Source organism: Campylobacter sp. IFREMER_LSEM_CL1085 (genome assembly GCF_025772235.1).
GTDB lineage: Bacteria > Campylobacterota > Campylobacteria > Campylobacterales > Campylobacteraceae > Campylobacter_D > Campylobacter_D lari_D.
This window is the reverse complement of record NZ_JAKMRU010000002.1, coordinates 110963-157702: the sequence shown is the minus strand read 5'-3', so window position 1 is coordinate 157702 and position 46740 is coordinate 110963. Positions and strand designations below refer to the sequence as shown.

General features: G+C 28.4%; 48 protein-coding genes and 1 tRNA gene (1 of these 49 running past the window's edge). 26 read left to right on the top strand and 23 right to left on the bottom strand.

The features are described from left to right. Positions 1–93: 93 nt before the first annotated feature. From L8W56_RS01955 to rpsU, 9 genes are all read right to left on the bottom strand, one after another. On the bottom strand, positions 94–513 hold the full coding sequence (locus tag L8W56_RS01955; protein WP_263659246.1) for a PepSY-like domain-containing protein: 420 nt from the start codon (positions 511–513) through the stop codon (positions 94–96). Between the two features lie 60 nt (positions 514–573). Next, the gene (locus L8W56_RS01950; RefSeq protein WP_263659245.1) at positions 574–2286 is read right to left on the bottom strand and encodes an ATP-binding protein; all 1713 of its coding nucleotides are present in this window, start codon (positions 2284–2286) and stop codon (positions 574–576) included. Positions 2287–2294: 8 nt separating this feature from the next. Then, positions 2295–2747: a hypothetical protein gene (locus tag L8W56_RS01945; protein WP_263659244.1), complete on the bottom strand. Its 453-nt coding sequence runs from the start codon at positions 2745–2747 to the stop codon at positions 2295–2297. Positions 2748–2770: 23 nt separating this feature from the next. Then, entirely contained in the window at positions 2771–3262 is a 492-nt protein-coding gene (locus L8W56_RS01940; RefSeq protein WP_133319059.1) for a YajQ family cyclic di-GMP-binding protein, read from the bottom strand. Continuing rightward, entirely contained in the window at positions 3252–4184 is a 933-nt protein-coding gene (locus tag L8W56_RS01935; RefSeq protein ID WP_263659243.1) for a D-2-hydroxyacid dehydrogenase, read from the bottom strand. The genes L8W56_RS01940 and L8W56_RS01935 overlap by 11 nt, the downstream gene beginning before the upstream one ends. Before the next feature lie 3 nt (positions 4185–4187). Then, positions 4188–5360 (bottom strand): glutathionylspermidine synthase family protein, encoded by a 1173-nt coding sequence (locus tag L8W56_RS01930; RefSeq protein ID WP_258107722.1) that lies wholly within the window; start codon positions 5358–5360, stop codon positions 4188–4190. A gap of 11 nt (positions 5361–5371) precedes the next feature. Next, a complete protein-coding gene (locus L8W56_RS01925) occupies positions 5372–5992 on the bottom strand; it encodes a UPF0323 family lipoprotein (protein ID WP_133319062.1) in 621 nt (206 codons plus the stop codon). A gap of 76 nt (positions 5993–6068) precedes the next feature. Then, the gene (locus tag L8W56_RS01920; protein WP_263659242.1) at positions 6069–6674 is read right to left on the bottom strand and encodes a LysE family transporter; all 606 of its coding nucleotides are present in this window, start codon (positions 6672–6674) and stop codon (positions 6069–6071) included. A gap of 42 nt (positions 6675–6716) precedes the next feature. After that, positions 6717–6929, bottom strand: coding sequence for a 30S ribosomal protein S21 (rpsU, locus tag L8W56_RS01915; RefSeq protein ID WP_002780697.1), 213 nt, complete (start codon positions 6927–6929; stop codon positions 6717–6719). Positions 6930–7114: 185 nt separating this feature from the next. Here rpsU and ccoG point away from each other — a divergent pair, with 185 nt between their 5' ends. From ccoG to L8W56_RS01890, 5 genes are all read left to right on the top strand, one after another. After that, on the top strand, positions 7115–8488 hold the full coding sequence (gene ccoG / locus L8W56_RS01910; RefSeq protein ID WP_263659241.1) for a cytochrome c oxidase accessory protein CcoG: 1374 nt from the start codon (positions 7115–7117) through the stop codon (positions 8486–8488). Position 8489: 1 nt separating this feature from the next. Beyond that, on the top strand, positions 8490–9113 hold the full coding sequence (locus tag L8W56_RS01905; protein WP_133319065.1) for a TetR/AcrR family transcriptional regulator: 624 nt from the start codon (positions 8490–8492) through the stop codon (positions 9111–9113). Positions 9114–9196: 83 nt separating this feature from the next. Further along, positions 9197–10294, top strand: a complete 1098-nt coding sequence (locus tag L8W56_RS01900) for an efflux RND transporter periplasmic adaptor subunit (protein ID WP_263659240.1) — start codon at positions 9197–9199, stop codon at positions 10292–10294. Then, entirely contained in the window at positions 10294–13416 is a 3123-nt protein-coding gene (locus L8W56_RS01895) for an efflux RND transporter permease subunit (RefSeq protein WP_220566942.1), read from the top strand. Before L8W56_RS01900 ends, L8W56_RS01895 begins: the two co-directional genes overlap by 1 nt. Further along, positions 13409–14851, top strand: coding sequence for an efflux transporter outer membrane subunit (locus L8W56_RS01890; RefSeq protein ID WP_263659239.1), 1443 nt, complete (start codon positions 13409–13411; stop codon positions 14849–14851). Before L8W56_RS01895 ends, L8W56_RS01890 begins: the two co-directional genes overlap by 8 nt. Before the next feature lie 18 nt (positions 14852–14869). Here the strand turns inward: L8W56_RS01890 and L8W56_RS01885 are convergent, their stop codons facing one another. Next, on the bottom strand, positions 14870–15061 hold the full coding sequence (locus L8W56_RS01885; protein ID WP_263659238.1) for a mini-MOMP protein: 192 nt from the start codon (positions 15059–15061) through the stop codon (positions 14870–14872). Between the two features lie 75 nt (positions 15062–15136). Between L8W56_RS01885 and L8W56_RS01880 the strand changes: the two genes are divergently transcribed. Next, a complete protein-coding gene (locus L8W56_RS01880; RefSeq protein ID WP_133319070.1) occupies positions 15137–16474 on the top strand; it encodes a coproporphyrinogen III oxidase family protein in 1338 nt (445 codons plus the stop codon). A gap of 21 nt (positions 16475–16495) precedes the next feature. Here L8W56_RS01880 and hemJ read toward each other — a convergent pair whose 3' ends face one another. Genes hemJ through glmM form a run of 3 tightly spaced genes read right to left on the bottom strand, consistent with a single transcriptional unit; the run spans position 16496 to position 18724 of the window. Continuing rightward, entirely contained in the window at positions 16496–16945 is a 450-nt protein-coding gene (hemJ, locus tag L8W56_RS01875) for a protoporphyrinogen oxidase HemJ (RefSeq protein WP_039629243.1), read from the bottom strand. Continuing rightward, positions 16939–17394, bottom strand: a complete 456-nt coding sequence (gene lspA / locus L8W56_RS01870) for a signal peptidase II (protein WP_263659237.1) — start codon at positions 17392–17394, stop codon at positions 16939–16941. The genes hemJ and lspA overlap by 7 nt, the downstream gene beginning before the upstream one ends. Continuing rightward, positions 17387–18724, bottom strand: a complete 1338-nt coding sequence (gene glmM, locus L8W56_RS01865) for a phosphoglucosamine mutase (RefSeq protein WP_039629248.1) — start codon at positions 18722–18724, stop codon at positions 17387–17389. Before glmM ends, lspA begins: the two co-directional genes overlap by 8 nt. Before the next feature lie 131 nt (positions 18725–18855). Here glmM and L8W56_RS01860 point away from each other — a divergent pair, with 131 nt between their 5' ends. The 3 genes from L8W56_RS01860 (at position 18856) to L8W56_RS01850 (ending at position 21341) form a co-directional block, all read left to right on the top strand. Beyond that, positions 18856–20031 (top strand): YdgA family protein, encoded by a 1176-nt coding sequence (locus tag L8W56_RS01860; protein WP_263659235.1) that lies wholly within the window; start codon positions 18856–18858, stop codon positions 20029–20031. Continuing rightward, positions 20028–21218 carry a replication-associated recombination protein A gene (locus tag L8W56_RS01855; RefSeq protein ID WP_263659234.1) on the top strand — a complete coding sequence of 397 codons (1191 nt, stop codon included), beginning with the start codon at positions 20028–20030 and terminating at the stop codon, positions 21216–21218. Before L8W56_RS01860 ends, L8W56_RS01855 begins: the two co-directional genes overlap by 4 nt. A gap of 47 nt (positions 21219–21265) precedes the next feature. Continuing rightward, a tRNA-Val gene (locus L8W56_RS01850) sits at positions 21266–21341 on the top strand. A 31-nt stretch (positions 21342–21372) separates the two neighbouring features. Here L8W56_RS01850 and L8W56_RS01845 read toward each other — a convergent pair. The 4 genes from L8W56_RS01845 to L8W56_RS01830 form a co-directional block, all read right to left on the bottom strand. Then, positions 21373–23367, bottom strand: coding sequence for an AlwI family type II restriction endonuclease (locus L8W56_RS01845; protein ID WP_263659233.1), 1995 nt, complete (start codon positions 23365–23367; stop codon positions 21373–21375). 7 nt (positions 23368–23374) lie between these two features. Then, on the bottom strand, positions 23375–24292 hold the full coding sequence (locus L8W56_RS01840) for a DNA adenine methylase (protein ID WP_263659232.1): 918 nt from the start codon (positions 24290–24292) through the stop codon (positions 23375–23377). After that, entirely contained in the window at positions 24277–25296 is a 1020-nt protein-coding gene (locus tag L8W56_RS01835) for a DNA adenine methylase (RefSeq protein WP_263659231.1), read from the bottom strand. The genes L8W56_RS01840 and L8W56_RS01835 overlap by 16 nt, the downstream gene beginning before the upstream one ends. A gap of 172 nt (positions 25297–25468) precedes the next feature. Beyond that, positions 25469–26089, bottom strand: coding sequence for a DUF305 domain-containing protein (locus L8W56_RS01830; protein ID WP_263659230.1), 621 nt, complete (start codon positions 26087–26089; stop codon positions 25469–25471). Between the two features lie 122 nt (positions 26090–26211). On the opposite strand from L8W56_RS01830, the gene L8W56_RS01825 reads away from it, so the two are divergent. After that, complete coding sequence (locus tag L8W56_RS01825; protein ID WP_133319079.1) at positions 26212–26844, top strand: hypothetical protein; 633 nt, start codon at positions 26212–26214, stop codon at positions 26842–26844. Between the two features lie 2 nt (positions 26845–26846). Here the strand turns inward: L8W56_RS01825 and ruvC are convergent, their stop codons facing one another. Further along, a complete protein-coding gene (gene ruvC / locus L8W56_RS01820) occupies positions 26847–27323 on the bottom strand; it encodes a crossover junction endodeoxyribonuclease RuvC (protein ID WP_133319080.1) in 477 nt (158 codons plus the stop codon). Positions 27324–27445: 122 nt separating this feature from the next. Between ruvC and dnaA the strand changes: the two genes are divergently transcribed. From dnaA to L8W56_RS01755, 13 genes are all read left to right on the top strand, one after another. After that, positions 27446–28774 (top strand): chromosomal replication initiator protein DnaA, encoded by a 1329-nt coding sequence (gene dnaA, locus L8W56_RS01815; protein ID WP_263659229.1) that lies wholly within the window; start codon positions 27446–27448, stop codon positions 28772–28774. Positions 28775–28906: 132 nt separating this feature from the next. Continuing rightward, positions 28907–29974 (top strand): DNA polymerase III subunit beta, encoded by a 1068-nt coding sequence (gene dnaN, locus L8W56_RS01810; protein ID WP_263659228.1) that lies wholly within the window; start codon positions 28907–28909, stop codon positions 29972–29974. Positions 29975–29983: 9 nt separating this feature from the next. Next, positions 29984–32302, top strand: a complete 2319-nt coding sequence (gene gyrB, locus L8W56_RS01805; RefSeq protein WP_115644741.1) for a DNA topoisomerase (ATP-hydrolyzing) subunit B — start codon at positions 29984–29986, stop codon at positions 32300–32302. A gap of 275 nt (positions 32303–32577) precedes the next feature. Beyond that, a complete protein-coding gene (locus tag L8W56_RS01800; protein ID WP_133319083.1) occupies positions 32578–32775 on the top strand; it encodes a hypothetical protein in 198 nt (65 codons plus the stop codon). Between the two features lie 48 nt (positions 32776–32823). Continuing rightward, positions 32824–33495, top strand: coding sequence for an urease subunit beta (ureB, locus tag L8W56_RS01795; RefSeq protein WP_263659227.1), 672 nt, complete (start codon positions 32824–32826; stop codon positions 33493–33495). Next, complete coding sequence (gene ureC, locus L8W56_RS01790) at positions 33492–35189, top strand: urease subunit alpha (protein ID WP_263659226.1); 1698 nt, start codon at positions 33492–33494, stop codon at positions 35187–35189. Before ureB ends, ureC begins: the two co-directional genes overlap by 4 nt. Further along, a complete protein-coding gene (locus tag L8W56_RS01785; protein ID WP_263659225.1) occupies positions 35189–35656 on the top strand; it encodes an urease accessory protein UreE in 468 nt (155 codons plus the stop codon). The genes ureC and L8W56_RS01785 overlap by 1 nt, the downstream gene beginning before the upstream one ends. A gap of 2 nt (positions 35657–35658) precedes the next feature. Then, positions 35659–36327: an urease accessory protein UreF gene (locus L8W56_RS01780; protein ID WP_263659224.1), complete on the top strand. Its 669-nt coding sequence runs from the start codon at positions 35659–35661 to the stop codon at positions 36325–36327. A 10-nt stretch (positions 36328–36337) separates the two neighbouring features. Continuing rightward, the gene (gene ureG / locus L8W56_RS01775; protein ID WP_214125663.1) at positions 36338–36937 is read left to right on the top strand and encodes an urease accessory protein UreG; all 600 of its coding nucleotides are present in this window, start codon (positions 36338–36340) and stop codon (positions 36935–36937) included. 1 nt (position 36938) lies between these two features. Further along, entirely contained in the window at positions 36939–37691 is a 753-nt protein-coding gene (locus L8W56_RS01770) for an urease accessory protein UreD (protein ID WP_263659223.1), read from the top strand. 46 nt (positions 37692–37737) lie between these two features. After that, positions 37738–38124, top strand: coding sequence for a preQ(1) synthase (gene queF, locus L8W56_RS01765; RefSeq protein ID WP_039617048.1), 387 nt, complete (start codon positions 37738–37740; stop codon positions 38122–38124). A gap of 52 nt (positions 38125–38176) precedes the next feature. Further along, positions 38177–38821 (top strand): porin family protein, encoded by a 645-nt coding sequence (locus L8W56_RS01760; RefSeq protein ID WP_263659222.1) that lies wholly within the window; start codon positions 38177–38179, stop codon positions 38819–38821. Positions 38822–38830: 9 nt separating this feature from the next. Then, positions 38831–39040: an alkylphosphonate utilization protein gene (locus tag L8W56_RS01755; protein ID WP_039617052.1), complete on the top strand. Its 210-nt coding sequence runs from the start codon at positions 38831–38833 to the stop codon at positions 39038–39040. A gap of 14 nt (positions 39041–39054) precedes the next feature. On the opposite strand, the gene thyX is transcribed toward L8W56_RS01755, so the two are convergent. Continuing rightward, positions 39055–39687, bottom strand: a complete 633-nt coding sequence (gene thyX, locus L8W56_RS01750; protein ID WP_263659221.1) for an FAD-dependent thymidylate synthase — start codon at positions 39685–39687, stop codon at positions 39055–39057. Between the two features lie 100 nt (positions 39688–39787). On the opposite strand from thyX, the gene L8W56_RS01745 reads away from it, so the two are divergent. The 3 genes from L8W56_RS01745 (at position 39788) to L8W56_RS01735 (ending at position 43633) form a co-directional block, all read left to right on the top strand. Continuing rightward, positions 39788–41425, top strand: a complete 1638-nt coding sequence (locus L8W56_RS01745; protein WP_263659220.1) for a CTP synthase — start codon at positions 39788–39790, stop codon at positions 41423–41425. Continuing rightward, on the top strand, positions 41415–42986 hold the full coding sequence (gene recJ / locus L8W56_RS01740) for a single-stranded-DNA-specific exonuclease RecJ (RefSeq protein ID WP_263659219.1): 1572 nt from the start codon (positions 41415–41417) through the stop codon (positions 42984–42986). Before L8W56_RS01745 ends, recJ begins: the two co-directional genes overlap by 11 nt. 68 nt (positions 42987–43054) lie before the next feature. Next, on the top strand, positions 43055–43633 hold the full coding sequence (locus L8W56_RS01735) for a lytic transglycosylase domain-containing protein (protein ID WP_220566962.1): 579 nt from the start codon (positions 43055–43057) through the stop codon (positions 43631–43633). Positions 43634–43641: 8 nt separating this feature from the next. Here L8W56_RS01735 and prfA read toward each other — a convergent pair whose 3' ends face one another. The 4 genes from prfA to L8W56_RS01715 all read right to left on the bottom strand — a co-directional run. Beyond that, positions 43642–44709, bottom strand: coding sequence for a peptide chain release factor 1 (gene prfA / locus L8W56_RS01730; RefSeq protein ID WP_133319093.1), 1068 nt, complete (start codon positions 44707–44709; stop codon positions 43642–43644). Positions 44710–44712: 3 nt separating this feature from the next. Further along, positions 44713–44976, bottom strand: coding sequence for a 30S ribosomal protein S20 (gene rpsT / locus L8W56_RS01725; RefSeq protein WP_039617063.1), 264 nt, complete (start codon positions 44974–44976; stop codon positions 44713–44715). 89 nt (positions 44977–45065) lie between these two features. Continuing rightward, positions 45066–45827 (bottom strand): pseudouridine synthase, encoded by a 762-nt coding sequence (locus L8W56_RS01720; protein WP_263659218.1) that lies wholly within the window; start codon positions 45825–45827, stop codon positions 45066–45068. A 9-nt stretch (positions 45828–45836) separates the two neighbouring features. Further along, on the bottom strand, positions 45837–46740 hold the 3' portion of the coding sequence (locus L8W56_RS01715) for a ribonuclease J (protein WP_263728425.1). Its footprint extends 1055 nt past the window's final position; the window shows 904 of its 1959 coding nt (coding positions 1056–1959); its start codon lies off the right edge, out of view — the gene reads right to left on this strand; its stop codon occupies positions 45837–45839.

The window sequence follows — 46740 nt, the reverse complement described above, 5'->3', positions numbered from 1 at the left end:
GAAGTTTTAAATAATTAAACTAAACCCTTAATGGGTTTAGTTTGAGTGATATAAGATTTTAAGTGTTAATTGCTAAGCTGGGGTTGGTGATTATTAATCGTCGAATTTTTGGCCTAAAATATTACCTTTAAAATCTGTATAAATTTCCATCATATTGTTTGTTCTAAATTTATAGCCATTTATTTTTTTATCTACTTCTACAATAGCTGCATTTGGTTGTACTGCTTGTACTTTTGCAATAATTTCTTTTGGGATAAATCCTGTTGGAATGCCTTTGTATTTACCATCAACTTCTTTCCAGTCTCCATTGATGATAAAGTCAATTTCAGTCCCATCAACTAAATTTACTTCATAAGAATCTACATCTTGTTTTACATAACCTATATTTACACCTTTAAAATGAGTGTTTAAAAACTCTTGAGCTTTTTGAGGTAGAGCATTTGGACTTACAACCATATCTGCAAACATAGAACTTGCACAAACTAAACTAGCTAACATTAATTTTATTTTCATTTTTTCTCCTTTAAATAAAAGTAAAAAATGATATTAACTGCTTGTGAAATTTATGTGAATTTAATTTTTAAAACCAACTATTTTATTTTTATCAAATGAAGATTCTATTTCTTTTTCTATTGTATGTAAAAAATCACTCATTTTAAAAACACCGTCCTTAGAAATAGCTGCTTTCAAAGCTGTATTTTTAACTACCATAGCAATTTGAGCTCCACTTAGATCATACAAAGCAAGGTTTTTTAAATCAAAATTATCATCAAATTTAGCATTTTTAGGTATAGCTTTTTGCCATATCATCAAGCGTTGTTCGTAATTTGGCTTTTTAAATTCTATTTTATACTCAAATCTTCTTGAAAAAGCCACATCTAAACTTTCTAAAAAATTAGTCGTAGCTATGATAACTCCGCTAAAACGCTCAATTTGTTCTAGAAAAATATTTTGCATTTGATTGTGCATTTTATCAGCACCGCCACTACTTTCTACCCTAGTACTTAAAAATTGATCAGCTTCATTTAAAAGCAAAATAGGACTTTGTTTGCTTGTTTGACAAAGCTCTTTATAAGTATCAAAAATTTTTCTTACATTTTGCTCACTCTCGCCCACATATTTGCTTAAAATTTTAGAACAATCAAAACTCAAAATAGATTTTTTCATAGCTTTTGCCATACTTAGCGCACTCATAGTCTTACCCGTGCCAGCAGGACCATAGAAAATTATCTTAGCTTCTATGTTTTTATTTGTTTTTATACCCCATTTATTTAATCTTTCCAAAACCTTTTTATCTTGTTGTTTTAATATACTTTCCAATAGATCTTTAGTGCTTTGGGGCATAATAACATCATCTATATTAATATTTGGCTCAATTAGCTCAAAAATATCTTGTTCTTTAACTAAATTTTGAAGTTTAATTTTTTTATTCTTCTTTGGTTCTTTAAAATTAATAATTCTTTGTAAAATATCATCACTTAAATAAAAAATCTTAGTTATATCACCCAAAGAATTAACAAATTCATCATATTCTAAAAGATTTGAACTAAGTAGCTTAGAATCTTCTTCTAGTAAGACTTTGTTTTCTTGTTTTTGAACATCATCTTCGCTAATTAAATGAAGTAAAAAATTAAAATCTCTACTATAAGAATTTTCAGTATTTAGCAAATACTCTTCTTTTAATAAACTAATAAATATCAAACATTCTTTATCGTTTAAAGCATACTCTTTAAAAATATCTGCCAAAACATTAGAAATTTTACTCTTTTTTAAACGCTCTTTAATATATGCTTCAAATATAGCTATATCTTTTTTAATATTCTTACTTTGAGAGCTTTTAGCAAAAAAACGCAATCTTTGATATAGCTCGATTTTAAAAAATTCATCTTTTAAATATGCAATATGATCTTCATAAATTTGATCTTGCATAAAATCTTGTATAGTTTTATTTTCTAAAATTTGTAAAAAAACCTCACTTAAACTTAACTCGCATTGTAACAAATTTAAAAATAAACTTGAGTTTTTACTCGATTTAAAATCAGAAAAAATTTGAATAATAAAACCTTTTTCTATAAGATTTTTAAGATCTTTTAAATGATCTAAATACTCATATTCATCATTTTTAAAAACTTCACTAAGAAGATTATAGGCATTAATGCTTACATTTGCTTGTAAATAATTTTTACACAAATGCTTTAAAATTAAAATTTCATCTTCACTGCATTGTAAGTTTTTATAAATATTGCTTTTAAAAGTATCATTAAGAAAAAGTTTTAAATCTTTCATATTTTCCTTTATATTGATTTTATGCTAAATTTAATTTTAGATTTTTTGTCACTAAAACTCATATTTTTATCACAAACCTCATAAAAAATATCATAATTTTTGCTTATAATATTTTGAGTAAAACCACAAGAAGTGATTTGCTTATTTTTCCCATAAAAAATAGGTTTTTTGTAAATTAAATCTTGCAAAAAATCATCATAATATTCATTATTAAAAAATCTTTTATTAAAAAAAGTTTTTGCATAACATACACCATTAATGCAAATTTTATCCATGATTTTTAACTCAAGTAAAGCCTTAGAGACACTATAAAGTTCTAAACTTGTAAAATTTTTTCCCTCATATAAAAAGCCATAATCAGCAAATCTAAATTGAGGGGTTTTTAAAACAATATAAGCACTTTGTGATTGCGTTTTGCTTTTTAAAGCACAAGAGCTTAAAAAAACGCACAAAAAACACAAAAAAATTATTTGAAGTGACTTTATCATTTAAGGTTTTTAAAACTAAGATTAAGTTCTAAATTTAACTCTTTTACTATTTTCATCACGCTTTGTAAATCATCAATTTGCTTACCAACTACGCGAATTTCATTGCCTCTAATACTTGAAGTTACCTTTAGCTTACTATCTTTTATAGCTTTATTAATCTTCTTAGCACTATCAGCATCAATGGCGTCATTAACTTTTAAATTCAATCTAAAATTTGCTCCACTCTCCCTGTTTAACTCTTTAATACCATTAGGGTTAATCCCTCTTTTGATAAGTTTTGAAATAACAATATCTTTTAGCACTTCAATTTTTGCTTCACTTGAACAAGTAAGCTTATAAATACTTTCTTTTTCATTTAGCTCTATTTCACTTTTAATGCCTTTTAAATCATATCTGCTATCAAGCTCTTTTTTAGCTTGCTCTAAAGCATTTTTTAGCTCTTGTTTGTCAATTTCCCCACTAATGTCAAAACTATGTTCATTTGCCATTTTCTATAAACTCCTTAAGATTATTAAATACGATTTGGACTAAATTTTGTATGGATTCTTCACTAGCCCATGCAACATGTGGAGTGATAATTAAATTTTCTTTATTTTTTATATTAAGCAAAGGATGATTTTCAACCATAGGTTCTACTTCAAGTACATCAAGCCCTACTCTAATATTTTTTTCATCCATAATTTGAGCTAAATCTACTTCATTAATAATCCCACCACGACCTACATTAATTAAAATGGCCTCATCTTTTAAAAGCATTAATTCTTTCTTGCTTAATAAATTTTTTGTTTTTTCATTTAAAGGTGCATGGATACTTATCACATCAGAAGTTTTTAAAAGCTCTTCAAGGCTTACTTTCTCATATGTATCATCATTATTAACCCCTGAGGTAGAATAATAACAAACATTTGCTCCAAATATTTGCGAAGCCTTAGCTACCTCTTTACCTATAACTCCAAGCCCTATAATACCATGTTTTTTTCCTGTTAGAGTATGTAAAGTTCTACTAAAATCAGTGAATATTGGGCTTTTTACCCAAAGCCCTTGTTTGGTCCATCCATCATAATATGGGATTTGATTTAAAAAAGCAAAAAGCAAAGCAAATGTATGACTTAAAACACTTTTGGTAGAATACCCAGCTGCATTTTTTACTATTATACCTTTAGAATTTGCATAAGCTACATCTATATTATTTACCCCTGTGCCAAGCTGCAAAATGAGCTTTAAATTGGTGTTATCTATAACTTCTTGATCAATGATGACTTTATTTATCATCACAACTTGTGCATCAGATATTCTTGAGATAACCTCATCTTTAGATGTAAGTTCATAACTTATAAATTCCCCAATACTTTCAAAAGCTGTTAAATCAGCTCCACCTAAAGTAGCAGCATCTAAACATACTATTTTCATTTTTTATCCTTTAACAATGTGCCCTACAAATTTAGAATAATTATCAAGCACCAAACCACCTTTTCTAAAACCTAAACCACAACCCTCATAAGCAAAGAAAACTCCTGCTTGATAATAATCATTTTCATTTTGATTAAACTCAGCAAATTCTTGATACACAAAACGATTGTTTTGATAATCTCCACTTGTTTCAAAACTTATATCTCCATTAGCCTCTATAATAGAAACATTTGCTCCTTCTCTACCAAAAACAGGCTTTTTAACACATTTTTTACCCACTAAAGGCTCATCGCTTGTTTCAAGTAATAAAGGATGATTTGGATAAAGCTCCCATAAAATTTTCATTATGCCCTTGCTTTGAAAAAGTAAAGTATAAGCAGGATTTAAAATAATTGCTTTTTGATTTTGCATAATTTGAGTTAAGAGCATAGCAAGTTCACCCTCTTCTATAGCTATACTTTCCCAAGGAATGAGTTTGAAAAAATACTCAAAATTTACATCATTTTTAAAAATTCCTTCGGGTGAAAATTCTACCTCATCAATATAAGAAAATTCACTCTCAAAACCAGCTTCACTAGCAATGTGTGCTAAAAGTTTTGTTGTAATCATATCCTCATCACTACCTGCAATTGAAGAAAACAATATTTTCCAACCTTCATAATATTTTTCAAATTCACTTACATCTTCTTCTAAGGTTATAAGTCTTTTAAAATTATCTCTTAAAGCTTCATATATATTATTAAATTGCGAGCTTTCATCTAGGTTGTTTTGCTTTAAAATAGCCCATTGCAAAATAGCACTTTCAAATAAAGATGTTGGAGTATCAGCATTAAATTCTATTAGTTTTATAGGCTTACCATCAAGCCCACCTGCTAAGTCAAACCTACCATATAAATGCCAATGTACATCATTTTCCCAACTCATCTTAATCGCATCAACCAAATTAAAAGGAATTCCAAGCTCGTCAAAACGATCATTATCAATCACTTCTTGTGCAGCAGCTACAAACATATCATAAAGCTCATTAACTGCTTCGTAGTATGCATTTGCTTCATCTTCCCTTACACAAACTAAATTAGAATCTAAATAATCACTTCCATCATTATCCGTATGCCATGAAAAACCTATTTGCTCTAAATAAGATTTTTCTAAAGGATTTACTTTTAAAAAATTCATTTTTTCACCTTTTAAGAGCCAAAAGAATTTGTAGAACTTGAAGTAGCTTTAGAGCCACCACCAAAAAAGCCTGATTTTTTTGCATTTGATCCTGAAGTAGCACTTGTACTTGCTTTATTAAAGCTATTTACACTTCTTTGATAAGCACTTTGATTTGAAAATGCTCCTCTTTGTTGATTTGCAAAATTTTGATTGTTAAAAAGCTTTGAACCTATCCAACTTCCCAAAATAGCTCCAGCTGCACTCGCAAGCAATGTCTCACCTAAAGAAAGCCCACCGCTACTCATTTGAGCATTGTTTGGATTTGTTAAATTTGAAGTACCATTGTCTATTTTAGCGGCTTCTTCTTGGATTAATTTATCCATTTCTTCTTTGCTTAAAACCCTTTCAGTTCCATCAAGTTGTTTTAAGACCACCCTAGTTTCATCACTTGGAAATTGATCTTTGATTTTGTATTGATTTGGAGCGGTTTCTTCAATAATAACAAAGGCCCCTTGAGTATTTGCCGCTTGACTTAAAGCGTTATTGCTAGAATCATTTGTATTATTACTACATGCACTTAAAGCACCTGCACTAATTGCAGCAATACCACTTATCATACTAAGTTTGAGTATAGTTTTAATGTGTTTCATAATCTTTCCTATAAAAATTTATAAATTTAACTTAATAAGATTTTAACAAAAAAAGTATTAATAAAAATTAATTGTTTTAGTTTATCATAGTCATTAAATTGCTACTTAAAATAAACACAGCAAAAGCAAAAAATATAAAAGCACTTAGATAATCAATAAGTTTTAAATTCTTTTGATAAATTCTTACCATAAATGGTTTAGAAAATAATAAAGAAATCAAAGAAAAATAAATTATAGTTTCTAAAATCAAAACAAATATCAAGACTATCAGCATCCATCGCATTTGTGTAAAATCAAAACTTGCAAAAACACTGGCGAAATAAAAAATTGCTTTAGGATTAGATAAATTTGTAATCATTCCACTTAAAAATGCAGATATATAAGTTTTTTGAACTTTAATTTTGTCATTTTTTGTATTCTTGTAAATCTTAAAAGATAAATACAAAAGATAAAATGCTCCAAAACTTGATAGTATAATTTGTAAAAATGGGAATTTATGAAAAACGACATTTAATCCGAGTATAGAAAGTATAATCCATATACTAACAGCTAAACTTACTCCCAAGCTTGCCTTTAAAGCACTTTTAACCCCTTCTCTTAATGCATATGAACTTACTAAGAAGAAATCAGGTCCTGGTAAAATAAGTCCGAAAAAATGAATAATTATAATCCAAAAAAACATAAATATTTTAACGAAGAAAGCCGATTTCTCGGCTTTTTGGTATTAGAGTCTTGACTCGTAGCGTCTAAGCATATAAAGTCTTTTAAGCATTTTTTTGCGTGCTGAAATTTTTTGTTTTTTGCGAATTTCAGTCATAGGCTCAAAAAATCTTCTAGCGCGAACTTCAGTAACAACTAGATTTCTATCTACTTGCTTTTTGAATTTTCTATACGCTTCATCAAAAGACTCATTAGGATGTACCTTGATTCCTGGCACGACCCTCACCACCTTTCTTTAAATAAATTTTAAAATAAAGATTATATCATAATTTTCTTGAAAATAAAACTTATTTTTGTAATAATTATATAAATAAAAATTAAATATAAATTATTAATTAAGACAAAGTTTGATTTAATTTTTCTAATACTACAATATAAAGAAATATTTCTAAGGAAAATAAAATGAATGCTCACATCACAAACTATACTAAAAAAAGATATATAACTTATATCATTTCTATGATCATTTTTATAGCACTACCTTTTATAAAAATAAATGGAAATCATTTCTTTTTATTAAGCTTTGATCATAAAAAACTTAATTTATTTTTTATCGCTTTTGATACTCAAGAGCTGTATTTAATGCCTTTTGTTATCATGGGTATGTTTTTAACTATACTTTTTGTTACTACTTTAGCAGGAAGAATTTGGTGTGCTTGGAGCTGTCCTCAAACTATTGCTAGAGTTATTTATAGAGATCTTTTACAAACAAAAATCTTTAAAATTCATAAAAGCACAGCAAATAAACAAAAGCAAGTCAGTGGATTTTTCGTCAAAAAAGCTTTAAGTATTGTGATTTTTTATCTTTTTTCATTGTTAATGATGAGTGCATTTTTATGGTATTTTGTACCACCTGAAGATTTTTTTACATACATTCAAAATCCTGCTGATCATTTATTACTTTTAGGGATTTTATTTTGCGCTTCTTTGGCTTTTACTTTTGATATAGTATATTTGGGTGAAAAATTTTGTGTTTATGTATGTCCTTATGCAAGAATTCAATCTGTAATGTTTGATAATAACACCGTTCAAGTAATATATGATGATAAAAGAGGAGGTGCGATTTATGATGGACATACCAAACTTTATCAAAAGCCACCACAAGGTGAATGTATAGGATGTGAAGCCTGTGTAAAAATTTGTCCTACACATATAGATATACGCCAAGGAATGCAACTTGAGTGTATTAATTGTCTTGAATGTGCCGATGCTTGTTCAAAAGTTCAAGCCAAATTTAATCGTCCTAGCTTAATTAATTGGACTAGTGCAAAAGCTATTGAAACAAGGGAAAAAGTAAAATATTTTAGATTTAGAACTATTGGATATTTAGTTGTTTTGTGCGGTGTTTTTGTGGCTTTAGTTTTAATGGGAAGTAAAAAAGAAAATATGCTTTTAAATATCAACCGCTCTAGCGAGCTTTATCAAATCAGAAAAACCCATGATGGAGAATTAATTATTAGTAATGCTTATGTATTTTTATTTCAAAACACCGATAATAAAACTCATGAGTATTATTTTGATGTGAAATTACAAGGCATTGAAGATGGCTTAGAAATCATTAGACCTAAAAAATCTTTTAAACTAAAAGCTGGCGAAAAAGATAAACATATAGTTGTTTTAAAAGCTACTAAAAAACTAGCCGATAATGATAGAAAAGACACTGTAATACCATTAACCATCAAAGCCTATGCGCTTGATGATGAAAATATTGTCATATTACGCGAGAGTAATTTTGTATATCCTAAAAATTCTATCATAGAGCATAAAAAATACTAAAATGAAAAAAAGAATTTCTTCAAAATCTCAAGCAAGACTTGAAAAAATCAAACAAATTGCTGCGGAGTCATTTTTAAAAAATGGCTACGAAGCAACTAATCTTAAAGATATTATCAAACAAGCTGGTGGATCTTTTTCTTGCGTATATGAGCATTTTAAAAGTAAAGAAGGTTTATTTGAAGCGGTTTTAAATGATTTTGCAGAAAATCATTTTTTAGCTATTTTAAAAAAAAATATGCGACTTTCACCTGATGCTAATTTAGAAGAATTCTTATATCAATTTGCAAAAGCTTATTTAGGGATTTTTAACGACACCAAAACTATAGCTATAGTAAGACTTTTGTATTCTGAAATTTATAATGAAAAATTTGATTTTGGAAAATGGTTTAAAGGAAGCAATAGAAAAGAAGTAGAATATGTTCTTCGAAAAAGATTTGAAGAAGAAAATGAAATTTTAGCTCAAAATGCTGAATTTTTAAGTTATACTTTTTGCGCTATGCTTAGAGGGACATTTTTTATACAAAGCACTTTTGAAAATAAAGTTTCAATGAATAAAAAAGAACAACAAAGCCATGCAAAAAAAATCGTAAAGCTTTTTACTCAAGGTCTTGTTAATTTTAATTAACTAAAGATTGATAAAATAGTATTTATTAATTTTGTAATATAAATTACTTTTTATTTAGCTAAATAAATAACTTAAGGAAACAAATGAAAACAAAAATTTTAACTCTAGCTTGCGCTTCTCTTATCTTTATAGCATGTTCAGATGATAAGAATGCACAAGTTAAACAACTCCCTCCTCAACCTGTTAGTATTATGACTATGCAAAGCGCTAATTTACCTTTAGAATTTACTTATCCTGCGAGATTAAGTACTGAATTAGATGTAGTAGTCAAACCTAAAGTAAGCGGTGAAATCAAAGCAAAATACTTCAAAAGTGGTCAAGCTGTAAAAAAAGGCGATAAGCTTTTTCTTATAGAACCTGACAAATACCAAGCAAGTGTAAATATGGCTTATGGAGAAGCTTTGGTAGCAAGAGCTAATTTTGATGATGCTGAAAAAAATTTTAAAAGAGATAGTATTTTAATAGAAAAAAATGCTATTTCACAAAAAGAATTTGATGCAAGTTTGGCTAAATTTAACTCCACAAAAGCTAATCTAGAAAGCGCTAGAGCAAAACTTGCTAATGCAAGATTAGACTTAAAATACACCATAGTAAGTGCTCCTTTTGATGGAATTTTAGGTGATGCGTTAATGGATGTGGGTGATTATGTAAATGCTTCATCTACTGAACTTGTACGCATTACAAACATTAACCCAATTTTTGCAGATTTTTATATTTCTGATGTAGATAAAATCAATATGAATAAAAATATTCAAAGCGGCAATTGGAAATTAGAAAATATCCAAGTGCAAGCTAATGTTGGTGGAGAACTTTTCAATGGAAAATTATATTTCGTAGATAGCGTTATAGATACTCATAGTGGTGGAGTAAAAGCAAAGGCTATTTTTGATAACAACAATTCAAACTTAATGCCTGGCTCTTTCGCAAATGTTCATGTTGGTGGTTTTGTTCAAAAAGATGGTTTTGAAATTCCTCAAGTTGCGCTTTTGCAAGATGATAGTGCTACTTATGTTTATACCCTTGTAGATGGAAAAGTAGTTAAAACTATTGTTGATGTTATTTATCAAACTTCTGATAAAGCAATTATTGATAAGGGCTTAAAAAATGGAGATAAAGTGATTTTAAATAACTTCAAAAAAATCCGTCCTGGTGCAAGTGTTAGCGTAATGGAGAATAAATAATGTTTTCTAAATTCTTTATAGAAAGACCTGTATTTGCTTCTGTTGTAGCTATTATCATTTCTTTAGCAGGTATTATAGGACTTTATTCTTTACCCGTGGAGCAATATCCTTCCTTAACTCCACCCGTTGTTAAGGTAAGTGCAACTTACTCAGGAGCTGATGCTCAAACGGTGGCTCAAACGGTGGCTATTCCTCTTGAAGATGCAATCAATGGGGTTGAAAATATGATTTATATGGATTCAACTTCAAGCTCTTCAGGAGATATGAGCTTAAGTGTATATTTTAATATAGGTACAGATCCTGACCAAGCAACAGTTGATGTTAATAATAGAATTTCAGCTGCTATGGCAAAACTACCTGAAGATGTTAAAAAAACTGGTGTTAGTGTAAGAAAAACCGGTTCAAGTATATTAGAAGTTGCTACTTTATATTCTCCTGATGGCTCTATGGATTCACTCGAAGTGTATAATTATGCTGCATTAAATATTTTAGATGATCTTGCTAGGGTTCCTGGTGTGGGTAATGCCGTAGCTATTGGTGCAAGAAATTATTCTATGAGAATTTGGCTTAATCCTGATTTGTTAAACAAATATCAAGTTACTGCAACTGATGTTATTGCTGCAGTTAGCGAGCAAAATGCTCAATATGCTACTGGTAAGATAGGTCAAGAACCTGTGGTGGAAAGATCTCCTTATGTGTATTCAGTAACTATGCAAGGAAGATTAAAAAATACTAAAGAATTTGAAGATATTATCATAAGAGCAAATAGTGATGGCTCTTTTTTAAGACTTAAAGATGTAGCCGAAGTTTCTTTAGGATCAAGAGAATATACTTTTAAAGGTAGATTAAACGGAAATGACGCTACTCCTATTTTGATTTTCTTACAAACCGGAGCAAATGCTGTAAATACAGCAGAATTAGTGCAGAAAAAATTTGAAGAACTTTCTAAAAATTTCCCTGAAGGATTAACTTATAAAGTACCTTATGATACAACTATATTTATTAAAGCTTCCATTAAAGAAGTGGTTAAAACTTTCTTTGAAGCATTAATTTTAGTTGTAATTGTAATGTATTTGTTCTTAAAAAATTTCCGCTCAACTATTATACCAATGATTGCTGTTCCTGTTTCTATTTTGGGAACTTTTGCAGGATTATATGTCTTAGGTTTTAGTATCAATCTACTTACGCTTTTTGCCTTAGTATTGGCTATTGGTATTGTTGTTGATGATGCAATTATAGTAGTTGAAAATATCGATAGAATTATGCATGAAGATCCAAATATAAGCATAAAAGAAGCAGCTATTAAAGCTATGGATGAAGTTGCTGCACCTGTTGTTTCTATAGTTCTTGTACTTTGTGCGGTTTTCATACCCGTTTCATTTATATCAGGTTTTGTGGGAGAAATCCAAAAACAATTTGCCATAACCTTAGCAATATCTGTTACTATATCAGGCTTTGTAGCTTTAACACTAACTCCTTCTTTATGTGCAATTTTTTTAAGAAGAAATGAAGGTGAACCTTTTTACTTTGTGAAAAAATTTAATGATATTTTTGATTGGTCTACCGAAGTTTTTGGCGCTGGTGTGGCTTATATACTTAAAAGAACAGTGCGTTTTATGTTAATTTTTGTAATCTTTTTGGGTGGTTTATATGGACTTTTCAAACTTGTTCCAAATTCACTTGTTCCAAATGAAGATCAAGGAAACTTTTTAACTATTGTCAATCTACCCGCAGCATCTTCGCTTAATAGAACTACTCAATCAATGGATGCTATGGCAGAAGAAATCCGCAAAAATGAGAATGTAACTAATGTGGTAGGACTTATAGGCTATGATCTTTTTACAGGTTCTTTAAAAGAAAATTCTGGCGCAATGTTTGTTAATTTGAAAAATTGGGATGATAGAGATATTAGTAGTTTTGATTTAGTTGGATCTTATAACAAACAATACTTCTTAAATCCAAATTTTCAAACTTTCTTTGTTAATCCACCACCAATCCAAGGTTTAAGCTTAACTGGTGGTTTTGAGATGTATGCACAAAATCGTAGCGGAAAAAGTTATGATCAAATTCAAGTTGATGTAAATAAATTAGTTGAAGCAGCAAACAAGCGTCCCGAACTTCACAATGTAAGAACAACGCTTGATACTAATTTTCCGCAATTAAAACTAGAAATTGATCGCGATAAAGTAAAACTTTATGGTTTAAATTTAGCTGATGTATTTAGCACTCTAAATGCCACCATAGGAACTTATTATGTAAATGATTTTTCTATGCTTGGAAAAAATTATCGTGTAAATATAAGCGCAATTGGAGATTTTAGAAATACTCAAAATGCTTTAAAAAACATCTTTGTTAGATCAAAAGATGGTTCTATGATAGCTCTAGATAGCGTTTTAACATTACAAAGAAGTGTTGGTCCTGATGATGTAAAACGCTTTAATATGTTTCCATCGGCTTTAGTGCAAGGTGATCCTGCTCCTGGCTATACTTCAGGACAAGCCATTGATGCAATTGCACAAGTGGCAAAAGAAACTTTAGGAGAGGATTATTCTATTGCTTGGTCAGGTTCAGCTTATCAAGAAGTTACAAGTAGCGGTGCTGGACAAATAGCATTTATGCTAGGACTATTATTTGTATTTTTAATTCTAGCAGCACAATATGAAAGATGGCTCATGCCTTTAGCAGTAATTACGGCTGTGCCTTTTGCAGTATTTGGTTCTTTGCTTTTTGTATGGCTTAGAGGATTAGAAAATGATATATATTTTCAAACAGGACTTTTACTTTTAATAGGCCTTTCTGCTAAAAATGCCATTTTGATTGTTGAATTTGCTATGGAAGAGCATCTTAAAAAAGGAAAGAGTATTTTTGAAGCTTCTATTAGTGCAGCAAAATTGAGATTTAGACCTATTGTAATGACTTCATTGGCATTTATTTGTGGTATTTTACCGCTTTTCTTTGCATATGGAGCAGGAAGTGCAAGCCGCCATGCGATAGGTACAGGTATTATAGGTGGTATGATAGCAGCTTCTACTATAGCCATTTTCTTTGTACCTTTATTTTTCTATTTACTAGAAAGTTTTAATAAATGGCTTGATAAAAAAAGAGGTAAAATCAATGCATAAGTTAATAATTTTTGCAAGTTGTTTTTTAATAACAGCTTGCAGTTTAAAACCAAATTTAGAAATTAAAGATGTAAATTACACTAAAAGCTTAGATCAAAACATTAGCATTAACAAACAATGGTGGAAAGCTTTTGATGATAATTATTTAAACACCTTAGTCGATCAAGCTTTAAAAAACAATAACGACTTGCAAATTGCATATATGAATTTACAAAAAGCTTATGAGGCTTTAGGTATAGCAAGAAGCGATCTGCTTCCTAAACTAGATGGAAGTGCTAGCGGAGCAAGAGCAAAAACTAGCATCAATGCTCCAAGCAACAAAAGTAATGAATTTGTCTATGGCAATGATTTTAATATGGGTTTAAATTTAAGTTATGAAGTAGATTTATGGGGTAAATACAGAGATACTTATAATGCTTCAAAAGCAAAATTACAAGCTAGTGAGTTTGACTATGAAAGTGCAAGATTAAGCTTAATTTCTAATGTAGTAAAAACTTATTTTAATCTAGCAAGCTTAAGTGAGCAAGTAAAAATTTTAGAAGAAACAACCCAAAGTTATCAAAAAACTTATGAGTTAAAATTAGAGCATTTTAAACTTGGAGTAATTAGTGAGTATGAGCTTAACAAATTTAAAGCTGAACTTGAAAATTCAAGAGTTTTACTCACAAATGCTAAAATTCAAAAAGAAGCTAATACCAAAGCTTTAAAAATCTTAACTTCAAATGATATTGATGATATACTTTATAATAGCATAGAGTATAAAAAAATAGGACAATACGAGCTTAGCATACCTGAAGGTATTGGTAGTGAAATTTTACTTCAAAGACCTGATATACAAGCTAGTTTAAAAATTTTAGAAGAAAAAAACTATCTTGTTGGAGTAGCCAGAACTGCATTTTTACCAAACCTTTCTTTAACAGGACTTTTGGGTTTTCAAAGTAATGATTTAGATCTTTTAGTTAAACATGGAAGTAATACTTGGAATGTAGCTGGAAATTTTGCAATGCCGATTTTTCATTGGGGTGAGATTATGAATAATGTTAATATCGCAAAACTTACCAAAGATGAAGCGTTTTTACAATATGAAAACACCTTAAAAACAGCCTTTGGAGAAATAAGACTTGCTTTATTTAACCGCCAAAGCTATTATGAAAATGAGCAAAATTATAAAAATTTATTTCTAGCTCAAAGTAAAATTTATGAAATTTCTACCTTAAGATATGAAAATGGCGTGATTAATTTAGCTGATTTTTTACAAGATCAAAGAAATTACCTAAATGCTAAACTTTCTTACACTAACTCATCTTACGAGCTTGCAAATTCCATTGTAGATGTTATGAAAGCCTTTGGTGGTGGATTTAACGCTAAAGAAGAATCAAAAGAAAATATCAAAGCTATGGAAGAAAACTTAAAAGAAAACTTTTATAACAACTAAGCCTTTAAGGCTTAGTTGTTAATGCATTTGAATTTGAATTCTTTGATTAAAATTATTATTTCCTCTATCTTTTGGGCTATTATGCTCAAAACGATAACGCATATTACCTGAAACATTAACATCTTGAAAAATTTCATCTAAAGGTGCAGAATTTGACACGCTTATAAGCCCTAATAAAAATACAAAAAATGCTATAAAAATATTTTTCATTATAAAGCCTTTGTAAAAATATGATACAATTATAGTCTTTTTAAATAACTACAAAATGAAATTTTTAGGAAAAATATGAATTTTTTACAAAACTTAGCTCTTTCTTACTCACATAAAGCCATGCAAAAATCTTTAGAGAATGGTTTTGATGTGAAACTTTTAAAAGAAGGACAAGAAAAAAAAGTTAATCCAAAAAAATCTTATATGCTCTATGCTCATATACCATTTTGCCATACTTTTTGTCCATATTGTAGTTTTCATAAGTATTATTATAGTGAAGATTTAGCAAAAAGATATTTTGAAAGCTTAAGAGAAGAAATCAAACAAATCAAAGACAAAGGATTTGATTTTACTTCTATGTATGTGGGTGGCGGCACTACTTTGATCAACGAAGAAGAACTTGCTAAAACTTTAGAACTTTGCAAAAAATTATTTAATATTAAAGAAATTTCTTGTGAGAGCGATCCTAATCATATCGAACCTAAAAAGCTAGAAATGTTTAAAGGGCTTATAGATCGTTTAAGTTGTGGTATACAAAGTTTTGATGATGATACTTTAAAAAAAGTAGCAAGATATCATAAATTTGGTTCAAGTAAAGAGCTTCAAGAAAAGCTTTCTAAAGCTATAGGCGTGCTTCCTATTATGAGTCTTGATTTGATTTTTAACTTTCCTTCTCAAACTAAAGAGCAATTACTCAATGATTTAGAAATAGCCAAAAATTTAAAACCTCAACAAATCACAACTTATCCTTTAATGAAATCAAACCTCACAAAAGATAATATCGCAAAAACTCTAGGAGTAAGTTTTAAAGATAATGAATTTGAGTTTTATAAAATCATTATAGATTTTTTCAAAGATTATGAAAGAAATAATGCATGGTCATTTTCTTTAGAAAAAAGTAGCTTTAATGATGAGTATGTAAGTAGCCATCATGAGTATTTAGGCGTGGGAAGTGGGGCTTTTAGCTTTTTAGATGGAGAGCTTTTAATCAATGCTTTTAATTTAAATGATTATTCTAAACTCATCAAAGAAAAGCAAAATGCAAATATTGCTAAAGCTAATTTTGGTAAAAAAGAAATCATCAAATATGTCTTTTTAACTGAAATGTTTGCAGGTAAAATCGAGATTGATAAATTTAACAAAACTTTAGATTGCAATTTAGAAAAAGATCTTTTCATAGAACTTTTAGGTCTTAAGCTAAGTAAAGCTATAAAAAAAGAAAATAATACTTTATACACAAGTGAATTTGGGCGTTATTTGTTTATGGTATTAATGAAAGATTTTTACACCGGTATGGATTTAGTGCGTGCTGTATTTAGAGATAATAAACGCTTACAAGATAAAGAACACATTAATATCATGCAAGAAAATGTTGATCCACTTGATTTTAAAAGTATGGAGTTTAAAGGATAAAAAGCCTTTAAAGGCTTTTTACTAAAATGGTCTTACCACCATCATAATAGCAATAATTATAAATAATATCGTTGGAATTTCATTATAAGCTCTAAAAAATTTCCCACTCTTTTTGCAAGTATCATTTTGAAGTTGTTTTAAATAATAATAATTTTGCAAATGATAAATAATCAAAAGCAAAGCACAGGTTAATTTAGCATGCATAAATCCTGATCCAACCATCAAAACTTTATTTACATGCAACATCAAACTTCCACTTATTAAAGTTACTATCATCGCAGGAGTTTGGATATAAAAATACAATTTTCTTTCTTGAATTTTTACCACTTCTACAAAGCCTTTATTATCTTTATGCTCTGTATGATAGACAAAAAGTCTTGGTAAATAAAACAATCCAGCCATCCAAGAAACAAAAGCTAAATAATGCACCATTTTAATCCACAAATACCAGTCAGTTAAAAAATCTAACATTTTTCTCCTTTTTTATTAAAAATTTCTTTTATTAAAATCAAAGCTACACTAATGTTTATCATCACATCAGCTAAATTAAACACAGCAAATTCAAACCACTTATGCCAAAATACAAAATCCACCACACCTATATGCACAAAGCGATCAAGTAAATTTGAACACCCAGCAGATAGCATAATAGCAAAAGCGATCAAATGTGTTTTAAAAAATTCTTTTTGATAAAGCAAATACGCAAACAAAGCCAAAATAAAAACAAGTTGTATGTATTTTAAATACTCTCCTAAAAATGCAAACATTGAAAAGGCTACACCAGTATTATAGGTTAAAACTAAATCAAAAAATTCACCCTTATACTCAAGCCCTTGCAAAAACAAATACTTACTTACTTGATCTAGTATAAAAACTAAAGCAAAAACAAGCCAAAATTTTAAAGATAAAATTTTAAGCATTCAATGCTTTCATAAAAAAACTTTCAACAGCTTTCATTTCTTTTTCTAAAAGCTTAATATCTTTTGCTTCAAGTAATAAGCGTATTAAATTTTCTGTACCTGAATACCTAAACAAACTAGCAATTCCTTTTTTTTCTAAATCTTTTTTCAATTCTTCTAAGCCTGCAAGCTTGCTTAAGTCTTTTTTCTCTGAAATTTTAAGATTATGCAAAAGCTGTGGGTAAGGTTTAACTTGATTTAAAATTTCACTTGCACTTTTTGCTTCACTTAGCATTAAAGCACTAAATTGTAAAGCAGCTACCAAACCATCTCCAGTTTTTGCATAGTCACTAAAAATAATATGCCCACTCTGCTCACCACCAAAATTTCCACCGCATTCTTTGAGTTTTTCAAGTACATATTTATCGCCTACATTGCAAGTTTCATGTGTGATTTTATGTTTAGTTAAAAACTCTTTTAAAGCACCATTGCTCATTATAGTGCTAACTACACTTGATTTTAACTTGCCTTGTTTTTTCAAAAATAAAGCTAAAACACCCAAAAGACTATCTCCATGAGCTACTTCGCCTTTTTCATCCACAACAACCAAACGATCTGCATCCCCATCAAAAGCAAAACCCACATCTGCTCTAAATTTCTTTACTTCTAAAGCTAAATTTAAAGGATGTAAAGCCCCGCAATTTTCATTGATATTTAAACCATTTGGCTTATCATTGATCACAATCACATCTGCACCAAGTTCTTTAAAAACCGTAGGTGCTACCTTATAAGAAGCTCCATGAGCCACATCTAACACAACGCGTAAAGACTTTAAAGTCAGCTCTTTAGGAAAAGAATTTTTTATAGAAACAATATATCTTCCTATCACATCATCAATTCTTTTTGCTTGACCAATTTGTGATTTTGTTGTTCTTGCCTCTTCTATGAGTTTATCATTAAAATAAATTTCTTCTATTTTCGCTTCTGCTTGCTCATCAAGTTTATTTCCGTGTGCATCAAAAAATTTAATGCCATTATCATAGTAAGGATTGTGTGAAGCTGATATCATAATGCCCGCATCACAACGCATATCTTCAGTTAAAAACGCAATAGCAGGTGTTGGCATAGGGCCTATTTCTATAACATTATAACCTATAGAAGTAAGTCCTGAAACGATAGCATTTTCTATCATATAACCACTTCTTCTTGTATCTTTTCCTACTAAAATATTATTTGTAAGGGCTTTGTCTTTAAAATAAATTCCAGCAGCCATAGCCAAACGCATTGCTAAAAATGAATCCAAAAACTCCCCCGCTTTACCGCGTACTCCATCTGTTCCAAAAAGTTTCATTTTTTTACCTTTGATTTTAAATAGTGCAATTATAAGTAAAAAAGTTAAGTAATGTATAAATGTGAGAATTTTATAAGCATTAGTTAGTAATAAAAATATATAATTTTTAAAATTTCACTTAAGGAAAATGAATGAAAAAAATCATCACAGGGGTTGTAGTAGTAATTTTACTAGTTATAGGGTTTTTTACCTCAGCTTCTTATATTAACTCAATCAATGAAAAAATCTTTGCACAAATGAGTCAAGATACAGCATATTATAATATTGAAGATACTAATTACACTAAAGGACTTTTAAATTCCAAAGGAAGTTTTATAGCTACACTTAATGATTTACCTTATAGTTTTAAAGTGAATGTGGATTTTTCCAATAATTTTTTTGCAAGTAATAATGCTATCGTTTCTATTTTAAATGAAAATGAAGACTTAAAAGGCATTTTTCCAAACGAAGAAATCTTTAAAATCTTAGTTAGCGTCAAAGGTGGTGACATTAACATCAATGCAAAAATAAATGATATTAATTTCACACGCAATGATACAAATTTAGTTTTAAACAATACATCATTTAAGATTATAGGTTCTGATGAATTTGTAAAAAATATGGAACTTAATCTAGGTTATGTTTTATTAGAACAACTATCTCATAAAGAAAAATTAGAAGCAAAAAATATCAAAATTTCTGAATTTCCTATACAAAAATTAAGTTTTAATGATATCTTTAGTCCTAGTAGAAATAGTGAGCAAAATATAAGCATTGATAGTGCTAGTTTTATAAGTTCTATTGCTTTTGACTTTGATAAATTAAAAATTTTTGCAAAAACAGCTCAAAATACTCAAAACGATTATGATAGCGTTTTAAAACTAGATTTAGCTAAATTTAATCTTGCAAATGAAAACTTTATGTTAAATAATATTAATTTAGATATGAATTTTAATAATCTTTCTAAAAAAGCTTATGATAGCTTAATGCAAAATTCAAACACTGATATTTTTTCTATGATGCTTTTGGCAAGTCAGTTTTTAAAAGCAAACCCACAAATCATCTTAAATAATCTAAGTTTTGAAAAAGAAGGTAAAAAATTTGACGCAAATGGACAAACTATTTTCACTGAAAACAATATAAAATCACAATTTCATGCAAACACAGAAATTCTTCCTAGTCAAATTTGGCCTGATTTTGCAAATTTTGATACTTATTTCGTAGATAATAATGGCTCTTATATGCTTGATTTTATCTATGATGATTCTAATAAAAGTGATGTTACAACTATCATTAATGGTGAAAGACTTACCATAAATCCACAATGACAAATTTAAGCTTAACTTTTCGTCCTAAAACTTTAGATGAGGTTTTAGGACAAGAAAATTTAGTAGAAATTTTTAAAAAATTCATACAAGTTTCAAAACTCCCTCATAGTGTATTTTTTGGCCCAGCAGGTTGCGGGAAGACTTCTTTTGCAAGAGCAATAGCGTATGAGTATAAACTAGACTTTTATGAGTTTGATGGAGGGAATTTTAAACTTGAAGAACTTAGAAAAATACTAGCTAAATATGAAAATTCTTTATATAAACCTTTGATATTTATTGATGAGGTGCATAGGCTTTCAAAAACCCAACAAGAAATGCTTTTAATCCCTTTGGAAAATCAAAAATGCCTTTTCATAGGCGCAAGCACTGAAAACCCCTACTTTACTTTAACTTCAGGCATAAGAAGCAGAAGTATGCTTTTTGAATTTAAAGGTTTAGAGTATAAAGACTTAGAAAAACTTGCCACAAAAGTGCAAGAAAAACTCCAATGTAAAATCGATGATGATGCTAAAGACTTTTTAATCACTTCTAGTGCAAATGATGCAAGAAGCTTTTTAAATTTATGTGAGTTTGCTTTGGCTTTAGATAGCACTCATATCACACTTGAAACTTTAAAAAAATTAAGAGCAAATGTTTTAAGCGATGGCACTTCAAGTAAAGATACACACTATAGACTAGCTAGTTCTATGATAAAAAGTTTAAGAGGAAGTGATGTGGATGCGAGTTTATATTATCTTGCGAGGTTAATTGATGGGGGTGAAAGTGCGGATTTCATCGCTAGAAGATTAGTGATATTTGCAAGTGAAGATATCTCAAATGCAAACCCACAAGCACTTAACCTAGCCACAAGCACACTCATAGCAGTAAAAAACATAGGCTATCCTGAAGCTAGGATCATCTTAGCTCAATGTGTGGTATTTTTAGCAAGTTCGCCTAAGTCAAACTCAAGCTATCTTGCTATAAATGAAGCACTAAATTATGTACAAAATAATCCTGCATTAAAAATACTTCCTTATCTTGATAATAATAACCCACAAAGAAAAAACTACCTTTATCCGCATGATTTTGGAGGATGGGTTAAGCAAAGATACCTAGAAAAAGATTTGAAATTTTATCATAGCAAAGGTATAGGTTTTGAAGCACAGCTAGATTTATGGTTAAATGATATGAAAAAAATTAAAAAGTGATTTTAAGCACAATGTAAAAATATTTTTATATAATTTTTGTTTTTTAAGGTTCCGTAGCTCAGTTGGTAGAGCACCACCTTGACATGGTGGTGGTCGTTGGTTCAAGTCCAATCGGAGCCACCATTTTTTATTTCTTTCGATCGGATCTATGAATTTAATTTTTTAGTTTATCTTTTATATATTTTACATACCATTCATCAGCATCCAATTCATCCAAATTAGTCTTATATGCTTCATCAAATAAAGAATAAAGTTCACTATATTTTTTATTATTTTTTATGATATTTTTTAATTCAATTGTTTCCAAAGGTATAATTTTCATTCCTTTAATTTTATTTGTACTATCACAAGTATCATAATATGTAGAATTTTTACGATTTCTAAAATCACTTAAAACATTTATGTCTAAATGTGTAGTTGAAAAAACACAATAAGAATTTATATTTCTTGTTGCCAAAAGATGCTGTCCCAAATGTCTTGAAACAGGTTCCATTTCTGCTCTTCGTTGATTTGTTTTATCTGTGAGTGTTGCTTCTAGAAGCAAAGTATGTTGTGGATAAAATTCATTTTCTTCGTATTCATAAACAATATCTGCTTCGCCACCGCCTGCATGAGATATAGGAAGAAAATCTGCGTCCATGGATAATTTCATATAATCTAAAATTTTACCTTTTCTTGCACTTATTTTGTACCATATAATACCTAATAAATATTCATATATAGTAGGAATATCAGCATTATTTGTAATATACTCTTTTATTATTTCATCTTCTCTTATTTCAAGATTATTTAATAATTCTATAAGTTTTTCATCACTAAATTTTTCATCAATTAACTTGTTAAATCTTTTATATCTTTGCTTTTCATACTCACTCATTGCATCATCAAGTGTTGAAATATTAAGTCCAAACTCACTATTTATAGAATCTATAATAATATTATCGCTTGACACAAAAAATGATGAAATTTCATTTAATTCGCAGTCTTTATATAAATTTTTATCTGAGATAAATGCATTTTTATATAAATCTTCTATTACTGTTTTAAAAAAATATTTTGGAATTATGTCAAGTTCAACTTTATTATTTCTAAATAAGAATATATTGCTAAGCCCTAAATAACGTCGATTTAAATCAGCATAATCTCTAAGAGTAGCTTTTGCTTTTAATAAATGCAACACTTTAAAAAAAGCTAATTTAAATTCATCCTCATTAGAAACTTTATCAAAAATACTAGGATTTAAAACATTACAAAGCTCTTTCTTTATCTTTTTTGTAGTTATTTTAGTAGTAAAAATAAATTTGCCCCATAAGTTTTTTAATTTTAATTTTCTTATAATGTTATATAACTTTATCAATGAATTTTCATCTTTTTGTTTCTGTAAAAATATAGCTTTTAATATTTCATAAACTTCAAAATAATCTAAATCATAACTTGGGCTTTTTCTATTCATTCCTATTTTACAAATTACATCTTTGTTAATTTGTTTTGAAGCTAAAAACCATTTCAATGCTTCTTGGTAATTTTCCATTTCCATTAAACGATTTATAATAATATCATCTATATTTATTTTATCATTTCTTAAATATGAAATTTGTGTTAAAATTTGTTCTGTATATTTTTTATTCGTACAAAGTGGAAGAAGATATACAAATTCATCATATTCTAAAAATTGATGTTTATTAAGTAGATAAAGTGCAATTATAAAAGGTTTAACACATTCATTTTCTATAGTAATATTAGTTTTCAAAAGTTGTTTTAAATATATAAAACTATCTTTTGAAATTTGCAAAAGATTATCTGTACTAAAATCTCTGCTTTCACTGACTTGTAAAAGTTTATACCCTACTTCTGTTAATTTTCTATTATTATCAATTAACCCTATATCAACAAGCCCTGAAGTTTTTTGTCTTGCATCTTTATCCTTATTATTTGCAACTCCAATAACAAAACCATTGTCTTTTAAAAAATCATAGTAATTAGATTGTAAAATTCTATTACCTATCCATTCTTGTCCTATATTTTTTGGTAGTTGCCAAAAATCATTAAGTAATTTTAATTGAAGTTCAATATTTTTATTAAAATTCTCAGTTCTAAAACTTGTAGTTCCTAAACTCCAGCAATAACTTTTATATCTAAAATTTTCCATTTTATTCCTAATAATTAATAATTAATACCTCATCACTTGTAAAATTTTTATCTTTAATTTGATAATTAGAATTTGAATATTTATGTTTTAAATGATGAACTTTATATTTTTTATTTTTTAACCAATGCTTTAATATTTCATTAGTTTTTCCTTTACTAGATAAAACATTTGAAAGAGCAAATCTTATATTTTGATTGTCTAATTTTTCTAAAAAATCAAGCAAGTCTTTTTCATCATTCTCATTCCAACTACTATTTTCATTATAGGTTGCACAAGTAATTAAATAAGGTGGATCAATATAAACAAAATCATTTTTTTCTAAATTTTGAATATTAAAATTTCTAAAATCAATACAAGAAAAATAACAATTTTGTTCTTGTATTCTTTCAATAAAATTAATAAGTTTTTGCTCCATTTTAGTATTAAAATCTCGTTTTCCAACAGGTAAATTAAAATTACCTTTTGAATTAAATCGGATTTGATTATTGAATGCATAAACAATCATCACATAAAACATTATATAATAGTCAAAAGATGTATTATTTTCTGTATTAAAATCATTTCTAAGCTTTAAATAGCCATTTTTATTATACTTACTCAACCCTTTAGAGCTATCACATTTATAAAATTCATATCCATACTTACTAACAATAGACAAATCATATTTCTCAATTATTTTATAAATTTGTTTTAAAATATTTTCACTATCCATTTTTTTAAAAAAATTATATAAATCATAGAGTTTTATATTGATATCATTATATATTGTCTTTTTACTTTTTACATTTAAACCTACATTACAACCCCCGCAAAACAAATCAATAAAAGTATTAATATTCTTAGGAAATAATGGCAAAATTTGAGGAAGTAATCTAAATTTTCCACCAGTATAATTTAGCGGTGAAGCAATTAACGGCATTTGCATAAAAACAACCTTTCATAATTGTCTTTAATATTTGATTTACCTGTACTAAATGCTTTGTGTTCTTGAGAAAAAATACTCACTTCACCTCTTGTGCTTAATGATTGTATTATAACTTCATCACTTATCTTCGCATTTGAACGATTATTACCTTTAGTAAACATATTATTATAAGATAATAATATATATTTTGCATTTATATTTGATATTAAATTAACAAAAGTATCATTTGCAGTATTACTACAATATTTACTTTTAATCATACTTCTATCCATTTTACGGGCTACACCAAAAACCTGTGGTTTTTTCCAAGTAGCTATATTTTCTAATAAATGATAAGTGTCACTATATTGTCTAGAATTATAAGGAGGATCGATATAAATTAAATCTGCATAAATTTCTTCTATAAGTTCATTTGCATCTTTATTAAAACATCGATTATTAGTGTTTAATTTATTATAAAATTGTGGTAGAGTAAGATTAATTTCATTAACTAGTTTTGCATTTTTTCTATAAGCATCGTAATGTCCGCATGTAGCTGCTATTTTATCCATTGCATATATTAATGAAGTAATTAAAATAGCTTTTTCTTTTTCATTAATTTTATCACTTTCTTTTAAATTTTCAATACTTTCACGAATAAAACCTATTTTAGAACACACTTTAGCACTAAAATAAGTATCAGCAAAATTTTCTCTCATATAATTATTTTCATTTTTATCATATTTATTAAAATCATTTAACAAAAATTTTATTTTATTTTCATCATAATTTTCAGGACTAAACCATGCAACATTACAAAAATAATTACTTTGTAAGATATCGTTTGTATAAATTATTTTATCTATAAATGCGCTAGCAACTACTCCCGTTCCTGAAAATATATCAGCAACAGACTTTATATTTTTACAGTTTTTATTTGTAATGTTTAAAATAAATGGTAAAAGTTTTGTTTTGTTGCCTAAATAACGACGAGAACTAATATTAAAACTTGATAACGTAGTCATTAATATCCAAAATATAAATTTTATATAATTATATACTAATCTATATAAGATATATTGAATTTTAAATAAAAGCTAGTATTTAGTATTTAATTAATATCTAAAAATATTATTACTTTTATTTTTAGATAAAAGTAATAATATGTTCTTAGAAATTTTACTAAACTACCTATTTTTACATATATTTTAACAAATTCGTAAATTCTTGGATTTCTTTTTCTTGATCTAAGATGATTTTTTTAGCAATATCAGTGATAGTTTTGTCTTTAGAATAAAATAAAATTTGTTTTGAAGCATCTACTGCACCTTGATGATGTGCTATCATCGCTTCTAAAAAGTCTTTATTGATGTTTTTGCTTTCTTTAACCGAACTCATTAAAATCATCATTTTTTGCATTAACTCTTTTTCTTCTTGAACGAATTTTTTATAAGTTTCTTCATCAATTTGAGTTTTTGTATAAAGATTTTTATCTAGAATTTCTTGAAATTCTTGGATTTCTTTTTCTTGAACTTTTATGATATTTTGAGCGATTTTTTTCATCTCTTCACTTTTTGTATGTTCTAATAAAAGCTTAGATGAGTCAATAGCACCTTGGTGATGTGGAATCATATTAGCTAAAAAATCTCTTTCTATGTCATTGCTTTGTACTAAAGGATTTTTCATCATAGGTTCATGCATACTCATCATGATTTGTGATGAAATACTTCCAGAAGCTCCATGATGAGCATGATGAGAATTTGCAGCAAATAAAGCACTTGCTAAAACTAAACTTGAAACTATAATTTTAATTTTCATTTTTTTCCTTTTTTTAAAATAACTTTGGAATGTTATAAAAATTATATAAACTAAAATTAACAAAGAAAAAAACATTTTTTTGTTATAATCTATAATACTAAAAAAAATAATAAGGATGTTATATGCTAAAAGAACTACTTGAAATAAAAAAAGAAATGGAACCTATAATTCATGATTGTTCAGTAAAAATTCAAGTAGCCGCAAGAGAAGTAATCGTAAGAAAAAGAGAATATGAAATCTATGGTCCTATGATAGATAGAGTATATCTTGATAATGCTATATATATAAAAGTTTTTGGTAGTGGGCGTGATACTAAAAGCACTAAAGTAGATATTAAAAATGGACTTTATATGGTTTATGTAGCACCTGATAAACCTACTAATCAAGAAATTATGAATAAACTAAAAATAGCATTTGAAAGTATAGATAATAAATTCATCTCAAGAATTTTAGAACTCAATAGAAGAATGAAAGAAGTGATTAATAAAACTCAAGCAACCCTAGCAAAAGCATCAAATATGAATGTTTTGATAGAAACAAATCTAGGCGAAGCTACCGCGGCACATAAATTTGTAATAACTATTAAATATTTAAAAGATAATCAAAAATTAGAATTAAAAAATTCAAAATCTGCAGGAAGTTTTAGAGATACCAAAAATCATATCAACCTAGTAGTAGAAAAAAATACTGATTCTGCTGTATGTGAAAAACTTCTACATGATGTTGAAATTTATTTTATAGGAAATGGAAAGTAAAATCACTTTTTTACTCTCAAATTTGCTAAATGCGTCAAAGCTACTGCGATAGCATCGGTAATATCAAGTGGCTTGATGTCTTTTGAAATTCCAAGTAATCTTTTTACCATAAAAGCTACTTGCTCTTTAGTAGCTTTTGCTTTACCTGTTACGGTTTTTTTCACTTGTAAAGGTGTGTATTCTGCAAATTCTCCATGAATTTGTAAGATTTTTAAACTCAAAGCTCCACGAAATTGTGCTAGTTTTAGAACCGTTTTTGGATTATAAGCAAAAAATATATCTTCTATAGCTACCTCATCAAACTGATGATTTTTAAAGATTAGATCAAGTCCTTCACATAATTCTGTGATTTGATACTGTAAATCATTGGGTTTGATTTTGATAAGTCCTGCTTCTATGAGTTGATTTTTATTATTTATTTTTTCTACAATAGCATATCCACAATATCTAGAACCAGGATCTATCCCTAAAACTTTCAAACTTTTCACCTTTTTATTCACATAGATGTGAAATTTAAATTTTTATGTGAATAATTTTAACCATTTTTTATAAAAAATAAGCTAGAATTTTAAGTTTTACATCATAATTTATAAGAATAATAATGAATATAAAAGATTTTTTATTTGAATTTAAAACTGAAATTAGCAATAACGAATACAATACTTACATTTCTCACTTACAATTTAGTGAAAAATTAAGTAAAAATAATATCTTAGTATTTATTGCACCAAATCATTTTTTGGCTAAATTTATACAAACAAAATACGCACAAAAACTAGCTTATTTTTATGAAGTAAAAACAGGGATTAATCCTCAAGTTAAAATCATAACAAATGATCAAAAGATAGAGAAAAAACATTTTTCTACAGATATTTCACAGATTAAATTTCAAAGTACTATTTTAAATCCTTCTTTTACTTTTGAAAGCTTTGTTGTAGGAGATTCTAATCAATTTGCCTATGCAACTTGCAAAGCTATTACCGATAAAAGCAAACTTGGAAAATTATACAACCCTATCTTTATCTATGGCCCTACAGGACTTGGAAAAACTCACTTGCTTCAAGCTGTCGGAAATGTGTGCTTAGATAATGGATATAAGGTTATTTATGCTACAAGTGATAATTTTATCAATGATTTTACCATGCATTTAAATAACAAAACTATGAGTAAATTTCATGAAAAATACAAAAATTGCGATGTTTTACTCATCGATGATGTGCAGTTTTTAGGTAAAACAGATAAAATTCAAGAAGAATTTTTCTTTACTTTTAATGAAATAAAAGAAAAATTTGGACAAATCATCATGACAAGTGATAATCCTCCAAATATGTTAAAAGGTATAACAGAACGCTTAAAAAGCCGTTTTGCAAATGGGATCATCGCAGATATCACTCCACCTCAGCTTGATACAAAAATCGCAATTATCAAGAAAAAATGCGAATTTAATGCTATTTATCTCAAACCTGAAGTTATAAGCTACATCGCTACTTCAATGGGAGATAACATCCGAGAAATTGAAGGTATGATTACAAATCTAAATGCCCAAGCAAGGCTTTTTAATCAAGAAATCACTTTAGAAATCGTTAAAAGCTTTATGAAAGATCACATTAAAGAAACAAAAGAAAATATTAGTGTTGAAGACATACTTGCTGATGTTTCAAAAAGCTATAATCTTAAATCAAATGATATAAAATCAAATAAAAAAACACAAAATATCGTTATGGCAAGAAGGGTTGTGATATATTTAGCAAGAGAGCTTACAACTATGTCTATGCCTCAACTTGCTAGATTTTTTAATATGAAAGATCACACTGCCATTTCACATAATATTAAAAAAATTCAAGAGTTAATGAGTGAAAATGAAAACCTAAAAGCCATAGTAGATGAATTAAGAAATAAAATTTTAACAAAAATAAAAAGTACCCTGTGAATAAAAGTGAAAAATAAAAAATTTTATTCTATGAGTAAAATTTCTATAAAAAAAGGCTTTTAAAAAGCATTTCACATTTTCACATTGCTTATTATTATGATAAAATAAATTTAAAAAACAAAGGAAGTAAAAATGAAAATTAGCATTAATAAAAACACTTTAGAATCTGCCATAGTTTTAACTAACTCTTATGTAGATAAAAAAGACTCAAGCAACATCGCTTCTCACTTACTTTTTGAAGTAGTTGAAGATAAATTAATCATAAAAGCAAGTGACTATGAAATAGGTATTAACTATAAAATCAAAAAAATCAAAGTTGAAAGTGCAGGTTTTGCAACTGCTAATGCTAAAAGTATTTTAGATATCATTAAAAGTTTAAATAATGAAGATGTGGTCTTAGAAACTATAGAAAATTTCCTTTTTATTAGACAAAAAGGAACTAAATATAAACTTCCTATGTTTAATTATGAAGATTTTCCAAATTTCCCAAGCACTGAAGGAAAAGATAAATTTGATATTGATTCAAGTGATTTAAGTAGATCTTTGAAAAAAATCCTACCTGCAGTTGATACAAATAATCCAAAGTATTCTTTAAATGGTGCTTTACTTGATATAAAAACAACCCACATTAGCTTTGTAGGAACAGATACTAAACGCTTAGCAGTTTTTACACTAAATAAAACAAATGAAAAAGAATTTAATCTTTGTATCCCTAAAAAAGCTATTTTAGAAATGCAAAAAATCTTTTTTGAAAAAATTGAAATTTATTATGATGAAAATATATTGATTGCAAAAAATGATAATTTTGAGTTTTTCACAAAACTTATTAATGATAAATTCCCTGATTATGAAAGAGTAATTCCAAAAAATATTACAAAAGAATTTATTTTTAAAACAGAAGAATTTATGGATGCATTGAAAAAAATCAATGTAATTACTGAAAAAATGAAATTAAATTTCCATAAAGATAAACTTGTATTTGAAGGTATTAGTTTAGATAATATGGAAGCAAAAACTGAACTTGAAATGGAATTAAACATAGATGAAGAATTTAATCTTTGCATTAAAAATAAATTCATCACTGATTTTTTAAATTCTATTGAAAGTGAAACATTCAAACTTAGCATAAATGAACCTCATATGGCGTTTTTAGTTTCAAGTGAAGAATTACAAACAGTAATTATGCCAGTTATTTTATAAGGAAAATAAATGCAAGAAAATCAAAATTATGGCGCAGGAAATATTAAAGTTTTAAAAGGCTTAGAAGCTGTTAGAAAACGTCCTGGTATGTACATAGGTGATACCAACATAGGCGGTCTTCATCATATGATTTATGAAGTAGTGGATAATTCTATCGATGAAGCTATGGCAGGTTTTTGTGATACGATTAATGTAGAAATCACCACAGAAGGTTCTTGTATAGTAAGTGATAATGGTAGAGGAATTCCTGTGGGAATTCACCCTACTGAAAATATCCCTACTTTAACTGTAGTTTTAACCGTGCTTCATGCAGGTGGAAAATTTGATAAAGATACTTATAAAGTTTCAGGTGGTTTACACGGGGTTGGTGTAAGCGTTGTAAATGCTTTATCAAAAAAATTAGTTGCTACAGTGCATAGAGATGGAGAAATTTATCGCCAAGAATTTTCAGAAGGTAAAGTTACAAGTAATTTTGAAACCATAGGTAAAAGTAAAAAAACAGGAACAATCATAGAATTTTGGCCAGATGATCAAATTTTTGAAGTGACTGATTTTGATTATGAAATTTTAGCTAAAAGATTTCGTGAACTTGCATATTTAAATCCAAAAATTACTATAAATTTTAAAGATAACCGCGTAGGAAAAGCAGAAAGTTTTCATTTTGAAGGTGGTATAAGTCAGTTTGTTACAGATTTAAATAAAAAACAAGCTCTAACTAAGGCTATATTTTTTAATGTAGATGAAGAAGATGTAAATGTTGAAGTAGCATTGCTTTATAATGATAGTTATAGTGAAAATTTACTTTCTTTTGTAAATAATATCAAAACTCCAGATGGTGGAACGCACGAAGCAGGTTTTAGAATGGGCTTAACTCGTGTTATTAGCAATTACATTGAAGCAAATGCTAGTGCTAGAGAGAAAGACTCTAAAATCACAGGTGATGATGTAAGAGAAGGTTTAATAGCAGTTGTAAGTGTTAAAGTACCTGAGCCACAATTTGAAGGACAAACTAAAGGAAAATTAGGTTCAAGTTATGTTAGACCTATAGTTTCTAAGGCTTCTTTTGAGTATTTGACAAAATATTTTGAAGAAAATCCTATTGAAGCAAAAGCTATCATGAATAAAGCTTTAATGGCAGCTCGTGGTAGAGAAGCAGCTAAAAAAGCTAGAGAATTAACCCGTAAAAAAGAAAGTTCAAGTGTAGGGACTTTGCCAGGAAAATTAGCTGATTGTCAAAGTAAAGATCCAAGTGAAAGTGAAATTTATTTAGTTGAGGGTGATAGTGCGGGAGGTTCTGCAAAACAAGGTAGAGAAAGAACTTTCCAAGCGATTTTACCTTTAAGAGGTAAAATACTCAATGTTGAAAAAGCAAGACTAGATAAAATTTTAAAAAGTGAACAAATTCAAAATATGATCACAGCTTTTGGTTGTGGTATTGGTGATGAGTTTGATATAGAAAAACTAAGATATCATAAAATTATCATTATGACAGATGCTGATGTAGATGGTTCTCACATACAAACTTTGCTTTTGACATTTTTCTTCCGTTTTATGAATGATCTTGTAACAAATGGACATATTTATTTAGCTCAACCACCTTTATATCGCTATAAAAAAGGTCAAAAAAAAGAAATTTATCTAAAAGATGAAAAAGCTTTAAATGATTATTTGATCGAAACAGGTATAGAAAGTTCTACTTATGAGGGTATAGGATTAAACGATTTAAAAGATTTTCTAAAAATCGTTGCAGCTTATAGAAGTGTTTTAAAAGAATTAGAAAAAAGATTTAATGTAATTTCAGTGATTAGGTATTTGATAGAAAATCCTGATTTGATAAAAGCTTCTAATGAAGAATTATTTAAAGTCATAAAAGAATTTTTAGAAAAACAAAATCACAATATCTTAAATTCATATATCAATGAAAATGAAATTCGTGTTTATGTACAAACTGAAAATGGTTTAGAAGAGCTTATCATCAATGATGATTTATTTGCTAATCCTTTATATGAAGAGGCAAATTATATTTATCAAAAAATTAAAGATAGAGACTTAAAATTTGATAAAGATATTTTAGAAATTTTAGATGAAGTTGAAAAAAATGCTAAAAAAGGTGCTTATATACAACGCTATAAAGGTCTTGGTGAGATGAATCCTGAACAACTTTGGGAAACAACTATGGATCCAAGTAATCGTCGTTTGTTAAAGATCACCATAGAGGATGCTCAAAGAGCAAATGATACTTTCAACCTTTTCATGGGTGATGATGTAGAACCACGCCGTGAGTATATACAAGCTCATGCTAAAGATGTTAAACATTTGGATGTTTAATTTTTAAATGATTTTTTTAACTGGAGGGCAAGGTCATAGTGGAAAGACCTTGCTTGCTCAAAGACTTCTTGAAAAATTGTCCTTTTAGAGTAGATGAGGATGAAAAAATAACTGATTTTTTGTTTCCTATTGTAGATGGTATGATTTAAATTTGTATAGAAAATAAACAAAATTTAATCATTGAAGGATTTTATCTTACTCCAAAAAAGTTACAAAAATTTCAAAATCATTCTGATATTAAAATACTTTATATCGTTTTTTCAAAAGAATATATTTTGCAAAATTATGAATTAATCTATCAAAATGAAAATGTTATAGAAAAGCGTTTATTTAGTGAAAAAGAAGAAATAAACACTCTTATTTTAAATCATCAAAAATTTAAAGCTCAATGTGAAAATTTAAATCTTCCTTTTATAGAAATTCAAAAAGACTATAAAATAGAATTAAAAAATGTAATAGAATTTTTTGCTTAAAAGCAAGCAAATAGTTATATAATATCTAAAAAATTTATAAGGATTAAAATGCATTTTACTCAGCAGCAATTGCAACGATTAATGCTTCATTATGCAGGGAAAATCGCTAAAGATAGAAAAGAGCAAAAAATAAAATTAAATTATAATGAAGCTTTAGCTTATATATGTTATGAATTAATGGAACTTGCAAGAAAAAATTTAAGTGTGAGTGAATTGATGAGCATAGGGAAAACTTTACTTACAAGTGAAGATGTGATTGATGGTGTTGCAAGTATACTTGAAGAAATTCAAATAGAACTTCCTTTTGAAGATGGCACAAAATTAGTTACTATACATGAGCCTATAGCAAATGATGATAAAATAAAAGCTGGAGAGATATTTTTATCATCAGAATTTATTGTGCTTAATGAAAATAAAACTTCTATAGAAATTAAAGTAAGCAATAAAGGTGATCGTCCTATACAAGTTGGTTCGCATTTTCATTTCTTTGAAGTTAATCGCTTTTTGTCTTTTGACAGAGAAAAAGCTTATGGTAAAAGGTTAAATATCGCTTCAGGAACAAGTGTGAGATTTGAACCAGGTGAAGAAAAAACAGTAAGTTTAATAGAATTTGGTGGTTTAAAAAAGGTTTTAGGTTTTAATAATCTTTGTGATGATTTTATCAATGATGAAAATAAAACTAAAGCTTTATCAAAAGCAAAAGAGAAAGGATTTCTTTGATTAAGATTAGCAAAAAAGACTATGTGAATATGTATGGTCCAACAACTAATGATAGAGTAAGATTAGCAGATACAGATTTGATTTTAAGAGTAGAAAAAGATTATACTTTATATGGCGAAGAAGTTAAATTTGGTGGTGGTAAAAATATTAGAGATGGTATGGCTCAAAGTGTAAGTGAGGGAGAATTTCCGGATTTAGTTTTAACTAATGCTTTGATTGTTGATTATACCGGTATTTATAAAGCAGATATTGGGATAAAAAATGGCTATATAGTAGGTATAGGAAAAGCAGGCAATCCTGATATACAAGATGGAGTTGATCCTAGCTTAGTTATAGGCACAAGTACAGATATTATCGGTGCAGAAGGTTTAATAGTAACTTCAGGTGGTATTGATACTCATATACATTTTATCTCCCCAACTCAAATTGAATGTGCCTTATATAGTGGTGTTACTACTATGATAGGAGGTGGCATAGGACCAAGTGAGGGAACAAATGCTACAACTTGCACAAGTGGGGCTTATCATATACATTCTATGTTAAAAGCTACGCAAAATTACCCTATGAATTTTGGCTTTTTAGGTAAAGGAAATTCAAGTAATAAAAATGCTTTAAAAGAGCAAATCATAGCCGGTGCATGCGGCTTAAAAATTCATGAAGATTGGGGTGCTACTTCTAGTGTGATTGATGCTAGTTTAAATATAGCTGATGAAATGGATATACAAGTAGCTATCCATACAGATACTTTAAATGAAGCAGGTTTTGTAGAAGATACAATTAAAGCTATTAATGGTAGAGTTATCCATACTTTTCACACTGAAGGTGCAGGTGGTGGCCATGCTCCTGATATTATTAAAATGGCAGGTTTTGAAAATGTTTTACCTGCAAGTACTAATCCTACTATGCCTTTTACTAAAAATACCATTGATGAACATTTAGATATGCTTATGGTTTGTCATCATTTAGATAATAAAATCAAAGAAGATGTTGAATTTGCAGATAGTAGAATTCGTCCTGAAACTATAGCAGCAGAAGATAAACTTCATGATATGGGTGTTTTTAGCATTATGAGTAGTGATTCTCAAGCTATGGGACGCGTAGGTGAGGTGATTTTAAGAACATGGCAAAGTGCTGATAAATGTAAAAAAGAATTTGGTGCCTTGAAGGAAGATAATGATTTAGATGATAATTTCCGTATTAAACGCTACATAGCAAAATATACTATAAATCCTGCTATTGCACATGGGATTGATAGTTATGTTGGTTCTATTGAAGTAGGAAAATTTGCTGATTTAGTGCTTTGGCAACCTAAATTTTTTGGAGTAAAACCAAAGCTTATTTTAAAAGGTGGCTTGATAGTAGGTGCAAAAATAGGCGATGCTAATGCTTCTATCCCAACACCTGAGCCTATTATCTATGAAAAAATGTTTGGTGCAAATTTAAATGAAAATGCTTTACATTTTGTTTCTAAAGCTTCTTTAGATGCTAATATACCTGAAAAATTAAGCTTAAAAAGAAAATGTGTTGCAGTAAAAAATTGTAGAAATATCACTAAAAAAGACTTAAAATTTAATGATAAAGTTCAAGATATAGAAGTAAATCCACAAACTTATGAAGTAAAAATAAATGGTGAGCTTATTAGCTCTAAGAGCGTTGATTCTTTAGCTTTAGCTAGAAAATATTTTATGATTTGATGATTTTACTTCAAGATAAAATAACGCATTATGATTTAAATAAAGAATGCGATTTTTTAGAGCTTAGTTGGTTTGATACTTTTAAAAAGATATTAAGAACAACTACTTTAAAAGGACTAGATGTCGCTATAAAAATGCCTGGTAATAAAGGTTTAAATCATAATGATTGTTTATATGATGAGGATTTTTTGATTTTAGTGAAGATTAAACCTGAAAAGGTTTTAAAAATTCACATAGAAAATGAATACAACCTTGCTTTAATAAGTTATCAAGTGGGCAATATGCACTTAAATTTATTTTATAAAGATCATAAACTTCTTACTTTAGAGCAAAACTCTATTATAAGATTTTTAGAAAAATTTAATATAAAATACGAAAAATGTGAGGAAATTTTAGAGCCAAAATATATGCTTGATATGCCAAGTTTTATCCAAGTTGATCCAAATTTTAAACTTATTAAAGAATAAAGATGAATAAATTAAATTTTTTACTTTTACAAATTAGTGATTCTTCTTTTCCTATAGGAGCTTTTTCACATTCTTTTGGTTTAGAATCTTATGTGAATTTTGCTTATATAAAAAATATAGAAGATGCTAAAAAAGTTTTAAAAACTCAGCTTTATTCTAATATTTTGTATTTTGAACTTTTAGCTTTGAAAATAGCTTATGAAAACGCAAATGATGTAAAAAATTTACTAATTTATCAAAGAAAGTTTTTATCAAGTATAGTTGCAAAAGAACAAAGTCAAGCTTATGTTTTTCTAGCTAAACGCTTTGTAAAAAATGTCAGTCTTTATGGATTATCAAATCCTTTATTAAATCAATACATTAAAGGAAATCAAACTCCTATTTATCCTTTTGTATATGCTTTATTTTGTAAAGATAATGAGCTTGATTTTATGTATGAAAGTTTTTTGTTTGCTTTAATGAGTAATTTTGTTAATATTCTTGTAAAAATCGTGCCTTTATCACAAAATGAAGGACAGATTTTACTTTTTCAATTACAGCAAGATTTTCAAAAGGTTCTTTCTAAATTACAAAATTTAACTTTAAAAGATTGGTGTGAAAATCATAATGTCTTAAATGATTATTTGGGTATAAAACACCAAAATTTAGCATTTAAAATTTATATTTCTTAAAAGGGTTATAATGGTTAAAATAGGCATAGGTGGTCCTGTAGGTAGTGGTAAAACAGCTTTAGTATTAAATTTATGTCAAGCTTTAAAAGATGAGCTTTCTTTGGCTGTAATTACGAATGATATTTATACAAATGAAGATGCAAATTTTTTAATCAAACAAGGCGTTCTTGAAAAAGAAAGAATCATTGGAGTGCAAACTGGAGGTTGTCCTCATACAGCCATTAGAGAAGATGCTTCTTGTAATCTTGAAGCTGTTGAACTTTTACAAGAGCGTTTTAGTGATTTAGATCTTATTTTTATAGAAAGTGGTGGAGATAATTTATCAATGACTTTTTCACCTGAACTTGTGGATTTTTTTATCTTTGTTATAGATGTTGCTCAAGGAGAAAAAATTCCACGCAAAGGTGGTCCTGCTATTTGTAGATCTGATTTAATGATTATCAATAAAATAGACTTAGCTCCTTATGTGAATGCTTCTTTAAAAATTATGCAAGAAGATACTTTAAAAATGCGTGGAGATAGACCTTTTATCATGAGTAATCTTCAAACTAAAGAAGGTTTAGATGAAATCATTACTTGGATTAAAAAATACACACTTTTAAAGGATTGATTTGTTTGCTCAAAAGAGTGTTTTTAAACTTACATTAGATACTATCAATGAAAAAACTATCATAAAAAATTCTTTTTTCACACCTCCTTTTAAGCTTATGAGGAATTTTTATGATAAAAAATTGACTAGTATATATGTTTTAAACTCTAGTGCTGGAATTTTTAAAGAGGATCATTTAAGTTTTGAAATCATATGTAAGAAAAGTACAAACACCGCTATACTCACACAAAGTTATGAAAAGGTATATGATACTAAAGATTCTTTTGCGAGTAAAAATATTGATTTTACTCTTGAAGAAAATGCAAGCTTTTTTTATATGCCAAAGCCACTTTTGCTTCAAGAAAATGCAAATTTTATACAAAATACAAAGATTAATCTAGCTTCTTTTTCAAGATTAGTTTATGTTGATTTTGTCATTTTTGGTAGAGTGGCTATGGATGAAAAATTTGCTTTTAAAAATTATGAGAGTTTAACTCAAATTTATAGAAATGATACTTTAATTTTAAATGATAAAATTAAAATCAATCCTTCTTATATGAAAGAAAATGATTTAAATTTTTTTGCAAATCATACGCATTATTTGAGTATTTATCTTTTTGGATACGATGAGTTTTATGAAGAATTAAAAGCTTCATTTGACGATATAAATCAACTTTTTTATGAGGGTTTGTGTATAAAAATTCTTAGTAATGAAAGTGAAAAATTACTTTTACTTCAAGATAAGCTTTTTAAATTTTGTCAAAATAAAATATAAAATATTGTGGTATTATAAAGTTTTAAAAACAAACTAAGGATTATAAATGCGATATGGTGAAAAAGAAATCAAAGAATTTAGTGTAGAAAATATGGAAGTTTGGCCAAATGATGCCAAAAATGATTATGTGATTAAAATCACTTTACCTGAATTTATGTGTTGTTGTCCGCGTAGTGGGTATCCTGATTTTGCTACAATTTACTTAGAATACATTCCAAATAAATTAGTAGTAGAACTTAAAGCAATCAAACTTTATATTAATACCTTTATGTATAGAAATGTTTCACATGAAGCAAGTATTAATGAAATTTATAATACTTTAAAAGAAAAACTTGATCCAAAATGGATAAAAGTAGTAGGTGATTTTAACCCTCGTGGTAATGTTCATACCGTGATTGAGTGTAGATCTGATTTAGTGGTACCACAAAATTAAGTTTTTATTAAAAATAAAAGGATATATTAAGTCTTATTTTAAGGAGGAAAATATGAAATTAAAATTATTTAGTTTAGTTGCAAGTGTTGCTTTGGTTTCAAATTTAGCTTTAGCTGATGAAAATTCAGGAATATTATTAGGTATTGATGCTGGTTGGTTTCATACTAAGGTAAAATCTGATCTTGATCATACTAAAAATAATAAAAAATTTAATGGTGATTTAGAAGGTAATGTTCCTGTTTTTGGTTTAAGAGTTGGTTATCGTTTTAGTGAAAACCATAGAATTTATGGTGCTTATAATTATTCAAGCGAATTTAGTGATGTAATCAATACTACAAAGTTTAAAATTGATGGAGAATTTACTACACATAAGTTTTTGCTTGGTTATGATTTTACTCCAAAAATCTTTGAAAAAACAAGAGCTGTTTTAGGTGTATATGGTGGCTATGCAAGAACGGATATTACTTTAAAAACAAGCTTTTTATCATTATCTCAAGATTTTGATGGTTATACTTATGGAGCAAAAATCGGTGCTTTATATGAGTTAAATCAAGCAAATGAAATTGAGTTTGGTTTTAAAGCTGAGCAAACTCATTATAATACAAGAAATTTCTACCAAAGTAAGGTAGGTTCAAACTTTTACGATCCTAAACAAACAAATTATGGTCTATATCTAGGATATACTTATAAATTCTAAGGAGAATATATGCCAAAAGATGCAAATGGAACTGAGCTTAATGCAGGTGATAGTGTAAGTGTTGTGAAAGATTTAAAGGTAAAAGGTGCAAGCACTACTTTAAAGCGTGGCACGACTATAAAAAATATTAAACTTACAAACAAAGACACTGAAATTGAAGCTAAAGTAGATAAATTTGGTGTGATTGTTTTGAAAACTGAATTTCTTAAAAAAATATAAGTAAAAATTCCCAATTAATCTTGGGAATTTTCTTCTTGATAAACACAATGCTTAAAAATAAATTGATGTTCCTCAGGTAAGTTTTCAAATAAAGCATTTGCTAAATTTCTTATCTCCCAAAGAGCTGATTTTGAGCTTCTTAGAGTGATAAAATTTTGCAAACTTCTTGCATTAATCGTTAAAGTTAATTCTGTTTTATAGCTTTCTGGTAAGCAGTATTTTGCTATATCTAAACTAATGCTATTTTGCAAAATCAAACGCAGATTTTCTAAAGCTTTGATACTTGCATTATCCACTACTTCATTTCCGGTTAATACTAAGTATCTTTTAGCATTTTCAAAGTCATTTTCTTTAAATTCGCTTTCATTTCTTAGTTCTTTTAAAGTATATCTTGTGCTTTTTACACTAGGACTAGTGTGGCGGTGTCTTGCAACTTCTTGTAAACATGCTCTTGAAATACCTTGTATATAAAAAGTATAGTTTAAATGCTCTAAGGTTGAAGCATGTTTGAATTTATTTCCCACTCGATCGATTAATTCTTTGTCTTTCTCACCACCACAATCACCTTTGTCAAAACTTTGCCAACATGTTCTTGTTGCATGAGAGCATACAGAAAGTGGAGTATGATTTAATAATGTGATTTTCATCGAAAATTTCCTTCAAAAATAATTGAATTTTACACAAATGTTTATAAAAATAAAATTTTTTATTCGTTATAATTTTAAAAAAAGAAATTAAGGTTATTTTATGAAATTAAAACAAACTAAATATATTTTTGTAACCGGTGGTGTTTTAAGCTCATTAGGAAAAGGTATAGCAGCAGCATCTATTGCTACTATTTTAAAAAATTCAGGTTTAAAAGTAAGTATTTTAAAAGCAGATCCTTATATTAATGTAGATCCTGGCACGATGAGTCCTTTAGAGCATGGGGAAGTGTTTGTAACTGAAGATGGAGCTGAGACAGATTTAGACTTAGGACATTATGAGAGATTTTTAAATGAGAATTTAACTCAAGATAATAACTTTACCACAGGAAGAGTTTATCAAAGTGTTATAGAAAAAGAAAGAAGAGGAGATTACTTAGGAAAAACTATACAAGTAATCCCTCATATAGTTGATGAGATAAAAGATCGCATTAAAAAGGCCGGAGTTGATAAAGATATTTTAATCGTTGAAATAGGTGGCACGGTAGGAGATATAGAAGGCTTACCATTTTTAGAAGCTATTAGAGCTTTAAAACTTGAAGTGGGTAAATACAATGCTATTAATATTCACTTGACTTTAGTGCCATTTATCAAAGCAGCAGGAGAACTTAAAACAAAACCAACTCAACATAGTGTGGGAGAATTACGCCGTATAGGTATAAGCCCTGATATGATCATTTGCAGAAGTGAAAAATCTTTAGATAGAGAGTTAAAAGACAAAATCGCAATTTCATGCGGAGTTGAAAAAAACTGCGTTATAGAAAGTGTGGATGCAGCTAGTATTTATCAAATTCCACTAAATTTTTTAAAACAAGATATTTTAAATTCTATTGCAAGTTTATTAGATCTTCAAAATTTAAAGCCAAGTATGAACGAATGGGATTCTTTAGTAAAAAGAGTCATCGCTCCAAGTAATGAACTTAGTATCGCTTTTGTAGGAAAATATGTAGATTTAAAAGAAAGCTATAAAAGCTTAACAGAGGCCATTATCCATGCAGGTGCAGCACTTGATGCAAGAGTAAATTTAAAATGGATTGATAGTGAAAAATTAGAAAATGCAAATGTCGAAGAAAGCTTTAAAGATGTAAATGGGATTTTAGTAGCAGGTGGTTTTGGCTACCGTGGAGTAGAAGGAAAAATCAAAGCCATACAATATGCAAGAGAAAATAAAATTCCATTTTTAGGAATTTGTTTGGGTATGCAGCTTTCTTTAGTGGAATTTGCACGCAATGTTTTAAAACTAGAAGATGCAAATTCTCACGAGTTTAATCCAAATTGTAAAAATCCTATCATCTTTTTGATTGATGAATTTATTGACGCAAGTGGAGAAAAGCAAATTAGAACAAGTAAAACTCCACTTGGTGGAACTATGCGTCTTGGAGCTTATGAGTGTCATATCAAGCCAAATACACTTTTAAGTAAGGTTTATGATAATCAAAAAAGTGTAAAAGAACGCCACCGCCACCGCTATGAAGCTAATCCAAAATATAAAGAAATGTTTGAAAAAAATGGGCTTATTATAAGCGGGGAAAATGAAGGTTTAGTTGAGGCTGTAGAGCTTAAAGATCATCCATTTTTCTTAGCAGTGCAGTTTCACCCTGAATTTACTTCACGCTTAGTTAGGGTTAATCCGGCTATTTTTTCTTTTATCAAGGCATCTTTAACAAATCATGCTAAATAAAGCCAAAATAAAAGAAATTTTACACCAGCGTTTTATTAACGATACACATGTAAAGCTTTGTGATTTACCTATGCCATCTTGTTTAAAAGATGTCTATAAGGGTGCTTTGCGTATTAAAGAAGCGATTGAAAAAAATCAAAAGCTTGCTATTGTTGGAGATTATGATGTAGATGGGGTGATTTCTTGTGTGATTTTATCTGAATTTTTTGATGATATCGGATATGACTATGTGGTAAAAATTCCAAATCGTTTTAAAGATGGATATGGTCTAAATGAAGAAATCATCAATGAACTTAATGGGGTAGATTTAATCATCACTGTAGATAATGGTATAGCAGCTTTTGATGCAGCAGAGCTTTGTTTACAAAAAGGAATTGATTTAATCATTACCGATCATCATATGCCTCCAGCTACTTTACCAAAAGCTTATGCGATCATTAATCCTAAACAACAAGATTGTGAATTTCCTGATATTGAAATTTGTGGTGCTCAAGTGGCTTGGTATTTAGTTGCTGCTATAAAAGAAGTATGTAAGATTAATTATAATATGTGTAAATTTATAGAGCTTTTATCTATCGCAATTATCGCAGATATGATGGAGCTTAGAGATTTAAATAGAGCCTTAGTTAGAAAAGGCATAGAGTGTATTAATGATTCAAAACGAGTTGCATTTAAAGCTATCAAGCAGTATTTTGGTAAGGATAAATTTGAGCTTGATAATATTAGTTTTTTAATTGCACCTTTGATTAATAGTGCAGGTAGAATGGATGATGCGATTATTTCTTATAAATTTTTGCATTCTAAAAATATTAATGAGGTTATGGGTTATTTAGAACAAATCATTACTTATAATAATAGCCGTAAAGATGAAGAGCGCGAGCTTTTTAAACAATGTTTAGAACAAGTTGATGAAAATGATCCTGTGATTATTGTCAATGGTCAAAATTGGCATGAGGGTGTTTTGGGTATAGTTGCAAGTCGTTTAGCAAAGCATTTTAACAAGCCTGCCTTTGTTTTTTCAGAATGTGAGCAAAAGGCTAAAGCTAGCGTTAGAAGCGTGGGTAGGATAGATATTTTAAATGTTATAGAACAAGCTAAAGAATTTGTTTTAAGCTATGGTGGACATAAAGGTGCAGCTGGAGTTTTAGTCGAGCTTGAAAAATTTGGTATTTTTAAAAATAAGCTTTATGAAATTTGTCAAAATATCCCTAAAGATGATTTTTACAATACTGATGAGGTTTTAGGTAGTATTGATCCAAATGAAGTTGATTTTGAACTTTTAGAGATATTGGAATTTTTTGAACCTTTTGGGCATAAAAACCCAAGACCATATTTTAAATTTGATAAGCTTTTTGTAAAAAACAAAAAAAGACTTGGTAAAGATGAAAATCATATAAAACTTATTTTAACACAAGGAAATAAGACTTTAGAAGCTTTATTTTTTAACTTTGATTATGAGCCAGAAATTGGTGAAAATATTGATTTTATAGCTAGTATTTCTAAAAATAATTTTAGAGGATTAATCACCCCTCAACTTACTATAAAAGAAATTCTTAGATAATTTATTAACTTATTTGCATAATTTTTATTTATAAATTTGCTATAGCATAAGTACTATAAAGGAGTAAAATGTTAAAAAGGATTTTATTATTAGCAATATTTTTTAATTTTACTTTTGCTTTTGATACAAAAATTTTTATAGGTGATACTTATATACCTGAAAATTTTTATAAATATGATAAAGATTTTAAAATCGCAGCTAGAAAGTATAACATACCCATGGCATTACTTAAAGCCATAGCTTTGACAGAGAATGCAGCTTATGAACATAATATCATTGGTAGAAATAAAAATCAAACAAGAGATTATGGTTTAATGCAAATTAATAGCATTCATTTAAAGCGTTATGGTGTTAGCGAAAAGGAGATTGTAAAAGTTAGTGCAAATATAGACATAGCAGCAAGATTACTTTATGAAATTATACAACGATATGGGTTTAATTGGAATGCTATTGGAAGATATCATTCAGCAAATGATAAATATAAAAATATTTGGCTTGATAAAGTAATGAAAAATTTAGTTGCTATAGTTTTAAAAGATAGTAAAGATCTTTTTGTAATGGAAAAATTTAGAGCTTTTAAATTAGTTTCGCTTTTGATAAATGTTGATAAAGAACAATATAGAATTTTATTAGCAAGCAATAATTAAAACAAGAATTATAAATTTTCTTGTTTTAAAGCCTCTGCTTGATAATAAGCGATTAATGGCTCAATGATTTCATCAAAAAGTCCACCTTCTAAAATCGCATCAAGTCTATATAAAGTAAGATTTATTCTATGATCACTAATTCTATTTTGAGGGAAATTATAAGTGCGTATGCGTTCGCTTCTATCGCCACTTCCAACTTGTGATTTTCTTGCTTGACTTTCTTTAGCTAAGCGTTCTTGTTCTTGCATTTCAAAAAGTCTTGCCTTTAAGACTTTCATGGCACTTTCTTTGTTTTTATGTTGGCTTTTACCATCTTGATTTACTACAACTATACCTGTTGGAATGTGAGTGATTCTTACAGCACTATCTGTGGTATTTACGCTTTGACCACCATGACCGCTACTACGCATTACATCGATTTTTAAATCATTTGGATTGATTTGAATTTCAACATCATCAACTTCAGGCATAATAGCCACTGTAATAGCTGAAGTATGAACTCTACCTTGAGATTCTGTTTCAGGTACTCTTTGAACCCTATGTGTGCCACCTTCGTATTTTAGCCTTGAATAAGCTCCATTTCCTTTGATAAGAATGATGATTTCTTTAAATCCACCTACGCTACCTTCACTTGAGCTGACTATTTCGTATTTATAATCACGATTTTCAGCATAGCGTATATAAGCTTTTACTAAATCCCCAACAAATAAAGAAGCTTCATCGCCACCTGTGCCTGCACGAATTTCTAAAAAGATATTCTTATCATCGTTTGGATCTTTAGGTAATAAAAGAATTTTTAATTTTTCTTCAAGTTGTGGCTTTAAAACTTCGAGATTTTTAAGTTCTTCTTTTGCAAGTTCACCTAGTTCAGGATCAGATAAAAGAAGTTTATTTTCTTCTATATCATCTAAGGTTTTGAGATATTCTTTTGCTTTTTCTACTATGGGTTCTAAATTTTTTTGCTCTTTAGATAGAGCTGTCATTTTAGAAATATCATTAGAGATATTAACATCACTAAGAAGAGTATTTAACTCATCAAAGCGTGCTAAAAAAGGTTTGAGTTTATCAGCTAACATTAATTATGCTAATTTGTTTACCAATAATGCTAATCTGCTAACACGGCGTGATGCAGTTTGTTTTTTCAAAAATCCGCGACTTACCATAGCGTGAATGCTTTTATTAGCTACTTTTAATGCATTTTGTGCAGCTTCTTTATCGTTATTTGCCGCTGCTTCACGAACCGCTTTTGTAATGTTTTTTAATCTTGTTCTATAAAATCTATTTCTTTCAGTTCTTTTGATAGTTTGTCTTGCTCTTTTTTCAGCAGATTTATGGTTTGCCATAATTTTCCTTTTTTATATAAATTAAATTGCTAATTATACAAAATTAAAATTAAATTTTAATTAATTTAAGTATTTTTAAAGTATTAATTTTAATACCTAATATCATTTATTTTTAAAAAATCGCGCAGTTTTTCATACTCGCCATTTTCCAAATAACGATATTTACCAGCTTTTAACATACCAAGATCTAATGCTCCAAATGCCACTCTTTTAAGATCCATCACTTCTAAATCAAAATGTCCAAAAAAGCGTCTTAGCTCCCTATTTTTACCTTCATTAATGATTACTTTTAGTTTCGTATAGCCTCCGCTTGAACCAAAAATTTCAAAGCCTAAAAATGGAGCAAAACTCATTGAGGTTATTTTAGTTTTGGCGTGAGCCCCTTTTTTTTCATTTTGAATTTCTAAGCCATTTTGCATAGCTTCGATGACATTTTTATCTATATTACCTTTTACTTTTAAGTAATATTCTCTTTCTAAATCACTATGCATAAGTGCATCTGCTATTACAGGTGAATCAGTTAGTAAAAGTAATCCCTCGCTTGCAAAGTCAAGTCTTCCTACGCTAAGCCAAGTGCTAAATTGTTTTGGTAAAGTATGATAGATGGTTTTTCTGCCTCTATCATCTTTTTTACTAACTATTTCGCCTTTTTGTTTGTGATAAATGATGACTGAAAATTGTGTTTTTTTATGGAGTTTTTTACCATTGATAAAAACTTTATCCTCAGCATTTACACTATCATTTAGCAAGGCTGTTTTTTTATTGATTTTTACTAAGCCTTGCTTGATTAGCTCATCAGCCTCACGGCGAGAATATTTGCTATTGTGTGAGATGAATTTATTAATTCTCATAATTTTACTTTACATCACAAAAATAGTTGGTACTATGGTTGGATATTTTTTGATTTTTCTAAAAATATGCTTTCTTAGTACTTGTCTAATTTGAGCTTCTAAAACTTTTGGATTATCTAAAATTTCATCTTTTACATTTGGGAAAAATTGACTTAAAACATCACTCATTTCTTTTGAGAATGCTCCATCTTGTTTATCAGCTACCAAGCCATAACTAAATACTCTTGGTTTATTAATTAGTGTTTTACTTGCTTTATCAAGCTGGGCGATGATGACAACTATACCGCTATCTGCTAGTTTTTGTCTATCAATTACCACATCATCTGCGATTTGTTTGTTGATTTGATTATCCACAAAGACTTTTCCTGTTTTAACTGTTTTTACACGTTTGATGTATTTTTGACAAAGCTCTACTTGATCCCCATCACTCATTAAGTAGATGTTTCTTTCAGGTATACCACATTTTAGAGCAGTTTCTTTGTGTTTATTGATATGATTATACTCTCCATGCACTGGTAAGAAAAATTTAGGTTTTACTAAAGTTAGCATGAGTTTTTGTTCTTCTATACTAGCATGTCCGCTTACATGAATTTCACTAAATTCTTGATAAGCTACTTTAGCTCCTGCTTTTAAAAGAAAATCAAGTACAGCAGAAACATTTGCTTCATTACCTGGTATTGCTTTAGCTGAAATGATAACTTGATCGCTAGGTTTGATTTTGATAAATTTATGCTCATCAGTTGCCATTCTATATAAAGCACTCATGGTCTCGCCTTGACTTCCTGTAGTGACAATTAGTACTTCGTTGTCTTTGTATTTGCTTACTTCATCAGCGTCAATGAAAATTTTCCTATCAAGTTTGATATAGCCAAGTTCCATAGTAGTATAGAGATTTCTTTCCATAGAACGCCCT

Coding starts and splice junctions, on each gene's coding strand:
- L8W56_RS01950 (WP_263659245.1), bottom strand. CDS start 2,286: ATGAAAGATTTAAAACTTTTTCTTAATGATACTTTTAAAAGCAATATT.
- queF (WP_039617048.1), top strand. CDS start 37,738: ATGCGATATGGTGAAAAAGAAATCAAAGAATTTAGTGTAGAAAATATG.
- L8W56_RS01905 (WP_133319065.1), top strand. CDS start 8,490: ATGAAAAAAAGAATTTCTTCAAAATCTCAAGCAAGACTTGAAAAAATC.
- L8W56_RS01840 (WP_263659232.1), bottom strand. CDS start 24,292: ATGCAAATGCCGTTAATTGCTTCACCGCTAAATTATACTGGTGGAAAA.
- ureG (WP_214125663.1), top strand. CDS start 36,338: ATGGTTAAAATAGGCATAGGTGGTCCTGTAGGTAGTGGTAAAACAGCT.
- thyX (WP_263659221.1), bottom strand. CDS start 39,687: ATGAAAATCACATTATTAAATCATACTCCACTTTCTGTATGCTCTCAT.
- L8W56_RS01895 (WP_220566942.1), top strand. CDS start 10,294: ATGTTTTCTAAATTCTTTATAGAAAGACCTGTATTTGCTTCTGTTGTA.
- L8W56_RS01955 (WP_263659246.1), bottom strand. CDS start 513: ATGAAAATAAAATTAATGTTAGCTAGTTTAGTTTGTGCAAGTTCTATG.
- ureB (WP_263659227.1), top strand. CDS start 32,824: ATGCATTTTACTCAGCAGCAATTGCAACGATTAATGCTTCATTATGCA.
- dnaA (WP_263659229.1), top strand. CDS start 27,446: ATGAATATAAAAGATTTTTTATTTGAATTTAAAACTGAAATTAGCAAT.
- gyrB (WP_115644741.1), top strand. CDS start 29,984: ATGCAAGAAAATCAAAATTATGGCGCAGGAAATATTAAAGTTTTAAAA.
- L8W56_RS01920 (WP_263659242.1), bottom strand. CDS start 6,674: ATGTTTTTTTGGATTATAATTATTCATTTTTTCGGACTTATTTTACCA.
- L8W56_RS01780 (WP_263659224.1), top strand. CDS start 35,659: ATGAATAAATTAAATTTTTTACTTTTACAAATTAGTGATTCTTCTTTT.
- L8W56_RS01940 (WP_133319059.1), bottom strand. CDS start 3,262: ATGGCAAATGAACATAGTTTTGACATTAGTGGGGAAATTGACAAACAA.
- L8W56_RS01735 (WP_220566962.1), top strand. CDS start 43,055: ATGTTAAAAAGGATTTTATTATTAGCAATATTTTTTAATTTTACTTTT.
- L8W56_RS01785 (WP_263659225.1), top strand. CDS start 35,189: ATGATTTTACTTCAAGATAAAATAACGCATTATGATTTAAATAAAGAA.
- L8W56_RS01860 (WP_263659235.1), top strand. CDS start 18,856: ATGAAAAAAATCATCACAGGGGTTGTAGTAGTAATTTTACTAGTTATA.
- L8W56_RS01825 (WP_133319079.1), top strand. CDS start 26,212: ATGCTAAAAGAACTACTTGAAATAAAAAAAGAAATGGAACCTATAATT.
- L8W56_RS01855 (WP_263659234.1), top strand. CDS start 20,028: ATGACAAATTTAAGCTTAACTTTTCGTCCTAAAACTTTAGATGAGGTT.
- L8W56_RS01760 (WP_263659222.1), top strand. CDS start 38,177: ATGAAATTAAAATTATTTAGTTTAGTTGCAAGTGTTGCTTTGGTTTCA.
- prfA (WP_133319093.1), bottom strand. CDS start 44,709: ATGTTAGCTGATAAACTCAAACCTTTTTTAGCACGCTTTGATGAGTTA.
- dnaN (WP_263659228.1), top strand. CDS start 28,907: ATGAAAATTAGCATTAATAAAAACACTTTAGAATCTGCCATAGTTTTA.
- L8W56_RS01900 (WP_263659240.1), top strand. CDS start 9,197: ATGAAAACAAAAATTTTAACTCTAGCTTGCGCTTCTCTTATCTTTATA.
- L8W56_RS01925 (WP_133319062.1), bottom strand. CDS start 5,992: ATGAAACACATTAAAACTATACTCAAACTTAGTATGATAAGTGGTATT.
- L8W56_RS01845 (WP_263659233.1), bottom strand. CDS start 23,367: ATGGAAAATTTTAGATATAAAAGTTATTGCTGGAGTTTAGGAACTACA.
- L8W56_RS01755 (WP_039617052.1), top strand. CDS start 38,831: ATGCCAAAAGATGCAAATGGAACTGAGCTTAATGCAGGTGATAGTGTA.
- rpsT (WP_039617063.1), bottom strand. CDS start 44,976: ATGGCAAACCATAAATCTGCTGAAAAAAGAGCAAGACAAACTATCAAA.
- lspA (WP_263659237.1), bottom strand. CDS start 17,394: ATGCTTAAAATTTTATCTTTAAAATTTTGGCTTGTTTTTGCTTTAGTT.
- ccoG (WP_263659241.1), top strand. CDS start 7,115: ATGAATGCTCACATCACAAACTATACTAAAAAAAGATATATAACTTAT.
- L8W56_RS01830 (WP_263659230.1), bottom strand. CDS start 26,089: ATGAAAATTAAAATTATAGTTTCAAGTTTAGTTTTAGCAAGTGCTTTA.
- L8W56_RS01720 (WP_263659218.1), bottom strand. CDS start 45,827: ATGAGAATTAATAAATTCATCTCACACAATAGCAAATATTCTCGCCGT.
- L8W56_RS01935 (WP_263659243.1), bottom strand. CDS start 4,184: ATGAAAATAGTATGTTTAGATGCTGCTACTTTAGGTGGAGCTGATTTA.
- hemJ (WP_039629243.1), bottom strand. CDS start 16,945: ATGTTAGATTTTTTAACTGACTGGTATTTGTGGATTAAAATGGTGCAT.
- L8W56_RS01890 (WP_263659239.1), top strand. CDS start 13,409: ATGCATAAGTTAATAATTTTTGCAAGTTGTTTTTTAATAACAGCTTGC.
- L8W56_RS01745 (WP_263659220.1), top strand. CDS start 39,788: ATGAAATTAAAACAAACTAAATATATTTTTGTAACCGGTGGTGTTTTA.
- L8W56_RS01930 (WP_258107722.1), bottom strand. CDS start 5,360: ATGAATTTTTTAAAAGTAAATCCTTTAGAAAAATCTTATTTAGAGCAA.
- glmM (WP_039629248.1), bottom strand. CDS start 18,724: ATGAAACTTTTTGGAACAGATGGAGTACGCGGTAAAGCGGGGGAGTTT.
- L8W56_RS01880 (WP_133319070.1), top strand. CDS start 15,137: ATGAATTTTTTACAAAACTTAGCTCTTTCTTACTCACATAAAGCCATG.
- L8W56_RS01885 (WP_263659238.1), bottom strand. CDS start 15,061: ATGAAAAATATTTTTATAGCATTTTTTGTATTTTTATTAGGGCTTATA.
- L8W56_RS01835 (WP_263659231.1), bottom strand. CDS start 25,296: ATGACTACGTTATCAAGTTTTAATATTAGTTCTCGTCGTTATTTAGGC.
- recJ (WP_263659219.1), top strand. CDS start 41,415: ATGCTAAATAAAGCCAAAATAAAAGAAATTTTACACCAGCGTTTTATT.